The sequence below is a fragment of the Mucilaginibacter polytrichastri genome (assembly GCF_001911425.1).
Classification (GTDB): Bacteria; Bacteroidota; Bacteroidia; order Sphingobacteriales; family Sphingobacteriaceae; genus Mucilaginibacter; species Mucilaginibacter polytrichastri.
Genome location: NZ_MPPL01000001.1, coordinates 1,545,091 through 1,588,875, shown reverse-complemented (window position 1 = coordinate 1,588,875; position 43,785 = coordinate 1,545,091). Strand labels below are relative to the sequence as shown.

The following is a 43,785-nucleotide window of genomic DNA, read 5'->3' as shown; positions in this document are numbered from 1 at the left end:
ACTTTTCATTTCGTAAACTTAGCAAGTGGGGTGCCGAAACAAGTTCGGCATGACGGTAAAAAATTATATCGCCTGCTTAGTATTGGCATACCGAAACATTTACCCTCCGCCCGTAATGCCGAACTTGTTTCTGCATCTCACAGAACAGTTCTTAAACATTTCATTTCGTATACTTAGCAAGTGGGGTGCCGAAACAAGTTCGGCATGACGGTAAAGTTATATCGCCTGCTTAGTATTGGATACCGAAACATTTACCCTCCGCCCGTCATGCCGAACTTGTTTCGGCATCCCACAGGACAGGTCTTAAACATTTCATTTCGTATACTTAGCAAGTGGGGTGCCGAAACAAGTTCGGCATGACTGTGAAAAATTATATCGCCTGCTTAGTATTGGCATACCGAAATATTCCCCTCCGCCCGTCATGCCGAACTTGTTTCGGCATCCCACAGGACAGGTCTTAAACATTTCACTTCGTAAACTTAGCAAGTGGGGTGCCGAAACAAGTTCGGCATGACGGTGAAGTTATCTCTTCTAAAAAAACCACCCTACCAAAACACCAATTACAATAATAACAGGTGTTTTAATCCGCGTAAATTTCAATAATAAAAAGGTGGCCAGCATAATGCTATAAGCCAGCCAGTTAACACCGAATGGCCTTATAAGCAATATAAATGCGGTGATCATAAACCCTACGGCAACGGCGTTAATACCGCTTAGCGAGTTACGGATGCGGGTTATCTTCTTCAGATCTTCCCAAAACGGAACGATGAAAAGGATAAGGATGAGCCCTGGTAAATTGATGCCGATAACAGCCACAATTGCGCCCATCACTTGCCCGGCAATACCGAAACCACTGTTGGCCATGGTAACACTCCCCAAAAAAGATGTAAAGGCAAATGTAGGCCCCGGTAAAGCCTGCTGGATGGCGTAGCCGGATAAAAACTCGGTATTGGTGAGGTAATGTTTCAACTCCACAAACTCGGTAAACATCAGCGGTACTAACACCTGCCCTCCTCCAAATATCAGGATTCCGTTACGATAAAAGTTTTCGAACAAACGGATGGGCAAACTAAACGGCGATGTACGGTTAACCAACGCACCCAAAGCGGCAAACAGCAGCAGGATGCCGATGAAATAAGCAATTTTATTGGGGTTAACGTTAGAGAATAGTTTTACCCGCAGTTCGTTTTCCTGCGGCTGAGTTTCCAACGCGGATGACACAATGCCACCCATCATAACCAGCAGTGGGAAAGCGTATGGGTTCTGTAAGATCAGCGTGGCTATTACCGATGCAATAGCCAGCATTACGCTCACCCTGGTTTTTAAAACCCGCTGGGCGAAGATATAAGCGGCATAAGCCACAATCCCAACCGCAATAGGCTGAATGTACCTGATGATCTCGGCAAAGTGATTGCCTTTAGCCAGCACTTTAAAGCTAATCCCGGCAATGCACATCACCGTGGCCGAGGGCAACACCCAAATTAAGAAAGTAATAAGCGCGAGGGGCAGTTTACCTACCTTCCAGGCTATGCCAACCAGTGTTTGGGTTGATGAAGGGCCGGGCAACATTTGCGATAGGGCGTTTAGCTCCATCAGTTCGGCCTCGGTTATGTATTTGCGTTTCTCTACAAATTCGCGCAGCAAAACTGCCAGATGCGCCTGCGGGCCACCAAAGGCCGTAAACGTATAAAGCAGCGCATCGCGCATAAAAAGCAGGTGTCGCTTGGTCAAAATTCAGGGGTTAAAAGTCGTCGTCATCCTCGTCGCCATATAAACCACTGGCCTGCATATAGGCAGATTGCAGCTCTGATAATGCATGATTATTTTTGGCGGCACGGGCGGCATTCATCCCGCTCTGGTAGGTTGCTATGGCATCTTCCTTACGGTTAAGCAACTCATATAGTTTGCCCAAATGGTAATAAGTACCTACATAAGCAGGGTGGTTGGCAACCAAACCTTCATAATAGCTTAAAGCAGTTTCTTTATCATCCAGCCGTAGGTATTCTGTGGCTAATGCGTATTGTAAAAACTCGTCATTAGGCTCGTTTTTAATAAATTCTAATAGCTTTTCTAAACGGGATGGCTGCATTTTAAACTCTTCCTTTTTTAATTACCTTTGTAAAAACCTATGATATAATGAACATCTTAGTATGTATTAGTAACGTACCAGATACCACTACAAAAGTAACCTTTAACGCTAATAACACCCAATTTAATACAGCAGGCGTACAATTTATTATAAACCCTTATGATGAAATTGCGCTGGCCCGTGCTATTGAATTAACAGACGGAGGCAAAGGCACTGTTACGGTAATACACGTTGGCGAAGCTGCTAATGAGCCTACCATACGCAAAGCCTTAGCCATTGGCGCAACCGATGCTGTGAGGGTTAATGCCCCCGCACATGATGCTTATTTTGTGGCCGTGCAAATTGCAGCATATATAAAGCAACACCCATTTGACCTGGTACTAACCGGACGCGAGTCTATCGACTACAATGGCTCTAAACTGGCCGCCATGCTGGGCGAACTGCTGGATCTACCATCGGTATCCATCATTAAGAAATTGGATTTAGACGGCACACAAGCTACCGTAGAGCGCGAGATTGAAGGCGGTAAAGAGACCCTGACCATCCCATTGCCTTTTGTGGCCGGCACAGCCGAGGGCGTAGCCGAATCGAAAATTCCGAATATGCGCGGCATTATGTCGGCACGTACCAAACCGCTGGCCGTGGTAGAACCTGTGGAGGTAAAAACATTAACTGAAATTATCAGCTATGAAACCCCTGCCCCACGCGGCCAGGTAAAACTGGTTGCGGCAGATGATGTTGCCAAACTGGTAGCTCTGTTGCATAACGAGGCCAGGGTTATTTAATTCTATCTATTTAAACATAAAAATCAACCATATGTCGGTTTTAGTATATGCAGAAAACACGGGCGGCAAATTCAAGAAATCGGTTTACGAAGCCGTTTCTTACGCCCGTGCCATTGCAAACCAAAATAATACAACGCTTACCGCCATCTCTATCGGCGATGTAAGTAGCGACGAATTAAGCGCATTGGGCAATTATGGCGCGCACAAAATTTTAAATGTATCAAACGGCCAGCTTAAAAACTTTGTGAACCAGGCCTATGCCGCTGTACTTGCCAAAGCGGCCGAAGCAGAACAGGCAGATGTTGTTGTAATTTCCAACACTTTCTCGGGCCGTGGCTTAGCCCCGCGTGTGGCCGTAAAATTAAGTGCAGGTATTGCAGACGGCGCGGTTTCATTACCAGAAACTGCCGATGGTAAGTTTATTGTTAAAAAAACTGCATTTTCTGGCAAAGCATTTGCGATGGTGCAACTTACTTCGGTTAATATAGTAATTGCTTTGATACCAAACAGTTACAAGGTTATTGAAAATATTACAAACGCCGTTACTGAAGATTTTTTGGTAGAAACCAAAGAATCTGACTTTAAAGCCATGTTAAAAGAGATTATAAAATCGGCAGATAAAGTATCTTTACCAGATGCGGAGATCGTAGTATCTGGCGGCCGGGGCCTTAAAGGTCCCGAAAACTGGGGCATGATCGAAGAACTGGCCGGATTATTGGGTGCTGCTACAGCATGTTCAAAGCCGGTATCAGACGCTGGCTGGCGGTCGCATAGCGAACATGTTGGGCAAACGGGTATAGCTGTGAGCCCAAATTTGTATATTGCTATTGGCATTTCGGGGGCTATCCAGCATTTAGCCGGTATCAGCTCGTCTAAAGTTATTGTTGTGATCAACAAAGACGCAGAAGCGCCGTTTTACAAAGTAGCCGACTATGGCATAGTTGGCGATGCGTTTGAAATTGTTCCAAAATTAATTGATGCGGTAAAAGCATATAAAGCTTCGGCATAAAAAAAGGGTTTTTTGTTGTGATGGGTAATAACATGAAAAAAATTAAGCTTGATATTGTTGGTTTATCTTACAGCCAAACACAATCGGGCGCGTATGCTTTAGTTTTAGGCGAAGTGAGCGGACGCCGCAGGCTGCCTATTATTATTGGCAGCTTTGAGGCCCAGGCCATTGCTATAGAGATAGAAAAAATGACGCCAAGCCGCCCCCTAACCCACGATCTATTTAAAAGCTTTGCACAAGCATATGGCATTAACATACAGGAAATTATTATCTACAACCTGGTTGACGGCATCTTTTATGCCAAGCTGATCTGCTCTGACGGTAAAAAGGTGATAGAAATTGATGCCCGCACCTCTGATGCCATTGCCATGGCCGTAAGGTTTGATTGCACAATTTATACTTACGAATTTATCCTCTCTACCGCGGGCATTGTGATAGAAGGCAACGATTTTGTTTATCTCGAAAACCTGAACGAACCACAAGAAGAAAAAACCCCGGTTTCGGGCACAGGCAGTTACGCTTCGCTGAGTGAAGATGAGCTTAAAACTAAACTGCAAGATGCCCTTAACGATGAAGCCTATGAAAAAGCGGCTAAGATCAGGGATGAATTGGGTAGAAGAAGGTCTTCGTAAGGAATTACCTTAAATCTTCTCCCCTCATGCCGAACTTGTTTCGACATCCCAAAGGACACGTGTACACTTTGCATTATTTGAACTTAGCAAGTGGGATCCTGAAACAAGTTCAGGATGACTGGCAGGGTAGCCAAACATGCTATTTACAAAACAATATTCTGCATTACCTGCCATTCTGTTGTAATCTATCCACATCGCTTTCTGATTTCGCAATATTTCGTTACTTTCCGACTTTGTTTTAACATTAAACTATAACTTGTTTAAACCCGTGCTGTATGAATATTAAGTTTCGCTTAATACTGATGAACTTTATGCAATTTTTTATTTGGGGCTGCTGGCTGCTCACCATCGGGGCATACTGGTTTCAAAATAAACATTGGTCGGGTGCACAGTTCGGGGCTATTTTTTCTACCATGGGTATCTCGGCCATATTTATGCCTGCCCTTACAGGTATCATATCAGACAGGTTCATCAATGCCGAAAAACTTTACGGTGCGCTGCATATTTTAGGCTCACTGGTATTGTTCAGCCTACCCTTGGTAACTAATCCAACTACTTTTTTCTGGGTGATATTGCTCAACATGATCTGCTATATGCCAACCCTGTCGCTATCGATTACGGTTGCCTATTCGGCACTTAAAAAGAGCAATCTGGATGTAGTAAAAGATTATCCCCCTATTCGCATCTGGGGCACTATCGGCTTTATTGCCGCCTTATGGACGGTAAGCCTTACCCATAACGAAACTTCTGTAAACCAATTTTATATTGCCTCATCTGTGGCATTAGCATTGGGTATCTATTCATTTAGTTTACCAAAATGCCCACCGCTACTGGCCAAAACCAGCAGCAAATCATTTGCAAGCCTTTTGGGTTTAAATGCCTTTGCTTTATTCAAAACACCTAAGTTTGCTATTTTCTTCGCCTTTTCTATGCTTTTAGGCGCGGCCCTACAACTTACCAATGCTTACGGCGATACCTACATTCACGATTTTAATAATGTGCCCACCTACCGCAATCTGATCGCGGTAAAATACCCCGCCATCATTATGTCAATCTCGCAGATCTCTGAAACATTGTTCATCCTGGCTATTCCATTCTTCCTGCGCAAATTTGGTATCAAGTACGTGATGTTATTCAGTATGCTGGCTTGGGTTTTACGTTTTGGTCTTTTTGCTTTTGGCAATCCGGCCGATGGTTTATGGATGATTATTCTGTCATGTATCGTATACGGTATGGCGTTTGATTTCTTCAATATTTCGGGATCGCTGTTTGTGGAAACGCAAACCACGCCCGAGATCAGGGGCAGCGCGCAGGGTTTATTTATGATGATGGTGAATGGTTTTGGCGCCTTATTTGGCAGCTTTGCCAGCGGTGTAATTATTGATAAGTTTTTTACCCATGCAGATCAAAGTAAAGACTGGCACGGTATCTGGCTCACCTTTGCAGCTTACGCTTTGGTCATCGCCATCATTTTTCCATTCGTATTCAGATACAAACACAATATGGCACTCGAGCGTGCTATACAACACGCATAACAGGTAAATACCAGGCATCAACTGCCCAATTGGGTATACCTTAAATGAGTAAGTTTTTTGTTACGAAAATTGTGCATTTCGCTTTATTATTTTGTGCTTTTGCATAAAAAAGGATAACAAATTTGCTATTTTTAATGGCTCACATATTTCTATCTACAGATGTACCTTATCTCCCTTTAATTAGTGGGGAGCAATTTTAAAGTATGAAAAAACATTACCGCCATGAAAATGATTGCCTAAACTGCGGAACCGAATTAGAAGGAAAATTTTGTCATCATTGTGGCCAGGAGAATTTACAGATCAAAGAGAATTTTGGTCACTTAATGAACCATGCCGTAAGCGATTATTTCCATTTCGATCATCAGTTTTTTCATACCCTAAAACCATTACTATTTCAGCCGGGCAAGCTTACCAACGAGTATATGGCCGGCCGCAGGGTACAATACCTGCACCCTATAAAAATGTACATTTTTATAAGTTTAATTTTCTTTATTCTGATATTTAAACACGGCCAGGAAGAGAAAAAAGAGGATATCAAAAAACTCAGCAGCACAGAAAAAGGCGCTGTTTTAATAAAGCAATTGGAGGCCAATCCTAATCTTACCACTTCGCAAAAGAAAAAGCTTGAGGCCATAGCCAGGAATACCCCTGATTTTATCAAAATTGATACTAAAACCATTGGCAGTACGCCAATGATTAACATGACGACAACAAGCGACAGCCTTGGTAAAAAAACATTAAAAGTTAATCCGGTAAAATCTGATACTAGCATAGCGAAAGGCAATGAGGCTAAATTAAAAAACAAGCATAAAAAGTTGGATTATGATGGCGATCTTGAAGTGGATAAAGATAATGACACGTTCTTCTCAAGGTTATTAAACAATGCAGAAGACTCTACCTACGCAGATTACGCTGTTTCGCAACAAAAACTCCCTGCTGCCGAACGCGATGGCTTTTTTCAGCGCATGGCCATACGTAAGGTATATGCGTATAAAAAATATGGAAGCCGCGCCAGAGAAGTTTTCATGGAAGAGCTGAAACACAACGTGCCTAAAATGATGTTTGTACTGCTGCCGCTGTTTGCACTCATATTAAGGTTTGCGTTTTGGAATAACAAGAAGTTTTATGTAGAACACCTAATCTTCTCGTTTCACCTGCACTGTTTCTTATTTTTGTTTTTAACTATTACCATGCTGCTGAAACTATTACCCGATGTAATGCACCTGCATGGCTGGGTAGATTTTTTGGGGGTGGCCGGTATTACACTATACCTTTACAAGGCTTTCAGAACTGTATATCACAGAAGCATGTTCAGAACTGTAAGTAAAATGATAGGGATATCGTTTGTTTACCTCATGGTATTTTCATTCTGCATGGTTGGCCTGGTGTTAATTACTGCAGCAACGGCTGTATAAAAGGTAAAGAAAAATGATAAAGGAGTAAGGATTAAAGAAAATCTTTAACCCTTACTCCTTTTTATCTATTGTATTATTTATGCCCAGGGATTCAGTACCACCTTTACACAATCTTCTTGTTTATTTTTGAAGATATCGTAAGCATGCGAAACCTGGCTTAACGGTAACCGATGAGATATAATATCATCCAGCACTACCTTTTCCTGTTTAATCAGATCTATCAGGTGATCTACATAGTTTAACACCTGTGCCTGGCCTTGTTTAATGGTAATACCTTTATCAAACATTTGCCCCAGCGGGAAATTATCAAACGGGGTGCCATATACACCAACAATACTAACTGTACCACCGCGTCGCACCGCTCTAAAACATGTTTCCAGCACCTTCATGGTGCCTTTCTCGAAGTTGATGGTTGCTTTAACCTTGTCTAAAAATGAGCGCTCGGCCTCAAAACCTACAGCATCTACACAAACATCCGCACCACGGCCACCTGTCATTTCGCGGATGGCTTCCACCACGTCAACTTCATGCGGATTTAAGGTATCTACCTTATTGGCCTGCTTTGCCTTTTGTAACCTGTAATTTAATGGGTCGATAGCTATAACCCGGCTTGCACCGTTTAACCACGCTGCCTTTTGCGCCATTAAACCTACCGGGCCAGAGCCAAAAATGGCTACTACTTCGCCACCCTTTAACTGAGCCCAGTCAATAGCCGACCAACCTGTAGGGAAAATATCCGACAAGAAGAGCACCTGCTCATCAGTCATGTTATCAGGCACAATACGCGGGCTCACATCGGCATAAGGCACACGCACATATTCTGCCTGGCCACCACTGTAACCACCATACAGATCTGTGTAACCAAACAAAGCACCACCTTTTTGATCTACCAGGCCACCCTCCGGGCCATAATGCTCGTGGTTAGAATTTTCGCAATGCGGCGATGCACCGTGGGTGCAAAAGAAACAATGCCCACAAGCTATCGGGAAGGGCACTACTACCCTATCGCCACGCTTTAAATTTTTAACAGATGGGCCTATCTCTTCCACAATCCCCATAAACTCATGGCCCATCACCATGTCTTTAGCCTGTGGTATGCCACCATCCAAAATATGGAGATCTGAGCCGCATATGGCTGTTGAAGTTACTTTTAGAATTACATCTCCTGCATCTTCAATGGTTGGGTCGGGTACTGTGGTACAGGTAATATCACCCGGTTTGTGGAACACTGCTGCTTTCATAAAATAGATTTTAGTTTATAGATGTTTTATGAAATACTAACACTAGTTAATAGTTATAGTTTATATAAATTAATTAAAACGATAAATAAGTAATTATATAATAAAAAAAGCCGCCCTGGTATTCAGGACAGCCCGGTTATAGAGTTTATTGAGTGATTACAGTTTCCCTGTTCTGGACGGCACAGTTGCAGATACGTAATTAAAGCTTTGAGTTTGGTCGCCCAGCTGAATTTTAAATTCGCCTGCCTCGGTTACCGATTTGCTTTGATCGTTGATAAAAGCAAGATCTGCCGGGGTAATATTAAAGCTCACCGTTTGGGTTTCGCCTGGTTTAAGGCTGATCTTGTCGAAGCCACGTAAACGCTTGGTATCCGGCGCTATGCTGGCATACTGCTGGCTAATGTAAAGCAAAACAGATTCCTTGCCTTCTCGCTGGCCGCTATTGGTTACATCAACTGTAATTTTTAAGGTCTGCCCATCCTTTAAAGCTGGAGTACTAACGTGCAGGTTACCATAACGGAAAGTGGTATAACTTAAGCCAAAACCAAATTCATACAATGGGTTGTAACCATGGCTATCATCAGAGTTACCGTTCTCTAAATTTTTGCGGTAATAGTTAACCAGTGCGTTGGTATACCTTGGGTAAGTGATGGGCAGTTTACCGGATGGGTTTACATCGCCAAACAAAATATCGGCCAATGCATCACCACCCTCATTACCGGATAGGTAGGTCATCACGGTAGCTGCAGACAGGCTTTCGGCCTTGGTTACAATACGCGGGCGGCCTTCAGCCAGTACCAATATTACCGGTTTACCGGTTTTAGCCAGCTCTGTAGCTAACTGGATTTGCGCATCCGGTAGGTTTAGGTCATCTATGTTACCTACGTTTTCGGTGTAAGATAACTCGCCCAGGCAAAGCACAATCACGTCTGATTTTTTAGCAGCCTTGATGGTTTCTTCTACATTGGTCAGGGTATCAAACTTAGAACCTTCCTGATAGGTCACGTTATCATTACCCACTTTTTTCTGGATAGCTTCCAGTATGGTGTTCTTATTGGCAGCAAACTTATCGCTCACATCACCTTGCCAGGTGTAGCTCCAGCCACCGTTTAATGAGCGCATGGTATTAGCTGTTGGGCCTGTTACCAATACTTTCAGATTTTTTTTAAGCGGCAACACATTATTGTTGTTCTTTAAAAGCGTAATGGCTTCGCGGGCAGCCTGCACACTTGATGCACGGAACTCTTCTGATCCGAATTTTGGATAGTCGGACGGGTTACCAACCGGGCGTTCAAATAAACCAAGTTCATATTTCACCTTCAAAATACGGTGTACAGCCTGGTTAACGCGCCACATCGGCACTTTACCTTCGTGTACCAATTGCACCAGGTAATCAAAGAAGCTATACTCATAAGGCACCATGCTCATATCCACACCTGCGTTAACGGCAATCATTACGGCTTCTTTTTGCGATGATGCTACATGGTGTCGGGTAAACAGGTATTGAATATCGCGCCAGTCGCTTACGGCAATACCGTCAAATTTCAGTTCGCCGCGTAATACGTCAGTAAGCAGGTATTTGCTGCTGTGTACCGGCGTACCATTAATTTCGCCCGAGTTGATCATCACTGTTTTTGCACCTGCTTTAACGGCTTCGGCAAATGATGGTAAAAAGTATTCGCGCATGTAGCGGTCTGGTATCCAGGCCGGGGTACGGTCTTTACCGCTTAGTGGTGCGCTGTAACCCAGGTAATGTTTCATACAAGCGGCAACATGGTATTTATCTCCTATATCATTACCCTGGTAGCCTTTAATCATGGCGGCACCCATGGTTTTAACCACAAACGGGTCTTCGCCAAAGGTTTCGTAAATACGTGGCCATAAAGCGTTTCTGCCCAGATCTAATACCGGCGAATAATTCCAGGGAATGTAACTTGCGCGGGTTTCGTAAGCGGTAATCTCACCGGCTTTGTGAGCCAGTTCTTTATTAAAAGTGGCAGCCATGGCAATCTCCTGCGGAAAAAGGGTACTCCCAACCGTGTAGGTAACACCATGAATGGCATCTATACCGTAAATCACCGGGATCTTCAAACGGTCTTTTAATGCTGCGGTTTGTATGGTTGATATAATTTCGTGCCAGTGCTCGCGCTCGTAAGCTGCGCCGCTAACGTTTAATATAGAACCTACGTGATATTTTTCGATAGCCTCTTTTAGCTTGGCATCGTCCATTTTTTGTGTAGCAGCACCTGTTTTAGATACCACATCGAGGGTAACTTCGGTCATCTGGCCTACTTTTTCTTCGAGTGTCATGCTGGCTATCAGTGCGTCGACCTTTTTATCGAGTGCGCTTACCGGCGTCACAGGCGCTTTTTTAGACTGGGCCATCAGGCTGACCGAGCCGAATAACATTAGGCTACAGATTTTTGTAAATCTTGTCATTTGTTTGGGTTTGATTGATTTTGTTATGATTGATGATTGAGTTTTTTGTTGGCTTATTTTTTCTGTTTGCCCTCTAAGGCCTGTATAGCGTTGGCCAGGTAGGCCATTGGCGCATTCCAGTTTATAGCGATCTCGTTTACGGCATAAGCATTTTCGTCATCTATAAACGCTTCGTCGGGTACGGACGAAGGTGTTGGTACCTTATCCTGACGGCCCGGATTTGGCCCGCCCGATAACAAACCGGGTACCGGCTCCTCAATGCCATCGGCAACAGATGGCCTGTGGTGTGGGTGCATAACCGGTTTATGGCCAAAGCCTGTTAAATAACAATACCCGGTGCCGTTGCGGCCCAGCAGGTAATCGAGGTTAGCCAATGCATTATCCAGATACTTTTTATCGCTGGTGAGCTTGTAAGCCAGTATTAAAGCCATGCCCTGGTTGGCAGCAACCGAACTGCTACCCCAGCCAAAATTTTTGGCTACCTTATTCATTACAGTTTGGTAGGCATTGTCGCCTGCGTTGGCAATAAGATTATCAGCCATTTTCAAAAAATCGGTTTGTAAGCCCGGCAGTTCATTAAAGGCTGTGGTGTATACAATATCCTGGTGTTTTAATAAGGTATAATAGCCCATGGTACGCACATCGCCCCAGTTTGGTACCGTCATGGCATCTACAGGCACTAATTTTATATAGGGTACGTAAATATGATTTTGTGTGGTTACCAATAATTCGCAGGCAGCCCACACAAATTCATCATCTACTTTGGTATCGCCATAACCTCCTGTTACTATTTTAGGTTCATGGGTTTTGTTCATCTTATCCTGGTTGTAAAGTACAGCAGGGTTTTTAACAGCCCAGTCCCATGCCTGTGTAGCCGCCATTCGGCATGAATCGGCAAGGCCGGGTAATTGCTGCGGAAATTTAGCGAAGATGCGGCTGGCCTGTGCCATTACAGCGGCAAAATCAAGCGTGGCAGCCGTGCCTTTTTGTACTACATAACGGGGCTTGGTTGCCTGGTCGGGCATAATCATGGCATCAAACGCCGGGTTGGTTAGTTTGTGGTAAACGCCGCCGTCGGCAGGGTCTTGCATGGTGAGCATCCAGCGAAGGTTCCATAATGCCTCATCCAAAACATCGGGCAGTTTGTTGCTGCTTTCGGGGATGTTTAGCTTTACGGTTTGCATATAGGCCGGAAAATCTTCGTACAACGACAAAAGCGTAGCCGTTGAAATGCCGCTGTTTACGATGTACTTGTTATAGTCACCGGCATCATACCAGCCACCGGGCGAAGAGATTACCGTGCCCTCCGGGCGGCCTTTGCTTACGGCTGATGAATGGATGATTACCTTATCATCCGGGTGGCCTGCTGCGCGGTGCCATTTACCGGCGTATTGCTCTTTAATTTCTATAGAAGCACGAATGTAGTAGAAGCCTTTTATAGCACCATCTGCCACGCTTTTAAGTGCGCCGTTGGCAATAGTAAAAGTATATGATTCTGCTTTTTGAGGGATAACCAGTTTATAGGTACCGGTTGCGTTAAACTGAGTAAAGTTAGCTATGCCCGTATATTTACCATTGAAGCCTTTGTTTACAGACCTGCTAATGGTGCCTGTAAATACCTTTTTACCGGCTGTGTTTTCGAGGTAAAAAATCCCGTGATCAGCATCTAAAATAATAGCCTTTTTGGGAGCGCCCGGATAAAAACCTATTTGGTTTAAGCGAATGCTATCTGCATTTTGACTGTAAGCCTGGCTAAATACCAGCAGGTATGCTACACAAGCTATTATTAGCGAAAACTTGCTTTTAAGATTCATGGCTATTGTACTTGGTATCGTGTACCGGCCTGGCAAAACATTATTATCAAACCGGGGTAATTGGTTGATAAATATAGTGTAAATACTACAACAAGTACAATAGCATAAATGTAAACTAGGATAGCACAAATGTAATTTTGTGCTATCCTAGTTTATTATAATCCGAATAAACGATAAGCTACCGTAAGGTTAAACATATTGATTTTAGCGTGGCCATCATCAGCAAAATTATCAACCTTACTTAAACCTAACTCGTAACGCAGATCGAAGGAAATACTTTTAATATCCACACCTGCACCAAACTGCCAGGCGTAATTCTGATCTTTATAGTGCAGATCAGAAGCTTCAACAAGTGCACCATGAATATCCTGATTTTTATCAATGGCAAAAGAAACCAACGGACCGGTATTTAAACGCACTCCCAAAGCCGGTACCCCAAAACGAGTACCTACCAATAAAGGCACATCAATACTTTTAAACTCGGCTTTATCGTAAGCACCTGCATCATTTTTAAACGTTACATTTTTACTGGTATAATAAACCTCTGGCTGGAAATGGAAGCCTGCGCCACCTATCCTTGCCCAAACACCGCCCAGAAAGCCTGCACGGTTATTGGTATTGAGGTTATTAAACACAGAGCCGGAAGTAGATATAGCCGAAAGGTTAACCCCGCCCTTAACACCAAACTGAAATGTTGGTAAAAGCTGCGCCGATGCACTGCTTACAATGCCTGTAATTACAATTAATAGTAATGTGATCTTTTTCATAGTGATTGTATAAGTTTATAATTAACAGCTTTTGCTATTTTTTGTGCTGCAAATATATAACAACTAAAAAAACCGGGTAGTATGCCCGGTTCTAATAATTGTGTTGTTTTGGTTTAAAATAACTACAAGGTTAATCTCCCCTGGTAATAATCTAATATTTTGGTACGGATAAAATAGTTGTAACGCGCGCCAATGAGGTTAAGCTTGGCATTGTCGATGTTGCTTTTATATACAATAAAATCAACCGATGTGAGCACGCCTGCATTAAACTTGGCCTCGGCTACCTTAAATGATTCGGTATAGGCATCTACCTGATCTAACAATGTTTGGTAACGATCATAAGCTGAAACCATGTTGATATAAGCTTGGTCTACGTTTTTCTTCAGCGTTATTTTAGTAGTCTCGGTGGTATAACGGGCGGTCAGCATATCAATTTTAGCCAATGCTACATTATTGCGGGTTTGGAAAAAGTTAATAATCGGGATATGCAAGCCCAGGCTAAAGCCATAGCTGTAGTTATTATTAATTTGCGAATGGTAACCTGTGTTATCAACACTCGAATAGTAACTTGATAAGCCCCCACCTACTGATAACGTTGGATAGTAAAGCCCCTTAGCTGCGGCCACTCCTTTTTCGGTGCTTTTTAAACGCAGGTCTGCCGCTTTTACCATCGGGTAATCATTCAATGCATTGGCATAAATTTCATCTACCGTTTGGCCATACTGACCGGGCAATTGATCTGCCGGCAGGCGCTGTAATTTAACATCGCGGTTGTAAGGCACATTCATTAATTGCAACAGGTTTAATTTGTTGGCAAATATGGCATTGCGGGCATCAATGAGCGATAGTTTGTTGGTTGCCAAAGTTCCGCGGAGATCAGACAAGTCTGACGGCGAAATGCTGCCGTCTTTGTTCAGGATTTTCAACCTGTCTACCTGTTGCTGCGAAACCTCTATTTGTTTGTTGCTAAGCGCAACCTGGTCTTCGCTTTGTAATACCTGCAGATAAGTGGTAATTACATTTAAAGTAATATCATTTTTAGCCTGTTGAAAATCGAGCTTACCGGCCTGGTAAGCCAGTGAAGTTTGTTTAACACCATTTAAAAGGCTTAACCCTTTTAAAAGCACCAGGCTACTGTTAAGGCTGTAATTATCATTAGTGATCTGCTGGTTAACGTAGGTATAAGTAGCGGGGTCTAAACTGCGGCCATTATTAATACCGCGCGAAGCATCGCCATAAACCTGGGGCAGCATGTTTTCGCGGGCCTGGTTCCAGTATACCCGGTCTTTGTCCATTTGCAGCTCACTTTTTCTCACATCAAGGTTATTGCGTACCGCGATATCAATACACTGCTGCAAGGTGTAAAGGGTATCTGCCTGGCTAAAAGCCGGGATAGATGAGCATAAGAGCAGCGCAGTAAATAGTTGTTTAAGGTATTTCATTACTGTATTAAACGTTTCTTGATGAGTCAATTTTTCCATCCAGCACATTGATAATGCGCGTACCATACTCTGCATTTTTTTCGCTGTGTGTTACCTGGATAATAGTAACCTTATCTTCTTTATTCAGCTTGCGGAAAAGCTCCATGATCTCCTCCCCTTGTTTGGAGTTAAGGTTACCGGTAGGCTCATCGGCCAGTATCACACGTGGCTTGGTAATCAGTGCGCGGGCAATACCCACCAGCTGCTGCTGCCCGCCCGAAAGCTGCGCCGGGAAAAGATCTTTTTTACCCACGATCTGGAAACGATCCAGCATATCGGCAACCAGGGCTTTACGTTCCGAGCTTTTAATGTTCTGGTAGATTAATGGGGTTTCGATGTTTTCATAAACGGTAAGCTCATCAATTAAGTGATAGGCCTGGAAAACGAACCCGATATATTCTTTATATAAAGCCGACCGGGCTTTTTCTTTTAGCTGATGAACGGCCTCTTTCATAAAGTAGTGGTAACCTTCGGATGGCTCGTCAAGCATGCCTATAATATTCAAAAGTGTTGATTTACCCGAACCCGACGGCCCCATAATGGATACAAATTCACCGGCATCAACATCAAGACTTACGTTATTGAGCACGTAGGTTTTATTGCCGCCTGCCTGGTAATATTTAGAGATATTTTTTAAGGATAACATATATAATTTGTTTGTGATCTGTTGTTTTTGGGTTGTTTAACCGTGCAGTAAAGTATCAATAACATACCAAACATTTAACTATCTGATTATCAATAACTTTATATTAAATTTAAATAAACAAACTGTTCGGTTGTGTAACACGGTGCGTACGGTAATGATACAATTTTAAGGCAAATTATACCTTATGCTATTTCACAAAAAAAGCAGGCCGGGTAAATACCCGGCCTGCTTTAACTACTTATTATGGGTTGGTAACCGCTATTAATTGAATGATAAATTAACCCTGCCGCTGCCTGCATCGGCGCGTACTACTGCACCGCCACCGTTTATGCTGCCACGGATGTGTTCTTTATCAACATCGCCGCTAAAGTTATTTAACTGGCTTTTGGTAATGTTGCCAGCAGTAATATCCAGGTTTAATGCTTGTTTAGCCGGCAATACCAAGTCTATATGACCAGAGCTTACGTCCAGCTTTACATATTTGCCAACTTGCTTAAATTGTGCATGCAGGCTGCCTGCGCTGGTTGATGCATTAAGGCTGCCATCAATACCGGTTAGGTTAATACTGCCGCCACTAGTACCGGTAATAAGCTCTCCGCCTATATCATCGCCATGGATGCTGCCGCCGCTGGTGGTGGCTTTAACACTGCCGCTCAGGCGGCTAAGATTTAAAGAACCGCCACTGGTTTCTAAACGGATACTGCCCTGGCAATTATCGGCAGAAATACTGCCGCCGCTGGTTTCCAGATCTATATTATCTTTAGAATTACTTACATGGATACTGCCTCCGCTGGTTTGGCCTTTGATGATGCCGGCCAGATGGTCAACATGTAAACTGCCTCCACTGGTTTCAAACCGTTCGTTACCGCTTAAATTATCTAAGCTGATGCTGCCACCGCTGGTATTTAAGTTGGTAGCTGTTTTTACAGGCACATATACTTTAAAAGAAATGCTGATGTTATTGTTGCCCCAGTTAAAGCTTCTTTTTGATTTAGCAGTGGCATGGAGTTCGCCATCATGCACGTCGAGATCAAGGGTATAGTCTTTTTCAATGCGTTTTTGCGCTTCTTCTTTGGTTAGGTATTCGCCATGGTTATTGCTAACATAAACCTCTACCCTGGCCGTATTATCGGTAACGCCGGTTACGCTAATACTACCGCCCGATGTGTTTACAAATGCTGTTTTAACGCCATAGCTGGCCAGCGATTTTGTTATAAATGGTATTTTCTCGTTTTGCGCTGATGCAACAGTACTACCCAGGCAAAGCATTGCTAAAAGAAGGTTGATTTTCATAATGTTGATTTAGTTATCCATGAGACGCAAGTTTTTTGCCGATAGTTGCACCGGAATTAAAATATAGTTTTGAATGAGTGAATAGAAACTCAAAACGCCTCATTAACTAACGCTCAACTATATTTACTCGTTACGCAGGCTTTTTACCGGGTTGGTTATTGCTGCCTTAATGGTATGATAACTCACTGCTATTACAGCAGTAATAGTGGTAGCAATACCTGCCCACGCAAACAGCGACCAATCAACTTTAATGCGATATGCGAAATTATCCAGCCACTCGTTAACCAGGTATAAGGCTATTGGCGTGGCTATTACAAAGGCACATAAAGCCAGTGCAAAAGTGCTGCGGTTTATCAGCACAAACAGGTTGGTTACCGATGCGCCCAGTATTTTACGAATGCCTATTTCCTTCATACGGTTAATGGTTGTAATTGCTGATAAACCAAACAAACCCAGGCAGGAAATAAGAATAGCAATAACACAAGAGAGGCTGATAGTATCCATCCAACGCAGATACACATCATACGATTTTTTTACATCCTCATCCATAAAAGTATACGTGAAAGGGCTGTTACCAGTGAGCTTATTCCAGTTGATACGAATCTTATCCATTGCATCGGGGATATTTTTACCAGCCTTTATCTTGATCCAGAAATAATCTGGAGCGTAAGTGCTGATACGGTGATATGCTGGTCCTATTTTTTTAGTCAGATCATCTGTATGGTAATCTTTGCATACGCCTATTATTAAAGCGCCCATTTCGGGGTTTATTTCATCCATTTTAGGTTTTCCGAGCATGTTGTATAGCGTTTCATTAATAATTATCGCTCTTCCTACCGTAGAACTTTTAGGTATTTGTTGTGTAGCGCTTAATTTAATCTTAGCACTGTCTGCTGGTGTTGCTGATGAAAAATTTCGGCCTTTAATAATAGGGATTTTATTAAAAGACAAATAATTAAAATCTACCTGTAATTCTTGCACAAAAATTTGTTTGCCATTAACAATATGTCCGTTATTATTGTATGCTGAAAAATTAAAGCCTGTAGCGGTAATGTTTTGCAATACCGGCTCGGTAGCTACGTAATGATAAAGTAGTTCTTTTAACGATCTGATTTTTTGACGATCTGCCCACCCATAAGGATTTCTGATAAGTACCACCTGATCTTTATCAAACCCCATTTGTGCGGTATTTACAAACTTCATTTGCTTACCAATTACAAGCGTGGTAATAATTAATACCACACAAATAGTAAACTGCATAATAACAAGCACTTTAGACATTACAGGATTAATGCGATAAGTAGCAAAACCGCGCATAATATTAAGCGGTTTGAGGCCAGACATAGCCATAGCCGGGTATATACCCGCGATAATGCCGAGCATAAAAGCGAGCCCTATTAATGATAGCACTAATTCATCAGGAGCAATGTTTTGCAAATGGATATCGCTCCCTGTTAAATTATTAAATAATGGCAGGCATGTTACCGACAGCACCAAGCCAGCAAATACCGCAATTGCAGCCAGTATCTGTGTTTCTGCATAATACTGCAAAATAATTTCTTTTCTGTTAGCCCCTATGGTTTTGCGCACGCCAACATCCTGCGAGCGCGATATAGTACTGGTTAACGTTAACAGGATATAATTAAGGCTTGCAATAATTAAAATAATGACAGAGAGACAGATAAACTGGTATACATTTTTAAGGCTGGTATAATGGCCCCAACCCTCACCCTGGTTATAATGAGCTTCTGCAAATGGCCTCATGTATATGTCTATTCCTTGCTGTTTTAACTTCGGATTATCTTGGCGCATGCTCTTTACCAGTTTTTGATAGTAGCTTTGCCCAAACAAGTTAAGTGCAGTGTGAAACTTGTTTACATCTACGCCGTGTTTTAATTTAACAATTAGCAAATCGCTAAAAGTGTTTGTACCCTGTTTAATATATTCATTGTAATCAGGATCAGCCGTACGGGGTATTATTATATCAAATTGAAAGCTTGAATTAGATGGAAAATCTTTAGCAATACCCGCAATTGTAAAAATCATTTTATCGTTAGGAAACTCTAACCTCCGGCCTATAGGGCTACTGTATCCATAATACTTTTTAGCTGCCCGTTCAGTAATCACAATTTGATTTTTCCCCGATAATACCTGGTTAACATTACCCGATAATAATGGATAATTAAAAACCTTAAAGAAATCAGCATCTGCATAAGCTGCCGTACCATCTTTTTCTCTAAAGCTTTCGTTATCAACACGTATAACTATATCAGACAGTGTTTTTATCCGCACCGCGTTCTCCACTTGCGGGAAACTGCCTTTTAAATCGCCGGCAAGTATCACCGGGGTTTGTATCAGGTTCTTCTGCTCGTCCTCTTTTGTTAAAAAAGAGAAAAAGCTCTTTTCCTTTTTAACAGGTTCTGGATTAAATAAATTTGTTTGTTCTATCCTAAACAGCCTATTCTGATCGTGATGAAAAGCATCAAAGGATTGCTCGTTTTTAACATACCAATAGGTAAGTATGCAAAAAGCGCAAGCAATACTTAACCCGCTGATATTTATAAAAGTGTAGAGCTTGTTGCGGCTCAGATTTCGGATGGCGAGTTTAACGTTCAGGAAAGTCATATGATAAAGTTTAGGGGTTATGCTTTATTTACTCATTATGCAGGCTTTTAATGGGGTTGGTTAACGCAGCTTTGACAGATTGAAAGCTGATGGTAAACAATGCGATAACCAGCGTAATACCCGCGGCGAGCGAAAACACCCACCAGCTTACCGGTGTGCGGTAGGCAAAATCCTGCAGCCATTTATTCATGGCGTACCATGCTATCGGAAATGCGAGCACGCAAGCTATGATCACCAGTTTCAAAAAATCTTTAGAAAGCATGGTTACCACGTTTTCGATTGATGCACCTAATACTTTACGTATCCCGATCTCTTTGGTGCGGCGTTGTGCGGTATAGATAGCCAAGCCTAATAAGCCCAGGCAAGCCACAGTTAGCGATAAAAAGGTAAACACACTAAATACCTTCCCTATAGTTTGATCGGCCCGGTAAAGCGAATCAAATTCGGCATCCAGGAAACTGTACTCGAATGGGTTATCGGGCATAAAGGTTTTCCATTTGCTTTGTATGGCGGCAATGGTAGCGGCATAATCACCGGGTTTTATCCGTACCGTAATGTATGACGTAGGCGACCCGTAAGTTTTTGATGTTTTATAGAAAAGCGCAAACGGGGCAACAACGTCATGCAGAGATTCTACATTAAAATCTTTAACCACACCCACCACTTTAAACTGGCGGTTGTTACCACCTGGGTAGGTCATGGTTTTACCGATGGGGTTTTTCCAGCCAATTTGCCTTGCGGCCGATTCATTAATTACTACCGATGCCGAATCTGCAAAAGCGGTTGAGAAATTTCTGCCGCTTAGCATGCTCAGGTTTAAGGTTGGTGCAAAAGCTTCATCTACAACAAATGAGGAAAGCAGGATGTTATTCTCCCCACTTTTGGTATTACCCGGTTCCAGTTCGGGAATGTAGGTATCCGCAAATTTATTTTGAGTAGGTATCCCTGTCGAAATAGTGGCATTGAGTACTTGTGGCAGGCGTAGTAATTCCTGGCGCATACTTTCTGCACTTTGGCCCAAACGTTCGGCATTTTCAACAATCAGTACATTTTCTTTATTGAAGCCGAGATCTTTGGTCTGCGTAAAATTCAATTGCTTATACACGATAATGGTACAGATAATCAGCACAGTAGAAACCGTAAACTGAAATATCACCAAGGCATTGCGCATTACAAATCCGTTGGCATCTTTAAATATCCCGCTTCCTTTTAAAATGCTTACCGGTTTTAACGAAGTAAGGAAAAATGCAGGATAACTGCCTGCTAATATGGCGGTAATAACAATTAATCCCATTATACCGGCAATAGCTTTAAAGCCAAACAGCGCGCCAATATTCAATGTTTTTTCTGACAGTTGGTTAAACGCCGGCAATGCCAAACTAACAATAAGTAACGCAATTACAGCGGCAAACAGGCAATACAAAAAAGCCTCTGCCATAAACTGACCAATCAGCTGTTTACGGCCCGACCCTAACACCTTGCGGATACCCACCTCTTTGGCCCTGCGAGCAGATTGCGCAGTTGACAGGTTCATGAAGTTGATACAAGCTAACAAGATAATAAATAGCGCAATGGCCGAAAATATGTATACATACTTAATATCCCCGGGGTTAAAATAACGGGTGCCAACATTAGACGAGTGCAGGTGCAGCTCGGTAATGGGTTGCAGGTGCAGGTCCCAGTGTCCACCTTTTTTGATGAACTCTGCCCAGGGCTGGCCAATACGGTTAAATGCGCTGGCCGCCTGTTGGCTCACCATAGCCGGAAACTTGCTTTCTAACCGTTTAATGCCGGCAGCATCACTGGCCACATTGGGTTTCAGCTTTACATAAGTGCCCATTTGCAGCCACACCCAGCTCCAGTTAAAACGCTTCACCGGCGGGATGCTCTCGGTACTCTGCAACATATCAAACTGCAGGGATGATTGTGTTGGTAAATCTTTTAGTACAGCAGTAACGGTAAAGGGTTTGGAATACTCATCCAAAACTAAAGTTTTGCCCATGGGCGATGCATCGCCGAAGTATTTTTTGGCGGCCTTTTGGGTTAGTACCACCGAATTTACTCCGTTTAAACAGGTATTAACATTGCCTGCAACTAAGGGGTAGCTTAACAATTGCAGAAAATTAGCATCAACCGCAAGCAGGTTTTTCTCGGTCAGTGATTTCTTCTGCCCATTGTTTTCAAAATAAACGATCTCATTGCCCGGTCTAAAGATCCGCGTATAGCTCTCTATCTCAGAAAAATTGTTTTTAAGCGCCGCGCCAACCGGCGGCGGTGTGTGGCCAAGCAAAAACTCCTCGTTCCCCATTTTGCCATCGAGGTTTACCCGGTACAAACGGTTGGTATCTTTAAAAAACCGGTCGTAACTCAGTTCATCGTTTACATACAGGCCAATAAAAAGCACGCAGGCCAGGCCAATAGCCAAACCACTAATATTTATAATACTGCTTACCTTATTACGGGTAAGGTTACGCCAGGCAATTTTAAAGTAATTCTTGATCATATTGGTTGTCTGTTATCGGTTGTCTGCCTTATTTCAATCCTTTATCTTTTGTCTTAAGTTCCCTTTACCCAAAATATCCTTTGCCCCCAAATTTATTCGTTACGCAAACTTTTAACGGGGTTGGCAATGGCAGCTTTTACCGACTGGATGCTTACCGTTACAAATGCAATCACTACAGCAATGCTACCGGCAAGTGCAAATACCCACCATTGTATACTGGTGTGGTAAGCAAAATCCTGTAACCATTTATTCATGATGTACCATGCCACAGGCGATGCTATTACTATTGCAATGGCAACCAGCTTTAAAAAGTCAGCAGATATCAGCGTAACAATATTTAACACATTAGCGCCAAGCACTTTGCGGATACCAATTTCTTTAATTTTTTGGCGGGCGGCAAACGTGGCCAGTCCAAATAAACCCAAAGCAGCAATAAAAACGGCTGCACCTGCCGAAGCCATGAACACATTGCCTAATTTTTGCTCGGCATTGTACTGCTTATCAAAGCTTTCGTCTGCAAAAGTGTAAGTGAAAGGCTCACCGGGGAAGCTATGCTCGTAAATAGATTTTAGCTGGCTTACATGTCCGGCCAGATTACGAGTATCCATTTTTATGGTGAAGTAATTATGCGCAACTGCCGGTAAAAAAATCATCGGCCTTATAAATTCATGCAGCGATAAATGGTGATAGTCTTTAACCACCCCTACCACTTCAAATTCGGCGTCCCATTTAATTTTTTGCCCAATTATATTTTCCGTGTTTTTAAATCCCAATTGTGCGGCCGCACTTTCATTAATAATTATCTTATGTGTTTTCGACCAACCTTGCTCCAGCATCTGTGGCGTAAAAGTTGCACCTGCTTTAATCTTAATGTCATAGGTGTCAAAATATTTATCGTCTACAATCAGCATCGCGTATGACTTTTTATCGTCACCCACATTAGCATTGAGCCGGGTAATACCATCGGCCGAGAAGTTATACCCTTCGCCAGGTACGTTGTTGGAGGCGGCTAGTTTTTGCACATAAGGCAACTGCCTTAACTGGTTTTCAAAGGCCAGCGTATTATCACGCTGCGAACCACTTAATGTGGAAGGGCCGCTTATTACCACCCGCTGCTGTACGTTCATGCCCAAGTCCTGCGTTTGCATATATTTAAGCTGGCGGTAAAGCGTTATGGTTGATATAATTAAAATAACAGAAGTAGTAAACTGAAACACAACCAGGCTGCGGCGCAGCGAAATACCCCCTATGGTAATGGCCGCTTTGCCGCGAATGGTTTTGAGCGGATCAATTGAACTAAGCATAAAAGCTACATAGCCTCCCGCAAGAAAACAACCTGTAAATACCACAGTAATGCCACCCACCCAAAACCGACCCTGGTTTAGTACGGTTAGCGACAGTTCTTTCCCTAAAAAGTTATTATAAAATGGCTGTACCAATTTAACAGATACGATAGCTATAACAATGCTGATTAAGGTTAATATAGCGGTTTCTGTAAGGTATTGCCCTACAATTTGCATGCGACTAGCACCGAGCACTTTACGTACTCCGGATTCTTTTGCGCGGTAAAGTGCCTGCGCGGTAGACAGGTTAATATAGTTAAGCCAGGCAATCATCATGATGAGCAGCGCAACGCTTAAAAATGAAACCACCAGCACCAGGCTGCCATACGTTTGAAAATGATAACTGAATGATGGCGCGATGTGCAGATTTCTAAGCGGCTGAAATGCCAGGGTGGCTTTTGCGGCATCCGGTGCTGCCTTATGGATCACTTGGGTGGCCTGTGCTTCAAACAGTTTAAGATCAACACCTTTATTCAGCATAAAGTAAATGTTGGTATAACCTGATCCTAAGCCGTTGGGGTCTGCCCAATTGTTTCCGTTACGAAAAGCGGCATTCTCCAGTGTTTTGTACGACAATAAGATATCAGCCTGAATATCCGACTGCTGCGGCATACCTTCATAAACAGCTGTAACCGTATAAGGCGTAAGCCCAAATTGGTTTTTAATGTTTAACACCTGCCCAATAGGGTTGCCATTACCAAAATATTTTTGAGCAATACTTGCCGATATAGCCATGGTTTGTGCCTTTGCCAGTGAAGTACTCCCTTTAATAACCGGGAAACTAAATACCCGAAAAAAATTATCATCAGCAAAAGACACCTTGTTTTCCCGGAATGATTTATTGCCCGCCGTGCTTCCATTGGTACCCGGCACAATTACCAAACCACTGCCTACACCTTCGGCTACACGTACAACTTCATTGATACCCGGCACCCGGTTTTTTAAAGTCGGTGCATAACCCGGAGGCAGGTAATAATCGCCTTTATCTGCATCAGCTGTAAAAGTTGATGCACGGTATAACTGGTCGAAGTTTTTATGGAACCTGTTTGCGCCCCATTCAAAAGCTACATACTCGGTAATCAGCAAAAAAATAGCGATGCCCAATGCAAGCCCCAATACGTTGATCACAGAAAATGTACGGTTTCTGCGTAATGTTCTGAGTGATATTTTAATGTGATTGCCAAGCATAATCTGTTGTCAGTTATCTGTTATCAGTTGTGTGTTGTCGGTCTCATCTTTTGATTATGACTATTATTTTTAGTCCTTAATCTCTTGTTTAAAAATCCTAAATCTACTTTTATTCACTTTTCAGGCTCTTAACCGGGTTGGCCAAAGCGGCTTTCACCGCCTGGATACTTATGGTTAACAAAGCGATAACCAGTGCTATTAAAGTAGCTACTGCAAAAACCCACCACTGTATGGTTATGCGGTAGGCAAAGCCTTCCAGCCATTTATGCATTACCCACCAGGCAACCGGGAAAGCGATGATAGCGGCAATCAGTACCAGTTTAACAAACTCGCGGGAGAGCAGCATAACGATACTATATACGCTAGAGCCCAGAACTTTACGGATACCTATCTCTTTGGTACGCTGTACAATAACCATAATGGAGATGGCCAGTAAACCGATACAAGAAATAATAATGGCGATAATTGCTGCACTGATAAATATGGTCGACAAGCGTTTTTCGCTACGGTATTGCTTTTCGGTGTTCTCACTTAACCATGAACCAGTAAATTCGATATTGGGGAAGGTGGCATGCCATTTCTCTTGCACCCGGTTAAAATCCTGCAGCAGGTTGTTTGATTTAACCCGTACAAATATGTAGCTGATCGGGAAGTCTTTTTGCATGACCAGGGTAAGCGGCTCTACATCTTCGTGCAGCGATTTGAAGTTATAATCTTTAAACACGCCTACCACCTGCATAGGCGGCTGGTTATCGTGCATAGGCAAAAAAGTACCTACCACATTACCTCCACCTATTAAGGCAGCCATTTTTTCGTTGATAACCACGCTGTTGGTATCTGATGCAAAATCTCTCGAAAAATCGCGGCCAGCTGCCAGTTTGATATCCAATGTTTTCAGGTAATCATAATCAACCTTTTGCTCGTGGGTACGCACCTCGTGGCCTTTGTAATTAAAGCCCAGTACCGAATTGGAGTTGGAGCCATCTTTACCCCTGCCCAAATTACTATAAGCGCCTGTAATACCGATTACACCCGGCTGCCCCGCCATTTGGTTACGGAACAATTGCAGCGCCTGATCACCGTTTACGCTATTGCCTATCGGGATACTGATCACCTCGTTTTTATTGTAGCCCAACGGCTTATTTTGCAAATAGCTAATCTGCTGCCAGGTTATCAATGTACAGATGGTTAATATAGTAGCCAGGCAAAACTGTACTACCAATAAGATATTACGCACTTTACCAGGCTTTTGCGTGTTTACAGATCCTTTTAAAACTTGGGTGGTTTTATAGCTTAGCATCAATAAGGCCGGATAAAAACCCGCTGCTACGGTTATAAACAAAAACAAACCGATAATGGTAAACAATTGCAAAGGCTGTAAAAGCATACTCATAGAGATACTGCTTTGAAAAGCAGCTTTAAAACCAGGCATTACCAATGCAGCTAAACTAATACCTGCAACCAGGGCAATAAGGCAAATAATTACCGTCTCTGTCCAAAACTGGGTTAACAGTTGCCATTTACCTGCTCCAAGTGTTTTGCGCACGCCAATTTCGCGGGCACGGGTAAACGAGCGGGCCACCGATAAATTAACGAAGTTGATACAGGCGATTATCAATATAAAGATGGCGATAACCAGTAAACCACCCACGTAAGTTTTGCTGATGGTTGAGCCGTAAACAGCACCCATGTCGGTATTAAAGTGATTGTCTTTGTATGGATAAATGCCTAGCGCTTCACGCTCGCCGCCTGGAAGCGGTTTAGCGCCATCTCGTTTCAGATCGTCCAAATCTTGTTTTAAATATTTTTTTACAAATGGCTTTAACCCTTGCTCAAACTTGGCCGGGTTTACATTTTTATTGAGTTGTACATATACAATATGCGTGCGCGAATCCCACACTTTAGACAAGTACTTATAATCTTGAGAATTTTCGAACCGAACAGTGAGATCGGTGCCCAGGCTCGAATTTTTAGGATAATCATTGGTTATACCGCTTACTATAAAATTGTGAGGCTGATCATCATATTTTACAGCAATGGTTTTACCAATAGGGTCGGCATCGCCAAAAATTGCCTTGGCCGAAGACTGCGTTAATACTACATCATTGATACCCGATAAAGCCTTTTTATTACCCTTAATAATAGGGAAACTGAACATGTTAAAATAGTCTGGGTCGGCAAAAATAACATCTTGCTGTATTTGCTTATCACCATAAATAACTGTTGCAGGCGGGGAACCGGCTACCCGGGTTGCATATTTAACATCCGGATAATCGGCTTTTAAAGTAGGCGCAAGCGGCCCGGGCATAGAACCTGTTTTTTGCGGCGCGCCAGGCCTGCTCACTGTAAAATATACCTGGTAAATATTGTCGATGTTTTTGTGAAACGTATCGTATGACGATTCGAAGAAAACGGTGAGCAACAATAATGTAGAACTGGCTATAGCTACAGAAAGCCCAACAATGTTCAAGCTGTTGAACACCTTGCCTTTCCACAAATTACGCCAGGCCGTTTTAATGTAATTTTTAAACATAATTCCTTTTTTTACTAGTTAACCCCTAATGAATCGAGCACGTGCTTCTTAACAGCTTCTACCTGTGGTTTGCTCATGCCCTTTATATTGTAAAGCCGGTCAAATATAATGGGCTTATTGCCCTTGGTACCCGATATTTTAATATGCAATTCTTTGCCGTTGTCATCAATGCTTTTATCAATGTTCACTTTTTCTACCTTACGTGTTGTAGTAGTTTGCGCCGCAGCAACTAACGTTATTGGCAAAATGCAGATGGTAAGTATATTTCTGATCTGTTTCATATATCGATAAAGATTTTATTACAAGCAGTATAGTTACAAATCTATACCAAATACATATATACTTGATAATCAAATATATAATACAAATAAAATATTAATTAGTGTACGGTTGTGTAACAAGGTGCGTACGGTTTCGATACACTCTGTAACAGGCTGTTTTTTAAAACTAAGCATAAAAAAAGAGCAGCACATCTGTACCGCTCTTTCTATAAGATTATAATGCCGCTTAAATAAACTGGACCTTTACTTCGCCGGATACTGCGTGTACCTCTACCGGTATCCCTCCACCATACACAGCGCCTAACAACTTTTTACCATCATTAGTGCCCGAAAACTTTTTGGGCATATCGCCGGTAACAGATTTGCCTTCGAAATTGAGGTTAAAACCGTCTTTAGCTGGTATGGTAATATTAGCATCACCCTCGGATGCATTTAGTTTAATAGATTTACAATTCTTAGATAATTCTGCATTAATAGTGCCCGAAGCAGTTGTAGCATTTAAATGGCAGGCCATTCGCTTCAGCGTAATATCACCCACTGTAGTTTCTGTATTAAAAGTTCCGTCAATCTCGTCCGACTGAATATTACCGGCTGTAGTGGTAGCATCAATAGTACCTTTTAACCTGCTGAGGTTTATAGAACCCTGGTCTGTTTTTAATTTAACCTTACCCTGGCAATTTACGGCAACAATATTACCATCCGTGGTAGCCAGGTCTATATCCGGCCCGGTGTTAGATACATTGATATCCCCATTGCCTGTATGGCCCCTAACTATACCGGTTACCTGCTCCAGGTTTACCGCACCATTGGTAGCAAATGTTTGGTTACCATCAAGATTAACCAAACTCACACTCCCTGATTTTGAGTTTAAATTACAAACAACAGAACGGGGCACAAATATTTTAAAAGAGATGCTTACCGCCTTTTTCCAGTTGCTGTCGCCATATTTACAGGTTGCAGAAACCGTAAGCTGGTGGTCTATTACCACCATATCTATAGCATAATCCTGTTCTACAAATCGTTTCAATTCAGCTTTTGATGACGTTGCCTCGTTTATGGCATCAACATATACTTCTATACTGGGCTGCGCATTGGTGCCTATTACAGCGATGTTGCCGGCCAGCGTTTTAACTGTAACACTACGTATAGTTGATCCTTTGATCTGCTTTAGTATAATGGGTTCGTTAGTCCAGTTTACCTGGGCAAATGTAGTACCGCATACCAAAAGCAAAGCCAATATGATGATGGGGACTCTCATGTGAATTGGTTTGAACCCAAATATCCAATATTTTTTTGGTTATTTCATACACTTCTTTTAGGAATATGTTTCATTTATGAAAAACAATATTCTGATTTACTTGAAGTTACAATTACTCGCTGCGCAAACTTTTAACCGGCGTGCTAATTGCTGCCTTAACAGATTGAAAGCTAACCGTAACAAAAGCAATCACAATAGTTACCAAACCAGCCAGCACAAACATGTACCATTGAATATCTATGCGGTAAGCAAAATCTTGCAGCCACCTGTTCATGGCATACCAGGCAATGGGCGATGCGATGATAATGGCTATAAAAACCAGCTTCAAAAAGTTTTTAGATAGCAGCAACGTTATACTGGTTACCGATGCACCCAACACCTTACGAATCCCGATCTCTTTGGTACGGTTAAGCACAGAATAGGCAGTAAGTGCAAACAAGCCCAGGCAAGCCAACAGAATGGCCAGGATAGAGAATGTTTTAAACATGGCCGCTGTGCGTTGTTCTGATACATATATGGCATTATAATCATCATCCAGAAAATGATATTGAAAAGGGGTATTACCAGCTTCGTGCTTCCAAACATTTTCCAGATCGTGAAGTACCTGCGGGATGTTGTTATCGGTTACCTTTAAAAAAATCTCGTTGGTGTTTTGGTTATCTAAAAATATAATGAGCGGCGTAATAGGATCGTGCAATGATTGAAAATTAAAATCCTTCACCACACCTTTTATTACCCCATCCTGATTCTTATTAATTGTTTTACCAATGGCTTCCTCCGGTGTCCAGCCCAGGGCTTTGGCTGCCGATTCATTGACAATAAATGAATACTTAAAGTTTTTACCATTATTAGAGGTATCCATTTGCAGCAGGTCTGCATGGGTATAATTACTACCCGCCAATAACTTCAGTTTAAACATCGGCACAAAGTTTTCGTCGGCCGGGATGGCATTTACCATTACCTTTTTACCATCGTGGGTGCTGATACCGTCGCCCCAGCCTACAGCAACCGGCGACGAATTAGCTACGCTTACCTGCTGTACATTAGGTATAGCAGCCATTTGAGTTTTAAGCGTACCAACTACCGGGTACAAATTATAATTAACCGGCAATACAATTACATTATTACGATTATAGCCTACATCTTTAGTTTGGATGTATTTAAGCTGGCGCACAATAACTGTAGTTGATATAATGAGGAAGAAGGATATAACAAATTGAAATACAATAAGCGACTGACGCAGCGAAGTATTTCCGCTGAATGAAAATCCGGACTTTAAAAGCGTGATAATCTTTTCATTAGAGAGTAATAACGATGGATATGCCCCGGCAACAAAGCTGATTATTATACTTAAAACGAATAACAGGATAAGTACTAAGGGGTTCAACAGTTCTTGTGTGGTAAATGCTTTACCGGCTATCATATTAAACTGCGGTAACAAAATATAGGCGGCCGCCACGGCCAGTAAAGTGGCTAATGTAGTAAAGAAAAAAGATTCGCCGATAAACTGCCTGAACAATTGAATAGCACTTGCACCTAATACTTTACGAATACTAATTTCGGCGCTACGCCCTGCAGATTGTGCTACTGCCAGATTGGTATAGTTAACTGCGGCAATAAACAAAGTAAGTAGCGCCACGCTGAATAATATATAAATATAAACCAGGCTGCCATTAGGTTCAAAACCAGAAAGTTGTGAATGCAGATGAACACTTTTTAACGGCTCGAGCTTTAGGGTCATATATTCCTTGCCCGTCATTTTAAGTTCGCCTTTGTTTACCTGCTGCATATAGGCGCTTATTTGCTTTTGCAGCTGGCCAATATTGCCTGCATCTTTTAATTGCAGATAGGTAACATAATTAGCCGAAAACCATTCCTCGTTTTTAGCTGCCGGCAGAATATCAAAAGGCAATACAAAATCAAAATGTATTTGAGAATTAGATGGCACATTGGCGGTTACCCCACTCACCACAAAGTTCCTGCTGCCAGATCGCAAGGTTTTACCCATCGGATCTTCAGCACCGAAATATTTTTTAGCCGAGGCTTCTGTAAGCACAATATGGTCTGGGGCGGTCAGTACATCGGCCGCATTACCTTTTAATAAATTAAACGAGAATACCTTAAAAAAAGCTTGATCTGCATATAACACATTCTGCTCATCAAAAGCCTTACCATCATTATCAAATAGTCGATTGGCTTTTAATGTCCGAACATAAGCTTCAATTTCAGGAAACATCCTTTTCAATTGTGGGCCACTTTTGCTACCGGTAACAGCCGTTTTAGTGGCATCAGTACCATGCCCATATTCCATAGTCAGCCTTATAATTCTGTCGGCATTATGATGGAAATTATCATAACTTAACTCGTTTACCAAATACAAGCCAATGAGCAGACAACTGGCCAGCCCGGCCGTTAAACCCAATATATTTACAAACGAGTAAAGCCTGTTTTTCTTTAGCTTACGCCATGCAATTTTAAAGTAGTTACGTATCATAATTTAACGTTAAGTAGTAAATTGTGAGTGCTGAGTTGTTAACCCATACTCCTATAATCATCTTTTTATTTATTGTATTTATTCCTTTGTTCAAAAACTATTCGCTCCGGAGGCTCTTCACCGGGTTCATTAACGCCGCTTTAATAGCTTGGAAACTGATAGTAAGCATGGAATTGTGGCATACGATGTAGACCTGCCGGGATAGATTCTCTCCAGCGCGATACGGTAAATAAGGTCGCCTTTATCCTGAAACTTATCAAAACTCAACTCATCCTGAATAAACAGTACAATCAACATACAAACGGCCATACCTGTAGCCAGGCCCAGTATATTAATCAGGCTAAAAACTTTACGCTTTAATAAGCTCCTTAATGCTACTTTTAAATAGTTTTTAAACATCTTTTTTGCGTTAATGGATCATGGTTAAAAGATCATGGCCTAATATTTACTCAATCACAACTCACTCATTCAAAAATAATTTTATTCGCTCTTTAAACTCTTAACCGGGTTAGCCAGCGCGGCTTTAACAGATTGAAAGCACACCGTTGTAAAAGCAATAAGCAACGAAATGGCACCTGCAAATACAAATACGTACCATGATATATTTATCCGGTAGGCAAAATCGCGAAGCCAGGTGTGCATACCCCACCAGGCCAGTGGGAATGCAATTACCGAAGCAGCGATTACCAGCAGCAAAAACTCTTTCGAGAGCATGCTTACGATACTCACCACACTTGCCCCCAACACTTTACGGATTCCAATTTCGCGGGTGCGCTGTATGGTACTGTATGATGCCAGGCCTAACAAACCCAAACACGAAATAAATATGGCCAATACAGCAAAGTATAAAAACAGCTTTCCAAAGCGCTCTTCGTTAGCGTATTGCCGGTCGAAATTTTTATCTACAAAATCATAGTTAAACGGCCGTTGCGGCACTAAAATCTTCCATTTGTTTTGTATGGCGGCTATTGTGCCAGGCATATCCTTCGCAGCTATTTTCACGCTAAAAGTTTCGGCATTGGCAGGGTTTACACGCATATTAAGCGGCTCTACATTTTGTTGTAAAGAGCGGTAATGAAAGTTTTTAACAACGCCTATAATTTTACCATCCCGGCCCCATTGCGAAAACCGTTTACCAATGGCATCATTAGGCGATACGTAGCCTAAACTTTTAGCTGCTGCCTCATTAACAACAATTGCCTTAGTAGAATCTGTGCCGTAGGCAGATGAAAATGTGCGCCCGGCAATTACTTTCATACCATAGGCCGGTATGTAATCATAATCAACATCATACAGATTAATGTTAACAGGTTGCATAGTACCCTGCCTGTTTTCAAGTTCTGAGTAAGCATTGGAGCTACCGCCACCCGGTGTACCTGCCGACATAGTTATCGATAGCACATTTGGTACGGCCTTGATCTCATTTTTAATGGTTTGATAACTTTTTAGTACAGCCTGATCTCCTGCGAAATTGATGGTAAGTATTTGATCTTTATTAAAACCAAGCGATTGGCTGCGCATAAAATTAAGCTGCTTGTAAACTACCAGCGTACCCACAATAAGCACAATAGAAATAGTAAACTGGGTTATAACTAAAGCCTTACGCAACCAGGCCCCCTTTACAGAAGTACTGAACTTACCCTTTAAAATAACAACCGGTTTAAAGCCGGATAACACTAAGGCGGGATAAACGCCGGCAGATAAACCGATAACAACCGAAATACACAGCAATATTAACAAGTACCCATGGTTAAATATAGTATGGCAAATTTCTTTACCTGCAACCTGGTTAAACAAGGGCAATAACAGGGTAATAAGCAGTACGGCAAAAACAAAAGCAATTAAACAGATCATGATAGATTCGCCCAAAAACTGCCATATCAGCTGGTTTCTGTCTGCGCCAATCACTTTACGTACGCCAACTTCTTTTGCACGCTCTGTGGCCCGCGCTGTAGTTAAGTTAATGAAGTTAATAGCTGCGATAAGCAAAATGAACAATGCTATGATAGAAAAAATATAGATGTTGTTCATATTACCCCCATCATAAGATTTGGGATCCATGTAGGTATCCTTTAATGGCTCAATAAACAAGGCGTAATTCATGCCCTGCTTTCTGTCGCTTTCGCTAATATGCCTTTTTAAAAAAGCTGGCATTTGTGCTTGTAACAGGCTGGCATTTGTGCCTTTCTTGAGTAATAAAAAAGTAAAATTGCCGAAATTACCCCATTGGCTCAAACGGCCAGGGTATTCTTTATCAAGGCTCGAAACAGAATAGATTAAGTCGAATTTGATTTGCGAATTTGCAGGAGCATCCTTTGCAATTCCGGTAACGGTAACGGGATATTTATTATCAAAAACCAGCGTTTTACCTAAAGGATCGGCAGAACCAAAATATTTTTTGGCTGTAGTTTCTGTAAGCACTACACTAAAAGGATTTTTTAATGCTTGCGTTGCACTGCCCTTTATTAATGGAAAGTTAAATGTTTTAAAAAGCGACGGATCAGCAATAATCATCCTATACTCCTGAAAAAGCTGGTCTTTAACTTTAACCAGTACTTTATCTCCAAATATTCGCGTTGATTCGACCACTTCCGGGAAATCGGCTTTCAATGCAGGCCCCATTGGTGCGGAGGTAACAGGCTCCTTCATTACATCGTTTGATGAAATAATATTGGTATTTACTCTGTAAATCTGGTCGGCTTTGGTATGAAAATTATCATAACTCAATTCGAAATTCACATACATGAGTATCAATACAAATGCAGTTAATCCAATAGCCAAACCAACAATATTGATTAGTGAGAAACTCTTATGCCTCCAAAGGTTCCTGAATGCTATTTTAATATAATTTTTGATCATTTTAATTTCGGTTATCAGTTATTCTCGTCTTCGTCGTTTGTATATTGTCCATTAACTTTCTTACCCAAAAAACCTATTCGCTTTTCAAACTCTTCACCGGGTTTGCCAACGCGGCTTTTATAGATTGAAAACTGATGGTTATAAAAGCAATAAGCATCGCAGCCATACCCGCCACAGCCACGGTATACCAATGAATATTTACCCGGTAAGCAAAATCTTGCAGCCATTTATGCATCAGGTACCAGGCCAGCGGCGATGAGATCGCAATAGCGATCAGAATCAGCTTTATAAAATCTTTAGACAACAAGCTAACGATTACGGTTACATTGGCGCCCAACACTTTTCTAATACCAATCTCTTTGGTACGTTGCTCTGCAGCATAGGCAGCCAGCCCGAATAACCCTAAGCAGGCAATCAGAATAGCCAATGTGGTAAATACAATGAAGATCTTCCCGATCCGTTGCTCCGATCGGTAAGTGGCATCAAAATCCTGGTCCATAAAGGAGTATTCGAAGTGGCTGGTAGATAGTCCGCTCCATTTTTGTTTGATCTGTGCAATTAACGCCGGCAGATTTGAAGTACTTACCCGGATGCTTAGATCTCCGGTATCTTCGCCCAGGCGTAAAATAACCGGGCTAATGTTTTCGCGCAGCGAGTTAAAGTGAAAATCTTTAACCACGCCTATAATGTGATATACCTTAACCTTGGTATGTTTACCATCCAAAGCTTGATAAAGCAGTTTATCAACCGGGTTATCAAAGCCTAAAAACTTAGCTGCAGTTTCATTGATGACCACAGCAGAAGAATCGGTTGACATTTGCGCAGAAAAATTACGGCCCGCAGTCATTTTCATACCCAGTGTTTTAATGTAATCCGGATCAACCGCCCAGGTTTGGGGGAAAATAGCGTTCTTTTGATCGAGCATACCGGCATCCTTATTAAAAATAGAGGTACTGCGCGCCTGCTCGGTAGGCAGAAACCCGGATAGGGTTGCATCAGCAACACCGGGCAATTGTTTTACTTGCTGTTTAAAGGCTGCTGCGCTTTTGCCCAGTTCAAAAGCCTTTTTTACAATCAGCACCTGCTTACGGTCATAGCCCAGATTTTTATTTTGAATGTAGTTGAGCTGGTTGTAAATAACCAGCGTACCAATAATTAAAAAGATAGAGATGGCAAACTGAAATACCACTAAAAAGCTGCGCAGCCAGCCGCCTTTAAATCCGCCGGCCAGCTTGCCCTTTAATACATCAACAGGTTGGAATGCCGACAGAAAAAATGCGGGATACGAACCAGCCAAAAAGCCGATAACCAGCACTATAATTAACGAAACCGGCAACAGCCATACGTAGGTATGCGAGTTGATTAAAATCTCTTTACCCGCCAGTTGATTAAAGGCTGGCAATAATAACGTAGCAGCAGCCAGGGCAATAAGCGTAGCACCCAGCGTAACCAGCATAGATTCTGTTAAAAATTGAACAATCAAACTTCCCCTTGATGACCCCAGCACTTTACGCACCCCAACCTCGCGCGCCCGGTTTGAAGAGCGGGCGGTACTTAAGTTCATAAAGTTTACACAGGCAATAAAGAGAATAAACAGGGCTATAGCCGAGAAGATGTAAATGTACTCCATGGTAGAGTTACTACCCAGTTCGCCCGTTCTGTTAGCGTGCAGGTGAATATCGGTAAGCGGAGTTAAATTCATGCGGAAATAGCTGCCCCCCTTCTCAAACTCGTCTACACTTAAGTTTAAATCTGTCTGCATTTCACTGCCCGAGTATTTTCTTAAAAACTGCGGGAACCGGGCCTCCAGCTTTTTAGGGTCGGCCCCTTTACGAAACAGGATGTAGGTATTGTAATCACTTCGCAGCCACTTATCCGACTTGCTATCCGGCCATGACGACATCGATATTAAAAAATCGAAGTTAAAATGCGAGGTTTTGGGCATATCCCTTATAACCCCGGTAACTTTGCAATTAGCCTGATCCATCAGCAGCGTTTTGCCTACTACATTGATACTGTTAAAATACTTTTTGGCTGTAGTTTCGGTAATAACCACGCTGTTAGGTTCTGCCAATGCGGTAGCAGGGTTACCATTAATCATGGGCAGGGTAAACACATTAAATACAGAAGGATCTGCAAAGGCAATGTTATATTCCAGAATATTTTCGGTCCCTTTTTTTACATGCGATGCTGTGCGTTTAAGCCTTACAGCATCCTCCACATCCGGGAAATCTGTTTTAAGGGTTTGAGCCAGCGGCGGCATGGCAACTGCATAATTTACGGTGTTGTTGCCCAGCTTCAAGTCTTCATTTACCCGGTAAATACGGTCGGCTTTTGTATTATAACGGTCAAAACTTAACTCATCAACCACGTATAAAACAATTAGCAAACACGCTGTTAAGCCTAACGCTAATCCTAAAACGTTAATAGCTGTAAAAGCTTTGTTTTTTTTGAGGCTTCGCCATGCCGTTTTAATATAATTTTTAAACATCATTGCTTATTTAATAGAGCTTAGTTGATAACCGTTTACATATCTACCATGCTCTAATTCAAAATTAAACTCACTCGCTTCGCAAGCTCTTCACGGGGTTTGCCAACGCAGCACTTAGTGTATTTAAGCTTACAACCACCATGGTAAGCAGTAATATAACTACCCCTACCGAACCAAACATCCAAACGCTGATATTAACATGGTAGGTGTATTTTTGCAACCAGTTATACATAAGCCACCAGGTAACAGGCACGGCTATAACAAATGCAATTAAAACCAACCGTAAAAACTCCTGGGCTATCATTAGCAATAATTGCTGTACGGTAGCACCCAAAACCTTGCGGATCCCAATTTCGCGGAAACGTTTTTCGATGGTGAAAGAGGCTAAACCAGCCAGGCCGATACAGCAGATAAAAATGGCCAAACCGGCAAAAATATTGGTGAGATGGCTGATGAGTTCTTCGGCCACGAATTTTTTACCAAACTCCTGATCAACAAACTGGTAATCAAAAATATCTGCAGGGCTATAAGTGGCGTATAAACCCTTGAAAAAAGCAATAGCCTTTGCTGGCGATACGCCTTGTTTTAAACGTACATCGATATATGAAGACCCATTTTTACCGAAGTATATCATCAATGGGTCCACAGGTTCATACGGCGAAGTGATTATCACATTATCAATAACCCCAATCACTGTGTAATTTTTAGGCCCGTAACGCATCAGCATGCCAACCGGGTGTTTAATATGCATGGCATCTACCGCTGCCTGGTTCAACATCATAGCGCTGGTATCAGACGGTGTGCCTGCAAAATCGTGCCCTTGTTTCAGTTTAATGCCTATTGTTTTGGTAAAATCAAGATCGGTTTCAATGCCCGAGAAAATAATATTGGCATCCGCAGGCATCCCTGCATACTGTGGCGAAGGTGATTTCCACCAGATATCGGTAATGGGTGATGACGTACGGGTAACCTCGCTTACCAAGCCAGATTTAAGCATATCATTTTTAATAGACGCATAACTTTTATCTGTTGATGCCGTTGAGGGTATCATAATAAGGTTATTGATATTATAACCGATATCCCTGTTTTTAACGTGCTGAATTTGCTGGTAAATAATAATGGTAGAAGCAATAAGGAATATAGAGATTACAAACTGGCCTACTACCAGGATACGCCTTGGCAATACGGCACTTTTACCGGCAGCAAATGTGCCCTTCAGCACCTTAACCGGGTTAAAAGACGACAGATATAATGCCGGATAGCTGCCTGCCATAATACCTGTAAATAAAATAACCAGTACAGAACCAATCCAGAATAAAGGATCGGCCAGGTTTAAGTACAATTTTTTGCTCACCAGGTTATTAAATAAGGGTAGCAATGCATAAACCGTTATCATAGCCAATACAAAAGCTGCCAATGCCAGCAGCATAGATTCGAAGAAGAACTGGATAACCAGTTGCCTTTTGTCTGACCCTAAAGTTTTTCTGATGCCTACCTCCTTAGCCCTTTTTTCGGACCGTGCGGTAGAGAGGTTCATAAAATTAACACAGGCTATCAGTAATATAATAATGGCAATAATGGTGAACAGCCTCACATATTCGATAGGGCCGCCAATGTTTTTGCCATCTTTATAATCACTGTACAGGTGCCATTTACTCATTGGTACCATAAAATAAGTGCTGATCTTGTCGTGGTTATGATCAAGCATCACCTTGTTCACATCTTTTTCCAGCTGTGCTATGTTAGGATTGGGTACAGTTTCCAGGTAAACAGCATATGATGAGTTGCCCCATTCTTTCATAGCGCTCACCACTTGCGGGTCGGTTGGGTTAAATGCCGTTAAACAATCAAACTGCATACTTGAGTTACCGGGCATATCGGCTATAACCGCGGTAACTTTCAGCAACTGATTGCTGATTTTTATTGTTTTGTTAACAGCGTCTGTATTGCCAAAAAATGCCTTAGCGGTTGATTGGGTTAAAACAAGGCTATTGGGTTCGGTTAAAGCAGTGGCAGCATTACCTTTAATAAATTTACAAGTAAACATATCAAAATAACGCCCCGATATGCTTGCAAGCTGCTTTTTGAGCTTAGTATCGCCATGCACCAAAAGCTGTGTGCCCGGGTGCGATGTCATTACCGCATTTTTAATTTGTGGGTAACCGCTCTCCAGCGATTTAGCCAGCGGAAAAACCATATTTTTATCTGTAAATATGGTATTCTTAAAATCGCGGTTGGCTACAACCTGGTAAATGTCAGGGTATTTGGTATTAAATTTATCATACGTTAACTCGTCATTAACCCATAAAAAAATAAATATGGTACAGCTAATACCAATGGTTAAACCAAGCAGGTTGGTGATGGTAAAGCCCTTGTTCCGTTTAAGATTTCTCCAGGCTATTTTCAAATAATTGCTAAACATGTTTTTCGAGTTAATAGTTTATAGTTAATGGTTCATAGCCAGTGCAATGTTTTTTTATTAAAAACTAAGTTTACTCGCTTCGCAGGCTGCTAACCGGGTTTGATATGGCCGCCTTAATAGCCTGAAAACTCACTGTAACAAGGCACATTACCATGCTAATGGCAATGGTTAACACAAACACCCATAAGCTTATAGCGGTATGATAAGTGTATTTGGCAAGCCATTGGCTCATATAATAAAAGCTGATACTGGCACCAATTAAAAACGAGATAATAACAAGTACAATAAACTCTTTGGATAAGTTAAACCATAAGTGACTGATACTGGCACCCAATACCTTACGTACACCAATTTCTTTTCTACGTTGTTCGGCCGAGAAGGAGGCCAGGCCAAACAAACCAAGGCATGATATAAAGATGGCTAAACTAGTAAACCAAGCTGATAGCGTACCTAATAACCTTTCTGTCTGAAACTTACTTGCAAAAGCCTCATCAGCAAATTTGTACTCGAACGGATAGTCTGGATTATATTTTTTATATACTTTTTGCAAAATGGCCAGGTCTGAAGAGATAGATTTGTCAGGATTTAATCTTAGCCCAATGCCGCCTGTCCACCCTTTCATGAAACCAATGATGGCTGGTTTAACGGGATCATAAGGGCTACCCCACACAAAATCATTAACCACCCCTACTACAGTTCTGTTGGTACCCTGCCATTTAACTATCTGCCCTATTGGTTCTTTAAACCTCATTATTTTTACAGCAGCCTCATTCAACATAATAGCAGCCGAATCGGCAGGCCTAGCCGCCGAAAAATCACGGCCCTCCAATACTTTAAATCCATAAGTACCACTTAGATGATAGGTACCTACAATTTGGTCGAATGGTAATTTTTCTTCGCCGGCAATTTGTCCCCGCCATTCTACTCCCCAGGTATTGCCTCCATTATTAACAAGACTTCCTGAGGTTTGGGCTCCCTCGATTATAGCACCGGCATTGATCGCGTCTTGTCTGAAATTTTCAAAACTTTTTTCGAGCGCGCCTTCTTCCTCCATTTCAATTAAGCCTGTTTGGTTGTATCCAACGGGCTTGTCTCTAATAAAGCTTATCTGCTTATAAATTAATATACTGCAAAGGATAAGGCAGCTGGCAAAAGTAAATTGTATAATTACCAATATTTGCCTGGGGCGCAATGTGCTTTTACCCGCATTTGTTAAGCCCTTTAAAACCCTAACCGGCTTAAAGGATGACAAAAACAAAGCTGGATAGCTGCCAGCTACTATACCTGTGCCAACGGTCAATAATAATACCGCTGCCCACATAATTGGTTCACGATATGGCAGCTCTAAATTTTGATGAGCCAGTATATTAAAATAAGGCAGTGCCACGGTAACTAATATTAACGCAATCACCAACGAGAATAAAGCCATTATTACGGATTCGCCCAAAAACTGTTGAATAATAACCAGCCTGCTTGCTCCTACAACCTTACGTACACCTACCTCACGTGCTCTTTTCTCTGACCTGGCGGTAGATAAATTCATGAAGTTAATACAGGCGATAGCCAATATCCCAAGTGCCAGAAACAAAAACAGCCTTACATATTCAATACTACCCCCAACACTTACGCCGTTTTTAAACTGGCTGTGTAAATGCCAATCTGAGTATGGGTAAAGCAGCATTTGGTTTTCTTTGTTGCCAGGATCGTTACGGGCTATAACTCCTTTTATTGCTGCATTAAGAGCATATAAATTTATCCCCGGCTTTGTAAGCACATAGGTATTAAATGTATAATTACCCCAGCTATAGCTTTTTATCCCCGGCTGAATTGACTCCAAAAATGCCCACGATACAATCGCCTTAAATTTAAACGAAGAATTTGCGGGTAGCTCTTTCATTACGCCTGTTACTTTTACCGGCACACTATTATCATATTTGATAATCTGGCCCATAGGGTCTTTGGCGCCAAAAAGCGCCTTGGCAGTAGATTCTGAAATAATAATAGATGCCGGTTGGTCAAAAGCGTGGTGCTTATTTCCCTTCACAAAATCGATACTAAACATATCCAGGAAAGAAGCATCAACTACCGATAACGGAAACTTTAAGGTATTGTGGTTATAAACCAACAGTGTTTTAGTCCTCTCACTTACACGGGCTGCTTTTTCAATACCAGGGTATTCTTTTTGTAAAACACCGGCCAATTGTAACGGGGTTGCGTCGCCTGTATATACTTCGCCTGCTGCGGGTTGGTTTATTAAAACCTTAAATAACCTGGCATCATTAACATGGTATTTATCAAAACTAAACTCGTTATAAACATATAATAAAAGTATAAAGCTTACAGCCATACCAATAGCGAGGCCGCCTATGTTTATAAAGCTGTATAATTTATTCTTCCATAAATTACGCCAAATAATTTTTATATGGTTAAGGATCATAACGGGTTCAGATGTGATTAAGAGTTATTGTTTTTTTAAAAACAGCAGGTATTAGATCATGATATTCTCCATCACCGTATGGCCATCCAACAGGCGGATAATACGGTGGCTGTAGCGGGCATCATGCTCCGAGTGCGTTACCATAATAATGGTAGTGCCTTGCTCGTTCAAATCTGTTAATAGTTCCATTACATCATTACCGTTGCTGCTATCCAGGTTACCGGTAGGCTCATCGGCCAGTATTAATTTAGGGTTGTTAACCACGGCACGGGCAATTGCCACACGCTGTTGCTGGCCACCCGACAATTGTTGCGGATAGTGATTACGGCGGTGCATGATCTGCATTTTATCCAATACAGGCTCTACCCGCTTTACACGATCTGCCGCGGCAACGCCGGTATAAATTAAAGGCAGCTCTACGTTTTCAAATACGGTAAGCTCATCAATTAAGTTAAAGCTCTGGAAAACGAACCCGATGTTATGCTTACGCAGATCGGCACGTTTACGCTCATTAAAGTGCGCTACCTCTATGTCATTAAATACATAGCTGCCTGCATCCGGGTCGTCAAGCATACCAAGTATGTTTAGCAAGGTAGATTTACCACAGCCCGAAGGGCCCATTATGGCAACAAACTCGCCTTTACGCACTTCCATTGTTAATTTGTTAAGTGCAATAGTTTCTACCTCTTCTGTGCGGTAAAATTTTTCCAGATCTGTAATTTTTATCATTTGGCCTCCTCAACCCCCTATAAGGGTTATTTTGTTTTATTTGTGATTATATCTTTATTTATTAATCTCGTTTTTACACCTTATATATAAGACGCTATTTCTTCAGCACTAGTTCCTGCATATCGCCATAATTATCATATCCTGATGTTACTACTCTGTCGCCCGGCTTTAATCCCTGCAATATTTCATAATAATCTGGGTTTTGACGGCCAAGTTGGATATCTACACGATAGGCAGTTTTACCGTCTTCGCTCAGCTTAAAAATCCAGTTACCACCGGTTTGCTGATAGAAACCACCTTTAGGTACCAGTAATGCCTGTGTCTCATCACTCAATGCCAGCCTGATCTGTAAAGTTTGGCCTTTACGGATACCTTTTGGCACTTCGCCTACAAATATCATATCAACCTGAAAACGGCCATTGGTTACCTGGGTAAACACCTTGCTTATTTTTAGTTTATAGGTTTTATCGGCAAAGCTAAAATCGCCCATTAAACCGGTGTATATACGCGACAGGTAATGCTCGTCGATATCAACCCGTACCTTATAACCCGAAAGCACATCTATTTGCCCCAGGTGCTCGCCCTTGTTCTTATTCTGGCCAACTTCAGCATCCATAGAAGTTAACTGGCCATCTATAGGCGCTCTAACAGTTAGGTCTGATACTTTTTTGCGCATCAACTCCAGTGTTTTTTTCATTTGCACATATTGCTCGCTGGTTTGCGCATCCTGCTGGCGGGTTAGCAAGGTATCCTGTTTCATAATTTGTGCAGTCAGCTTTTTACGGCGTACCTGGTAATCATAATCATTTTGCGCTTTTTGAAACTCCTGCGAGCCGATAGCCTTCTGCTCAAATAAATGCTTATCAAGTTTGTACAATCTTTCGGCTTCGCGGTAGGCATTATCAACATCGGCAGTTTGATTTAACTTACTGATGGTATTTTGCTGTGCATTATTATGTGAGATCTGCATTTGCGTTTGCGCAGCGTACACGTTGGTTTCCTGGTTGGCAAGGCTTAACTCTAAATCGGTATTTGACAGTTTGATGATCGGGTCGCCTTTTTTAAGATTGGCGCCGTCTTCTACATATTTCTCTTCAACACGGCCGCCTTCAACCGCATCCAGGTATATTGTTGTTATTGGCATTACAATACCATTAACCGGTATAAACTCCTGGAAAGGGCCTTTTTTAATATCACTTATTGTAATACGTTCTGTATCAACATTTAATTTACTTTTTCCGGATGTAAACAAAATACTGCCTCCAACAAGTATTACAACAGCTGCTATACCGGCAATGGTCATAATACGTTTAGTATTCCATTTCTTTTTTTCAATTTTTCTGTCCACAGTTATAAATATAATTTCCAAATACTATCAAAAACGCATGCCACAATATAAATAACTGATTATCAGTATTATATTATGATTTTATCACAATTAAGCGTACGCTTCTGTTACAGCATGTGTACGATATC

General features: G+C 42.0%; 28 protein-coding genes. 5 read left to right on the top strand and 23 right to left on the bottom strand.

The features are described from left to right. Positions 1-531: 531 nt before the first annotated feature. Together chrA and RG47T_RS06870 are read right to left on the bottom strand one after the other, a co-directional pair. The gene (gene chrA, locus RG47T_RS06875; RefSeq protein ID WP_317041620.1) at positions 532-1,731 is read right to left on the bottom strand and encodes a chromate efflux transporter; all 1,200 of its coding nucleotides are present in this window, start codon (positions 1,729-1,731) and stop codon (positions 532-534) included. A gap of 10 nt (positions 1,732-1,741) precedes the next feature. Continuing rightward, complete coding sequence (locus tag RG47T_RS06870) at positions 1,742-2,089, bottom strand: tetratricopeptide repeat protein (protein WP_074488735.1); 348 nt, start codon at positions 2,087-2,089, stop codon at positions 1,742-1,744. 47 nt (positions 2,090-2,136) lie between these two features. Between RG47T_RS06870 and RG47T_RS06865 the strand changes: the two genes are divergently transcribed. The 5 genes from RG47T_RS06865 (at position 2,137) to RG47T_RS06845 (ending at position 7,465) form a co-directional block, all read left to right on the top strand. Next, positions 2,137-2,874, top strand: coding sequence for an electron transfer flavoprotein subunit beta/FixA family protein (locus tag RG47T_RS06865; protein ID WP_074488734.1), 738 nt, complete (start codon positions 2,137-2,139; stop codon positions 2,872-2,874). A gap of 31 nt (positions 2,875-2,905) precedes the next feature. Then, on the top strand, positions 2,906-3,883 hold the full coding sequence (locus tag RG47T_RS06860) for an electron transfer flavoprotein subunit alpha/FixB family protein (RefSeq protein WP_074488733.1): 978 nt from the start codon (positions 2,906-2,908) through the stop codon (positions 3,881-3,883). Between the two features lie 32 nt (positions 3,884-3,915). Further along, positions 3,916-4,515, top strand: coding sequence for a bifunctional nuclease family protein (locus RG47T_RS06855; RefSeq protein WP_074493203.1), 600 nt, complete (start codon positions 3,916-3,918; stop codon positions 4,513-4,515). 275 nt (positions 4,516-4,790) lie between these two features. Next, positions 4,791-6,050 (top strand): nucleoside permease, encoded by a 1,260-nt coding sequence (locus RG47T_RS06850; RefSeq protein ID WP_074488732.1) that lies wholly within the window; start codon positions 4,791-4,793, stop codon positions 6,048-6,050. 203 nt (positions 6,051-6,253) lie between these two features. Continuing rightward, positions 6,254-7,465: a DUF3667 domain-containing protein gene (locus tag RG47T_RS06845; RefSeq protein WP_083627319.1), complete on the top strand. Its 1,212-nt coding sequence runs from the start codon at positions 6,254-6,256 to the stop codon at positions 7,463-7,465. 77 nt (positions 7,466-7,542) lie between these two features. Here RG47T_RS06845 and RG47T_RS06840 read toward each other — a convergent pair whose 3' ends face one another. The 21 genes from RG47T_RS06840 to RG47T_RS06740 all read right to left on the bottom strand — a co-directional run bounded on the left by RG47T_RS06840 (position 7,543) and on the right by RG47T_RS06740 (position 43,657). After that, the gene (locus RG47T_RS06840) at positions 7,543-8,706 is read right to left on the bottom strand and encodes a zinc-dependent alcohol dehydrogenase (protein WP_074488730.1); all 1,164 of its coding nucleotides are present in this window, start codon (positions 8,704-8,706) and stop codon (positions 7,543-7,545) included. Positions 8,707-8,862: 156 nt separating this feature from the next. Next, positions 8,863-11,145, bottom strand: coding sequence for a glycoside hydrolase family 3 N-terminal domain-containing protein (locus RG47T_RS06835; protein ID WP_074488729.1), 2,283 nt, complete (start codon positions 11,143-11,145; stop codon positions 8,863-8,865). A gap of 53 nt (positions 11,146-11,198) precedes the next feature. Beyond that, complete coding sequence (locus tag RG47T_RS06830) at positions 11,199-12,959, bottom strand: glycoside hydrolase family 9 protein (protein ID WP_074488728.1); 1,761 nt, start codon at positions 12,957-12,959, stop codon at positions 11,199-11,201. 155 nt (positions 12,960-13,114) lie between these two features. Continuing rightward, positions 13,115-13,726, bottom strand: coding sequence for a porin family protein (locus RG47T_RS06825; RefSeq protein WP_074488727.1), 612 nt, complete (start codon positions 13,724-13,726; stop codon positions 13,115-13,117). Between the two features lie 122 nt (positions 13,727-13,848). Further along, a complete protein-coding gene (locus RG47T_RS06820; RefSeq protein ID WP_074488726.1) occupies positions 13,849-15,168 on the bottom strand; it encodes a TolC family protein in 1,320 nt (439 codons plus the stop codon). A 7-nt stretch (positions 15,169-15,175) separates the two neighbouring features. Next, positions 15,176-15,853, bottom strand: coding sequence for an ABC transporter ATP-binding protein (locus tag RG47T_RS06815; RefSeq protein ID WP_074488725.1), 678 nt, complete (start codon positions 15,851-15,853; stop codon positions 15,176-15,178). 261 nt (positions 15,854-16,114) lie between these two features. Next, the gene (locus tag RG47T_RS06810; protein ID WP_074488724.1) at positions 16,115-17,146 is read right to left on the bottom strand and encodes a DUF4097 family beta strand repeat-containing protein; all 1,032 of its coding nucleotides are present in this window, start codon (positions 17,144-17,146) and stop codon (positions 16,115-16,117) included. 123 nt (positions 17,147-17,269) lie between these two features. After that, a complete protein-coding gene (locus RG47T_RS06805) occupies positions 17,270-19,771 on the bottom strand; it encodes an ABC transporter permease (RefSeq protein WP_074488723.1) in 2,502 nt (833 codons plus the stop codon). Positions 19,772-19,799: 28 nt separating this feature from the next. Continuing rightward, on the bottom strand, positions 19,800-22,274 hold the full coding sequence (locus RG47T_RS06800) for an ABC transporter permease (protein ID WP_074488722.1): 2,475 nt from the start codon (positions 22,272-22,274) through the stop codon (positions 19,800-19,802). Positions 22,275-22,366: 92 nt separating this feature from the next. Then, positions 22,367-24,805, bottom strand: a complete 2,439-nt coding sequence (locus tag RG47T_RS06795) for an ABC transporter permease (RefSeq protein WP_074488721.1) — start codon at positions 24,803-24,805, stop codon at positions 22,367-22,369. A 109-nt stretch (positions 24,806-24,914) separates the two neighbouring features. Beyond that, positions 24,915-27,338 carry an ABC transporter permease gene (locus tag RG47T_RS06790; protein ID WP_074488720.1) on the bottom strand — a complete coding sequence of 808 codons (2,424 nt, stop codon included), beginning with the start codon at positions 27,336-27,338 and terminating at the stop codon, positions 24,915-24,917. Between the two features lie 14 nt (positions 27,339-27,352). Beyond that, positions 27,353-27,619: a hypothetical protein gene (locus tag RG47T_RS06785; RefSeq protein WP_074488719.1), complete on the bottom strand. Its 267-nt coding sequence runs from the start codon at positions 27,617-27,619 to the stop codon at positions 27,353-27,355. A 226-nt stretch (positions 27,620-27,845) separates the two neighbouring features. After that, positions 27,846-28,877 (bottom strand): DUF4097 family beta strand repeat-containing protein, encoded by a 1,032-nt coding sequence (locus tag RG47T_RS06780; RefSeq protein ID WP_083627318.1) that lies wholly within the window; start codon positions 28,875-28,877, stop codon positions 27,846-27,848. Positions 28,878-28,989: 112 nt separating this feature from the next. Continuing rightward, entirely contained in the window at positions 28,990-31,371 is a 2,382-nt protein-coding gene (locus RG47T_RS06775; protein WP_074488717.1) for an ABC transporter permease, read from the bottom strand. Positions 31,372-31,500: 129 nt separating this feature from the next. After that, entirely contained in the window at positions 31,501-31,770 is a 270-nt protein-coding gene (locus RG47T_RS06770) for an ABC transporter permease (RefSeq protein WP_074488716.1), read from the bottom strand. Between the two features lie 81 nt (positions 31,771-31,851). Further along, a complete protein-coding gene (locus tag RG47T_RS06765; protein WP_074488715.1) occupies positions 31,852-34,230 on the bottom strand; it encodes an ABC transporter permease in 2,379 nt (792 codons plus the stop codon). Positions 34,231-34,303: 73 nt separating this feature from the next. After that, a complete protein-coding gene (locus RG47T_RS06760) occupies positions 34,304-36,724 on the bottom strand; it encodes an ABC transporter permease (RefSeq protein WP_216351021.1) in 2,421 nt (806 codons plus the stop codon). 67 nt (positions 36,725-36,791) lie between these two features. After that, a complete protein-coding gene (locus RG47T_RS06755) occupies positions 36,792-39,143 on the bottom strand; it encodes an ABC transporter permease (RefSeq protein WP_074488713.1) in 2,352 nt (783 codons plus the stop codon). Positions 39,144-39,213: 70 nt separating this feature from the next. Next, complete coding sequence (locus RG47T_RS06750; protein WP_074488712.1) at positions 39,214-41,580, bottom strand: ABC transporter permease; 2,367 nt, start codon at positions 41,578-41,580, stop codon at positions 39,214-39,216. 51 nt (positions 41,581-41,631) lie between these two features. Further along, entirely contained in the window at positions 41,632-42,309 is a 678-nt protein-coding gene (locus tag RG47T_RS06745) for an ABC transporter ATP-binding protein (RefSeq protein WP_074488711.1), read from the bottom strand. A 94-nt stretch (positions 42,310-42,403) separates the two neighbouring features. Beyond that, a complete protein-coding gene (locus RG47T_RS06740) occupies positions 42,404-43,657 on the bottom strand; it encodes an efflux RND transporter periplasmic adaptor subunit (RefSeq protein WP_074493201.1) in 1,254 nt (417 codons plus the stop codon). Positions 43,658-43,785: the final 128 nt, after the last annotated feature.

Bases quoted from the DNA above. Each gene is read 5' to 3' on its own strand.
- RG47T_RS06785 (WP_074488719.1), bottom strand. From the start codon at position 27,619: ATGAAACAGATCAGAAATATACTTACCATCTGCATTTTGCCAATAACG.
- RG47T_RS06770 (WP_074488716.1), bottom strand. From the start codon at position 31,770: ATGTTTAAAAACTATTTAAAAGTAGCATTAAGGAGCTTATTAAAGCGT.
- RG47T_RS06780 (WP_083627318.1), bottom strand. From the start codon at position 28,877: ATGAGAGTCCCCATCATCATATTGGCTTTGCTTTTGGTATGCGGTACT.
- RG47T_RS06765 (WP_074488715.1), bottom strand. From the start codon at position 34,230: ATGATCAAAAATTATATTAAAATAGCATTCAGGAACCTTTGGAGGCAT.
- RG47T_RS06835 (WP_074488729.1), bottom strand. From the start codon at position 11,145: ATGACAAGATTTACAAAAATCTGTAGCCTAATGTTATTCGGCTCGGTC.
- RG47T_RS06815 (WP_074488725.1), bottom strand. From the start codon at position 15,853: ATGTTATCCTTAAAAAATATCTCTAAATATTACCAGGCAGGCGGCAAT.
- RG47T_RS06870 (WP_074488735.1), bottom strand. From the start codon at position 2,089: ATGCAGCCATCCCGTTTAGAAAAGCTATTAGAATTTATTAAAAACGAG.
- RG47T_RS06820 (WP_074488726.1), bottom strand. From the start codon at position 15,168: ATGAAATACCTTAAACAACTATTTACTGCGCTGCTCTTATGCTCATCT.
- RG47T_RS06755 (WP_074488713.1), bottom strand. From the start codon at position 39,143: ATGTTTAGCAATTATTTGAAAATAGCCTGGAGAAATCTTAAACGGAAC.
- RG47T_RS06845 (WP_083627319.1), top strand. From the start codon at position 6,254: ATGAAAAAACATTACCGCCATGAAAATGATTGCCTAAACTGCGGAACC.
- RG47T_RS06775 (WP_074488717.1), bottom strand. From the start codon at position 31,371: ATGATACGTAACTACTTTAAAATTGCATGGCGTAAGCTAAAGAAAAAC.
- RG47T_RS06825 (WP_074488727.1), bottom strand. From the start codon at position 13,726: ATGAAAAAGATCACATTACTATTAATTGTAATTACAGGCATTGTAAGC.
- RG47T_RS06750 (WP_074488712.1), bottom strand. From the start codon at position 41,580: ATGATCCTTAACCATATAAAAATTATTTGGCGTAATTTATGGAAGAAT.
- RG47T_RS06865 (WP_074488734.1), top strand. From the start codon at position 2,137: ATGAACATCTTAGTATGTATTAGTAACGTACCAGATACCACTACAAAA.
- RG47T_RS06790 (WP_074488720.1), bottom strand. From the start codon at position 27,338: ATGTTTAAAAATTACATTAAAACGGCCTGGCGTAATTTGTGGAAAGGC.
- RG47T_RS06840 (WP_074488730.1), bottom strand. From the start codon at position 8,706: ATGAAAGCAGCAGTGTTCCACAAACCGGGTGATATTACCTGTACCACA.
- RG47T_RS06760 (WP_216351021.1), bottom strand. From the start codon at position 36,724: ATGATGTTTAAAAATTATATTAAAACGGCATGGCGAAGCCTCAAAAAA.
- RG47T_RS06805 (WP_074488723.1), bottom strand. From the start codon at position 19,771: ATGACTTTCCTGAACGTTAAACTCGCCATCCGAAATCTGAGCCGCAAC.
- RG47T_RS06855 (WP_074493203.1), top strand. From the start codon at position 3,916: ATGAAAAAAATTAAGCTTGATATTGTTGGTTTATCTTACAGCCAAACA.
- RG47T_RS06745 (WP_074488711.1), bottom strand. From the start codon at position 42,309: ATGATAAAAATTACAGATCTGGAAAAATTTTACCGCACAGAAGAGGTA.
- RG47T_RS06850 (WP_074488732.1), top strand. From the start codon at position 4,791: ATGAATATTAAGTTTCGCTTAATACTGATGAACTTTATGCAATTTTTT.
- RG47T_RS06860 (WP_074488733.1), top strand. From the start codon at position 2,906: ATGTCGGTTTTAGTATATGCAGAAAACACGGGCGGCAAATTCAAGAAA.
- RG47T_RS06795 (WP_074488721.1), bottom strand. From the start codon at position 24,805: ATGCTTGGCAATCACATTAAAATATCACTCAGAACATTACGCAGAAAC.
- RG47T_RS06810 (WP_074488724.1), bottom strand. From the start codon at position 17,146: ATGAAAATCAACCTTCTTTTAGCAATGCTTTGCCTGGGTAGTACTGTT.
- RG47T_RS06830 (WP_074488728.1), bottom strand. From the start codon at position 12,959: ATGAATCTTAAAAGCAAGTTTTCGCTAATAATAGCTTGTGTAGCATAC.
- RG47T_RS06800 (WP_074488722.1), bottom strand. From the start codon at position 22,274: ATGATCAAGAATTACTTTAAAATTGCCTGGCGTAACCTTACCCGTAAT.